Source organism: Luteibacter sp. RCC_6_2 (genome assembly GCF_041360655.1).
GTDB lineage: Bacteria > Pseudomonadota > Gammaproteobacteria > Xanthomonadales > Rhodanobacteraceae > Luteibacter.
The window spans coordinates 1-57,671 of record NZ_JBFUPQ010000015.1; the positions used below are offsets into that span (position 1 = coordinate 1).

Annotated in this window: 45 protein-coding genes and 1 pseudogene (1 of these 46 running past the window's edge); 24 read left to right on the top strand and 22 right to left on the bottom strand. The window is 61.1% G+C overall.

Going from position 1 to position 57,671, the window contains the following annotated elements:
* Positions 1-224 precede the first annotated feature (224 nt).
* Positions 225-1,178, bottom strand: a complete 954-nt coding sequence (locus tag AB6730_RS15630) for a hypothetical protein (RefSeq protein ID WP_371024537.1) — start codon at positions 1,176-1,178, stop codon at positions 225-227.
* Between the two features lie 260 nt (positions 1,179-1,438).
* Between AB6730_RS15630 and AB6730_RS15635 the strand changes: the two genes are divergently transcribed.
* Positions 1,439-4,333 (top strand): EAL domain-containing protein, encoded by a 2,895-nt coding sequence (locus tag AB6730_RS15635; RefSeq protein WP_371024538.1) that lies wholly within the window; start codon positions 1,439-1,441, stop codon positions 4,331-4,333.
* 5 nt (positions 4,334-4,338) lie between these two features.
* Here the strand turns inward: AB6730_RS15635 and AB6730_RS15640 are convergent, their stop codons facing one another.
* Positions 4,339-5,259, bottom strand: a complete 921-nt coding sequence (locus tag AB6730_RS15640; protein ID WP_371024539.1) for an Hsp33 family molecular chaperone HslO — start codon at positions 5,257-5,259, stop codon at positions 4,339-4,341.
* Positions 5,260-5,365: 106 nt separating this feature from the next.
* Between AB6730_RS15640 and mtgA the strand changes: the two genes are divergently transcribed.
* From mtgA to AB6730_RS15655, 3 genes are all read left to right on the top strand, one after another.
* Positions 5,366-6,106 (top strand): monofunctional biosynthetic peptidoglycan transglycosylase, encoded by a 741-nt coding sequence (gene mtgA / locus AB6730_RS15645; RefSeq protein ID WP_371024540.1) that lies wholly within the window; start codon positions 5,366-5,368, stop codon positions 6,104-6,106.
* Positions 6,107-6,114: 8 nt separating this feature from the next.
* Positions 6,115-7,059 (top strand): glycosyltransferase family 2 protein, encoded by a 945-nt coding sequence (locus AB6730_RS15650; RefSeq protein WP_371024541.1) that lies wholly within the window; start codon positions 6,115-6,117, stop codon positions 7,057-7,059.
* 78 nt (positions 7,060-7,137) lie between these two features.
* Positions 7,138-7,566, top strand: a complete 429-nt coding sequence (locus tag AB6730_RS15655) for a CBS domain-containing protein (RefSeq protein WP_371024542.1) — start codon at positions 7,138-7,140, stop codon at positions 7,564-7,566.
* On the opposite strand, the gene AB6730_RS15660 is transcribed toward AB6730_RS15655, so the two are convergent.
* Positions 7,563-8,843, bottom strand: a complete 1,281-nt coding sequence (locus AB6730_RS15660; protein ID WP_371024543.1) for an NTP/NDP exchange transporter — start codon at positions 8,841-8,843, stop codon at positions 7,563-7,565. The two genes, AB6730_RS15655 and AB6730_RS15660, sit on opposite strands and share 4 nt — an antisense overlap.
* Before the next feature lie 186 nt (positions 8,844-9,029).
* Between AB6730_RS15660 and AB6730_RS15665 the strand changes: the two genes are divergently transcribed.
* A complete protein-coding gene (locus tag AB6730_RS15665) occupies positions 9,030-10,376 on the top strand; it encodes a serine hydrolase domain-containing protein (RefSeq protein ID WP_371024544.1) in 1,347 nt (448 codons plus the stop codon).
* A gap of 35 nt (positions 10,377-10,411) precedes the next feature.
* Here AB6730_RS15665 and AB6730_RS15670 read toward each other — a convergent pair whose 3' ends face one another.
* The 3 genes from AB6730_RS15670 to gcvH all read right to left on the bottom strand — a co-directional run bounded on the left by AB6730_RS15670 (position 10,412) and on the right by gcvH (position 13,133).
* Positions 10,412-11,443: an energy transducer TonB gene (locus AB6730_RS15670; protein WP_371024545.1), complete on the bottom strand. Its 1,032-nt coding sequence runs from the start codon at positions 11,441-11,443 to the stop codon at positions 10,412-10,414.
* Between the two features lie 274 nt (positions 11,444-11,717).
* Complete coding sequence (gene metJ, locus AB6730_RS15675) at positions 11,718-12,305, bottom strand: met regulon transcriptional regulator MetJ (RefSeq protein ID WP_306852137.1); 588 nt, start codon at positions 12,303-12,305, stop codon at positions 11,718-11,720.
* Between the two features lie 432 nt (positions 12,306-12,737).
* Positions 12,738-13,133, bottom strand: a complete 396-nt coding sequence (gene gcvH / locus AB6730_RS15680; protein WP_371024546.1) for a glycine cleavage system protein GcvH — start codon at positions 13,131-13,133, stop codon at positions 12,738-12,740.
* Positions 13,134-13,383: 250 nt separating this feature from the next.
* On the opposite strand from gcvH, the gene AB6730_RS15685 reads away from it, so the two are divergent.
* Positions 13,384-14,538, top strand: coding sequence for a DUF3103 family protein (locus tag AB6730_RS15685; RefSeq protein ID WP_371024547.1), 1,155 nt, complete (start codon positions 13,384-13,386; stop codon positions 14,536-14,538).
* 62 nt (positions 14,539-14,600) lie between these two features.
* Here the strand turns inward: AB6730_RS15685 and gcvT are convergent, their stop codons facing one another.
* Positions 14,601-15,707 (bottom strand): glycine cleavage system aminomethyltransferase GcvT, encoded by a 1,107-nt coding sequence (gene gcvT, locus AB6730_RS15690; protein ID WP_371024548.1) that lies wholly within the window; start codon positions 15,705-15,707, stop codon positions 14,601-14,603.
* A gap of 124 nt (positions 15,708-15,831) precedes the next feature.
* On the opposite strand from gcvT, the gene AB6730_RS15695 reads away from it, so the two are divergent.
* Genes AB6730_RS15695 through AB6730_RS15710 form a run of 4 tightly spaced genes read left to right on the top strand, consistent with a single transcriptional unit; the run spans position 15,832 to position 19,302 of the window.
* Positions 15,832-16,977, top strand: a complete 1,146-nt coding sequence (locus AB6730_RS15695; RefSeq protein ID WP_371024549.1) for an MlaE family ABC transporter permease — start codon at positions 15,832-15,834, stop codon at positions 16,975-16,977.
* A complete protein-coding gene (locus AB6730_RS15700; RefSeq protein WP_371024550.1) occupies positions 16,974-17,756 on the top strand; it encodes an ABC transporter ATP-binding protein in 783 nt (260 codons plus the stop codon). The genes AB6730_RS15695 and AB6730_RS15700 overlap by 4 nt, the downstream gene beginning before the upstream one ends.
* A 5-nt stretch (positions 17,757-17,761) precedes the next feature.
* Entirely contained in the window at positions 17,762-18,700 is a 939-nt protein-coding gene (locus tag AB6730_RS15705) for an MlaD family protein (protein ID WP_371024551.1), read from the top strand.
* On the top strand, positions 18,697-19,302 hold the full coding sequence (locus AB6730_RS15710) for an ABC-type transport auxiliary lipoprotein family protein (protein WP_371024552.1): 606 nt from the start codon (positions 18,697-18,699) through the stop codon (positions 19,300-19,302). Before AB6730_RS15705 ends, AB6730_RS15710 begins: the two co-directional genes overlap by 4 nt.
* 91 nt (positions 19,303-19,393) lie before the next feature.
* On the opposite strand, the gene AB6730_RS15715 is transcribed toward AB6730_RS15710, so the two are convergent.
* Both AB6730_RS15715 and AB6730_RS15720 read right to left on the bottom strand, forming a co-directional pair.
* Entirely contained in the window at positions 19,394-20,041 is a 648-nt protein-coding gene (locus AB6730_RS15715; protein WP_371024553.1) for an alpha-ketoglutarate-dependent dioxygenase AlkB, read from the bottom strand.
* Positions 19,990-21,390, bottom strand: a complete 1,401-nt coding sequence (locus AB6730_RS15720) for an amidase (protein ID WP_371024554.1) — start codon at positions 21,388-21,390, stop codon at positions 19,990-19,992. Before AB6730_RS15720 ends, AB6730_RS15715 begins: the two co-directional genes overlap by 52 nt.
* Before the next feature lie 144 nt (positions 21,391-21,534).
* Here AB6730_RS15720 and AB6730_RS15725 point away from each other — a divergent pair, with 144 nt between their 5' ends.
* The 9 genes from AB6730_RS15725 to AB6730_RS15765 all read left to right on the top strand — a co-directional run bounded on the left by AB6730_RS15725 (position 21,535) and on the right by AB6730_RS15765 (position 33,134).
* Positions 21,535-23,142 carry an electron transfer flavoprotein-ubiquinone oxidoreductase gene (locus AB6730_RS15725; RefSeq protein WP_371024555.1) on the top strand — a complete coding sequence of 536 codons (1,608 nt, stop codon included), beginning with the start codon at positions 21,535-21,537 and terminating at the stop codon, positions 23,140-23,142.
* A gap of 217 nt (positions 23,143-23,359) precedes the next feature.
* Positions 23,360-25,231, top strand: coding sequence for a glycosyltransferase (locus AB6730_RS15730; RefSeq protein WP_371024556.1), 1,872 nt, complete (start codon positions 23,360-23,362; stop codon positions 25,229-25,231).
* 249 nt (positions 25,232-25,480) lie between these two features.
* The gene (locus tag AB6730_RS15735; protein WP_371024557.1) at positions 25,481-27,262 is read left to right on the top strand and encodes a glycoside hydrolase family 99-like domain-containing protein; all 1,782 of its coding nucleotides are present in this window, start codon (positions 25,481-25,483) and stop codon (positions 27,260-27,262) included.
* 139 nt (positions 27,263-27,401) lie between these two features.
* Entirely contained in the window at positions 27,402-28,148 is a 747-nt protein-coding gene (locus AB6730_RS15740; protein ID WP_371024558.1) for an EtfB protein, read from the top strand.
* 22 nt (positions 28,149-28,170) lie between these two features.
* The gene (locus AB6730_RS15745) at positions 28,171-29,112 is read left to right on the top strand and encodes an electron transfer flavoprotein subunit alpha/FixB family protein (RefSeq protein WP_371024559.1); all 942 of its coding nucleotides are present in this window, start codon (positions 28,171-28,173) and stop codon (positions 29,110-29,112) included.
* Between the two features lie 110 nt (positions 29,113-29,222).
* Entirely contained in the window at positions 29,223-30,674 is a 1,452-nt protein-coding gene (locus tag AB6730_RS15750; protein WP_371024619.1) for a UbiA family prenyltransferase, read from the top strand.
* Positions 30,674-31,978 (top strand): FAD-dependent oxidoreductase, encoded by a 1,305-nt coding sequence (locus AB6730_RS15755; RefSeq protein ID WP_371024560.1) that lies wholly within the window; start codon positions 30,674-30,676, stop codon positions 31,976-31,978. Before AB6730_RS15750 ends, AB6730_RS15755 begins: the two co-directional genes overlap by 1 nt.
* A 2-nt stretch (positions 31,979-31,980) precedes the next feature.
* A complete protein-coding gene (locus tag AB6730_RS15760; protein WP_371024561.1) occupies positions 31,981-32,718 on the top strand; it encodes an SDR family oxidoreductase in 738 nt (245 codons plus the stop codon).
* A complete protein-coding gene (locus tag AB6730_RS15765; protein ID WP_371024562.1) occupies positions 32,715-33,134 on the top strand; it encodes a GtrA family protein in 420 nt (139 codons plus the stop codon). Before AB6730_RS15760 ends, AB6730_RS15765 begins: the two co-directional genes overlap by 4 nt.
* A gap of 594 nt (positions 33,135-33,728) precedes the next feature.
* Here the strand turns inward: AB6730_RS15765 and AB6730_RS15770 are convergent.
* From AB6730_RS15770 to AB6730_RS15820, 11 genes and pseudogenes are all read right to left on the bottom strand, one after another.
* The gene (locus AB6730_RS15770) at positions 33,729-33,926 is read right to left on the bottom strand and encodes a hypothetical protein (RefSeq protein WP_371024563.1); all 198 of its coding nucleotides are present in this window, start codon (positions 33,924-33,926) and stop codon (positions 33,729-33,731) included.
* A 248-nt stretch (positions 33,927-34,174) separates the two neighbouring features.
* Positions 34,175-35,191 (bottom strand): hypothetical protein, encoded by a 1,017-nt coding sequence (locus AB6730_RS15775; RefSeq protein ID WP_371024564.1) that lies wholly within the window; start codon positions 35,189-35,191, stop codon positions 34,175-34,177.
* Positions 35,192-35,449: 258 nt separating this feature from the next.
* Positions 35,450-35,977 (bottom strand): annotated as a pseudogene (locus tag AB6730_RS15780) (integrase core domain-containing protein); the annotation flags it as partial.
* Positions 35,978-36,587: 610 nt separating this feature from the next.
* Positions 36,588-38,648, bottom strand: a complete 2,061-nt coding sequence (locus tag AB6730_RS15785) for a hypothetical protein (RefSeq protein WP_371024565.1) — start codon at positions 38,646-38,648, stop codon at positions 36,588-36,590.
* 70 nt (positions 38,649-38,718) lie between these two features.
* Entirely contained in the window at positions 38,719-39,561 is an 843-nt protein-coding gene (locus AB6730_RS15790; protein ID WP_371024566.1) for a methyltransferase domain-containing protein, read from the bottom strand.
* Positions 39,562-39,642: 81 nt separating this feature from the next.
* On the bottom strand, positions 39,643-40,839 hold the full coding sequence (locus AB6730_RS15795) for an acyltransferase family protein (RefSeq protein WP_371024567.1): 1,197 nt from the start codon (positions 40,837-40,839) through the stop codon (positions 39,643-39,645).
* Between the two features lie 38 nt (positions 40,840-40,877).
* A complete protein-coding gene (locus AB6730_RS15800; RefSeq protein ID WP_371024568.1) occupies positions 40,878-41,819 on the bottom strand; it encodes an NAD-dependent epimerase/dehydratase family protein in 942 nt (313 codons plus the stop codon).
* 103 nt (positions 41,820-41,922) lie between these two features.
* On the bottom strand, positions 41,923-47,337 hold the full coding sequence (locus AB6730_RS15805) for a glycoside hydrolase family 99-like domain-containing protein (protein WP_371024569.1): 5,415 nt from the start codon (positions 47,335-47,337) through the stop codon (positions 41,923-41,925).
* Positions 47,338-47,348: 11 nt separating this feature from the next.
* Positions 47,349-48,671 (bottom strand): ABC transporter ATP-binding protein, encoded by a 1,323-nt coding sequence (locus tag AB6730_RS15810; protein ID WP_371024570.1) that lies wholly within the window; start codon positions 48,669-48,671, stop codon positions 47,349-47,351.
* A complete protein-coding gene (locus tag AB6730_RS15815; RefSeq protein ID WP_371024620.1) occupies positions 48,661-49,482 on the bottom strand; it encodes an ABC transporter permease in 822 nt (273 codons plus the stop codon). Before AB6730_RS15815 ends, AB6730_RS15810 begins: the two co-directional genes overlap by 11 nt.
* Positions 49,483-49,546: 64 nt before the next feature.
* Complete coding sequence (locus AB6730_RS15820; RefSeq protein WP_371024571.1) at positions 49,547-50,710, bottom strand: PLP-dependent aspartate aminotransferase family protein; 1,164 nt, start codon at positions 50,708-50,710, stop codon at positions 49,547-49,549.
* 192 nt (positions 50,711-50,902) lie between these two features.
* Between AB6730_RS15820 and rfbB the strand changes: the two genes are divergently transcribed.
* From rfbB to AB6730_RS15845, 5 genes are read left to right on the top strand one after another with little or no spacing between them, the layout of a single operon-like run.
* Entirely contained in the window at positions 50,903-51,952 is a 1,050-nt protein-coding gene (gene rfbB / locus AB6730_RS15825; RefSeq protein WP_371024572.1) for a dTDP-glucose 4,6-dehydratase, read from the top strand.
* Entirely contained in the window at positions 51,949-52,833 is an 885-nt protein-coding gene (gene rfbA, locus AB6730_RS15830) for a glucose-1-phosphate thymidylyltransferase RfbA (RefSeq protein WP_371024573.1), read from the top strand. Before rfbB ends, rfbA begins: the two co-directional genes overlap by 4 nt.
* Positions 52,830-53,387: a dTDP-4-dehydrorhamnose 3,5-epimerase gene (gene rfbC, locus AB6730_RS15835; protein WP_371024574.1), complete on the top strand. Its 558-nt coding sequence runs from the start codon at positions 52,830-52,832 to the stop codon at positions 53,385-53,387. The genes rfbA and rfbC overlap by 4 nt, the downstream gene beginning before the upstream one ends.
* Entirely contained in the window at positions 53,384-54,346 is a 963-nt protein-coding gene (gene rfbD / locus AB6730_RS15840) for a dTDP-4-dehydrorhamnose reductase (RefSeq protein ID WP_371024575.1), read from the top strand. The genes rfbC and rfbD overlap by 4 nt, the downstream gene beginning before the upstream one ends.
* On the top strand, positions 54,324-55,736 hold the full coding sequence (locus AB6730_RS15845) for a mannose-1-phosphate guanylyltransferase/mannose-6-phosphate isomerase (RefSeq protein ID WP_371024576.1): 1,413 nt from the start codon (positions 54,324-54,326) through the stop codon (positions 55,734-55,736). The genes rfbD and AB6730_RS15845 overlap by 23 nt, the downstream gene beginning before the upstream one ends.
* Positions 55,737-55,768: 32 nt before the next feature.
* Here AB6730_RS15845 and AB6730_RS15850 read toward each other — a convergent pair whose 3' ends face one another.
* Together AB6730_RS15850 and AB6730_RS15855 are read right to left on the bottom strand one after the other, a co-directional pair.
* Positions 55,769-57,124 (bottom strand): phosphomannomutase, encoded by a 1,356-nt coding sequence (locus AB6730_RS15850; RefSeq protein WP_371024577.1) that lies wholly within the window; start codon positions 57,122-57,124, stop codon positions 55,769-55,771.
* Between the two features lie 53 nt (positions 57,125-57,177).
* On the bottom strand, positions 57,178-57,671 hold the 3' end of the coding sequence (locus tag AB6730_RS15855; RefSeq protein WP_371024578.1) for a glycosyltransferase family 39 protein. 1,084 nt of this gene lie beyond the right edge of the window; 494 of the gene's 1,578 nt are visible here — the last part of the coding sequence; its start codon lies beyond the right edge, outside the window; it ends in the stop codon at positions 57,178-57,180.

Below are 57,671 nucleotides of genomic sequence, written 5' to 3' on the forward strand. Positions count from 1 at the left end.
AGGAGCCGAATCGAAAACCCCGCCCGGCGCGACGGGCGCGACGGGGCGTCAGCCATCAGACATGGCCGCGCAGCGGCACCCCTTCCCGAGCGACGGTGGAACCGGAGCGACGAGGGTGGCGGCCGACGGCTCTGCCCCACCATCCCAATGCGAGGGCGAAGCCGAGCCGTGACAACGAACGAACCCGCCCAAAGAACCTACTTCAGGAGCCGGCGGTTCCGGCCTCAGAGATCCTGGTGGTACTGCACGTAGGGCGTACGCGACTGGTCCGGCTCCGGACCTGCGGGACTGCTCGGAGCGTTACCCGACGACCACACGTTCTGCGCGCCGACGGACAACTCACCGCGCCAGGGCAGACGCCATGTCACGCCGAGGTCGATCGCGCTCCAGCGACGGTCCGGGTTGATGCCGTTCACCGCGTTGGCTTCGGGCTGCATCGTGCGTCCGGTGATCGAACCCGACAAGGGACCGCGATCGACGCCGAAACTCAGCGCCTTCTGGTCGACCGTGCCGATACCGAGAAGATTGCCTGGCAGCAGGCGAATGCGGCCGATGCTCGCACCGAGGTCGATGCCACTGCGTGCGCCCAGGTCGACACGGCCATGGGCATTCAGTTCGGTGCTGGAAGAAAGCGCGCTGAGCGGCAAACCCGACGCGGTGGCGAGGCCAGGCACCACGCGAGGCAAGGCCGCGCCCGTGCCGGTCGGGCGGCTGGAACCGACGCCGACGCCCACGCTGTAACCCGTGCCGCGGAAGGTGGCGCCCACTTCGCTGCCAACGATACGCGGAGGCGCACCAGGGGTGCTGCAGCGGTCGCTATTGCCTGCCGAGGCACTGCAGGATTCCACCGAATTGATCCAACCCTGGCCACTGACGCTGGCATGGGCCTGGACGCGCGGTCCCAGGTCGTACTGGAGACCACTGGAAAGGAAGGGGCCAGAATCCACCGGCCGCAGGGCCAGTGGCTTGGCCGGATCGGCGCGATCGTCGGACTGGAGGGACAGCGTGCGGCCATCCGGGGCGCGCCACAACGACAGGCTGCCCTGGTCCGGACGGGCGGACGAGGCCGGTTGCTGGCCCAGCAGCTGGGACGCCGTGGCGTCCGAACCCACCGGCGCGACCTGTCCTGCCGCGGCGAGCGGCATGAACAGAAGCATGGTGAGTAAGGATCTGCGCATCGTGGTCTTTATCGGCAGCGGCTGAGGTTCCCCGAGGTCCCGCCTCAGCCTGACGGGAACGACCCGAGTCTAAACCATTTTACTTTTTACTAACACCCCGGGGAGGCCCTCTTCAGGATTCGGATTAGCTGCCGTTTACCACGACAAGGGGAGACTCGGGCGCCCAGGCGCAGGCTCTGTGAGATTGGCTTTCACGCCCATCGCATGGTCGCGTTAACACATATAGACTGACCCGACCACGACCGGAACCTCGTCAGGCGATGACTTTCGCTCCATCCCACAGCCCGACCCTGCAGGCGCCCGGTCACGGCGAGGTAGAGCCGTTGCAGGATGCCGTGGAGAGGTTGCTGCGCGCCGCGGACGCGGAGGGCGTGCGCACGGAGTGCGAGGCCTTCGTCCAGTGCCTGCTGCCGGATGCGAAGGTCGCGTGGCGGCCGGTGGCGAGCGGCGAGGCGGCCGCCACGGGAGTGCTCGAACTGGCCGTCGATCCACAGAGCGAGCGAATCCTCGAGGTCGTGACCAGTGACGCCGACCTGTCCGCCGGCGGCGACATGCTCGCCTGGCTGGGCAGGCTGGCCTCGGCGCGCCTGCGCCAACTCGCCGAAACAGCCAACCTCTACGAGGCGATCTCGCGCCTCGCCCTCGCCGAGCGGCTCCAGCGCGCGCTGTACGCGATCGCCGAGCAGGCCGGCGCCGAGCACAACATGAAGGACATGATGAGTGCGCTGCACGGCATCGTGGGCAGCCTCATGTATGCCGAGAACTTCTTCATCGTCCTTTACGACGCACAGAACCGCACGGTGCGTTTCCCGTATTTCGTCGATACGGAAGACCAGGACATTCCCGATCCCGAAGGCGTCCGCACCATCGAGGCCATCGAGAACACCCTCACCTGGAACGTGTTGCAGAGCGGCCGTTCGATGATGGGTGCCAGCAGCGAACTGGAGAAGACCCTGCCCGGTCCGCGCGTCCCCATCGGGCCGCCCAGCGACGACTGGCTGGGCGTGCCGATGAAACGCGGCGAAGACGTCGTCGGCGCGCTGGTCGTGCAGAGCTACCGCGACGACACGCACTACACGGAAAACGACCGCGAGCTGCTCACCTACGTGGCGCAGCATGTGCAGACGGCACTCGAACGCCGGCAGGCCCACGAAGAACTGGAGCGCCGCGTCACCACGCGGACGGCGGCCCTGCGCGAAGCCAACCGCGTGCTGCGCCAGCAGGTCCTGCAACGCCAGCGTGGCGAACGCCTGCAGGCGGCGTTGTTCCGCATCGCGGAACTGGCCAACACCTCCGACAGCATCGAGAACTTCTACGCCGCCGTGCACAGGGTCATCGGCGGGCTGCTGTATGCGCGCAACTTCTACATCGCCTTGCTCTCGGAAGACCAGAACAAGCTGACCTTCCCCTATTCGGTCGACGAACTGGATGGCGTGCGCGAACCGCGCGAACTGGGTCGAGGGCTGACCGAGTTCGTGCTGCGCAACGGCAAGGCCTTGCTCGCCGACCGGGAGGAGATCGACCGGCTCAACCGCGATCATGTGCTATCCCCCAGCGGCGCGCGTTCGCTGCACTGGCTGGGCGTGCCCCTGATCTGGAACGAGAAGTCGATGGGCGTGCTGGCCGTGCAGAGCTACACGCCCGAACACACCTATAGTGCGCGCGACCAGGAACTGCTGACCTTCGTCAGCTACCACATCGCCAACGCCTTGCAGCGCAAGTACACCACCGAATCGCTCAAGCAGGCCTACGCCAGCCTGGAGCGGAGGGTGACCGAGCGCACGCGCGCGCTGGCCCTGGCCAACCGCGACCTGCGCGAGCAGATCGCCGAGCGCGAGCGCGTCGAACGCCGGCTCAAGTACGAGACCCTGCACGATTCGCTCACCGGCCTGCCCAACCGCACCTTGTTGCTGCAACGGCTCGAGCAGGCGCTGAACCATTACCGCGAGAATCCCGCCGACCTGTTCGCGGTGCTCTTCATCGACCTCGACCGCTTCAAGGTCATCAACGATTCGGTCGGTCACCTTGTCGGCGACGATCTCCTCTTCCAGGTGGGCGGCCGTATCCGCGCCTGCCTGAAGACTCGCGACGTCGTGGCCCGCCTCGGTGGCGACGAATTCGCCGTGCTGGTCGAGGGCATCGTCGACCCGCAGTCCGCGACACATATCGCCGAACGCATCATCGCCCAGTTGCAGACCCCGTTCCGGCTCGGCGCGAAAGAGATCTTCACGTCGGCATCGATCGGCATCGCCCTGCCCACGCCCGAATACACGCGACCGGAGGAATTGCTCCGCGACGCCGATTCAGCCATGTACAGGGCGAAGGACGAAGGCCGCCACCGCGCAGCCGTGTTCGACGACCGCCTGCGCCGCGAAGCGCTTTCGTTGCTGGAACTGGAGGGCGACCTGCGCCGCGCGCTGACGCGCAACGAGTTCGTGCCCTTCTACCAGCCGATCGTCGACCTGGAAGACCACCGCGTGGTCGGCTACGAAGCGCTGCTGCGCTGGCGCCACCCCGAGCGCGGCTTGCTGTCGCCGGGCGAATTCCTTTCCGTGGCCGAGGACACCGGCTGCTCCGAGGCGATCGACTGGCAGATCTTCGAGCAGGTGGCGCGCCAGGCCCGGGCGCTGGTGGGCGACGAGGGCTTCATCAGCATCAATGTGTCGGGTAGCCATTTCCGTTCGCCCGACCTGGACCAGCGCCTGCTCGACTTGCTCATCGAGCACAAGGTGCCGGCTCGCTCCATCCGCGTGGAAGTGACCGAGCGCGCGCTGCTGGAGAACCCGGCCCAGGTGAAGCGCATCCTCGAGAACCTGCGCGACCACGGCGTGGGCATCGCGCTGGACGACTTCGGTACCGGCTATTCGTCACTCAGCTACCTGCACCAGTATCCGATCGAGACGCTGAAGATCGATCGCTCGTTCGTCATCGAACTGCCCGCCGAAGACAGCGAGGCGCACAGCACCGCGGTGGTCCGGGCGATCCAGGCCCTGGCCAATTCGCTGCGCATGCAGGTGATCGCGGAAGGCATCGAGACGGAATCCCAGATGCGCGCCCTGCGCCGGATCGGCTGCCGATTCGGCCAGGGTTTCCTCTTCGCCCAGCCCGCCCCCGCCAGCAAGTGGCTGGGCTCGCCGCTGTCGCTGGACGCCTGACCCGCTTACTGCAAGGTCGAAGGCGAGGGCGGCGTTTCCACCTGGGTGAGCAGGCGCTCGGCGTCCACGCGGTCGAAGATGTAGCGCGTGGCGCAGAACTCGCAGATCACTTCGATCTCGCCGTCGCGATCGTCCAGCGTGGCTTCGACCTCCTCGCGGCCGAGCGCGCGCAGCATGCCTTCCACGCGCTCTTGCGAGCAGGTGCAGCCGAAGGCCAGCGGCTTCGGTTCGTAGAGGCGCACCGACTCCTCGTGGTAGAGGCGATACAGCAATTCCTCCGGCCGCGTGGCGAGCATTTCGCTGGCACTGAGGGTGGCCGTGAGATGGCCCACGCGCGACCAGGCCTCGTCGTCGTCCTCGGCGGCGCTGTGACCGCCCTCTCCCGGCACGGGCTGCAGCATCAGGCCGACCGCATGCTCACCGTTCGCGGCGAGCAGGATACGTGCGGGAAGCTGCTCCGAACGTTCGAAGTAGTTTTCCAGCGCCTCGCCGATCGACTCCGTATCGTCCAGTTCCACGACGCCCTGGTAACGGCCCCGCTCGGCATGGCCGATGGTGATCGCCAGCATCGCCTCGGGCAGCCCACCCAGCGCGAGTCGCGCGGGCAAGGCCTTGGTGTCGTACCGTGCGAGGCCGCGCAGGCGGCCCTTGTCGCTGCATTCGGCGAAGAGCAGGTGCAGCGGCCCCTGGCTCTTGAATTCCAGGGAGAGGGAGCCCTCGAACTTGATGTTGCCCGTGAGCAGGGCGCTGGCGGCGACGGCCTGGCCCAGCGTGTCACGCAAGGCGGCCGGGTAGTCGGCACGCGAGGCGATCTCGTGCCAGCTGGCGCCGAGGCGCACCAGCACGCCACGCACGCCCGCCTTCTCGAGCATGAAGCGGTGCAACACGTCTTCGGACGCAAGGGTTTCGACGATCGAATCGGTCACGGCGGTCTCCTGGTGATCCGACGGAAGATGGGGACTCGCCGGAGCGCTGGCAAGCCCGCGAAGGTCCAGGCCCTTATACTGCGCCATCCTTCGTCACCGCGCCGCCATGAGTCCGACGCCCCGTTCACCGTTCCGCCGGATCGCCCGCCTCGTGGGCCTGCTGCTCGTCTCGTGGCTGGCGTTGTCGTGCCTGGTGGTGCTGGCCCTGCGTTTCGTGCCGCCATGGACCAGCGCGATGATCATGGAGCGCCGCGTGGAGGCATTGGTCAGCGGAGAGAAAGATTTCGTCTACCGTCATCGTTGGGTCCCCTGGGATCGTATTTCGGCGCAGGTGGGCATCGCGATGGTCGCGGGCGAGGACCAGAAGTTCCCTTTCCACCACGGATTCGACGTGGACGCGATCCAGGATGCGATCGATGCCGCCGATGAAGGCAAGCGCCTGCGCGGCGCCAGCACCATCAGCCAGCAAGTAGCCAAGAACCTGTTCCTCTGGAATGGGCGCAGCTTCGTGCGCAAGGGCATGGAGGCCTATTTCACCGTGCTGATCGAAGCGTTGTGGCCGAAGCGGCGCATCCTCGAGGTCTACATGAACATCGTCGAGCTCGGTAACGGCGTCTACGGCGTCGGCGCGGCAAGCGACACGTTCTTCCACACCGCGCCCGATCGCCTTGGCGTCGTCCAGGCCGCGCGACTCGCCGCCGTCTTGCCGAATCCGCGCCGCTTCCGCGTCGACGCACCCAGTGCGTACGTGCAACGGCGCACAGCCTGGATCGCCCAGCAAATGGGCCAGCTCGGCGGCCCCGCCTACCTCACTCGCCCGGCCCCCGTCGCCGGCCGTGTCCGCTGAGACCGCCCATGTCCTTTTCCCTCGCCATCGTCGTTCCCGCCTATAACGAAGCACAGGTGATCGACAGCTTCCATAGCCGCCTGGGCGCGGTCCTGGACACCATCGACGCGAGCGCGCACATCGTCTACGTCGACGACGGCAGCCAGGACGAGACATGGGCATGCCTGTGTGCGCTGGCCGACCGGGACCCGCGCGTGGAAGCCATGCGGCTGTCGCGCAACTTCGGCAAGGAAGCCGCCTTGACGGCAGGGCTCGACCAGGTGGACGCCGACGCCGTGGTCGTCATCGACGCGGACCTGCAAGACCCGCCCGAGGTCATCCCCGCGCTCATCGCGCGTTGGCGCGAAGGCAACGACGTCGTCTATGCGACCCGCGGCGAACGCGATGGCGAAACGCGCACGAAGAAATTCACCTCGGCCGCGTTCTACCGGGTGATGGAACGTGTCTCCGACACACCCCTGCCAAGGGACACCGGCGATTTCCGCCTGTTGTCACGGCGCGCCGTGGAGGCCTTGCGCGGACTCCGTGAGCGCCAGCGTTTCATGAAGGGCCTGTTCGCCTGGATCGGCTATCGGCAGGCGGCCGTCACCTACCACCGCGACGCGCGCTATGCCGGCAGCACGAAGTGGAACTACTGGCGACTGACCAACCTCGCGGTCGAAGGCATCACGTCGTTCTCGACCGCGCCCTTGCGCATCGCCACGTGGCTCGGCGTCTCCGCCGCCACGCTCGCCTTCCTCTACGGCCTCTGGGTGTTGCTGAAGGTCCTGATCTGGGGCGACCCCGTCCGCGGTTATCCCACGCTGATGGTGGTGATCCTGTTCCTCGGCGGCGCGCAGCTGCTCGCGCTGGGCGTCATCGGCGAATACGTCGGCCGCACCTACTCCGAGTCCAAGCGCCGCCCGCTCTACTACGTGGAATCGCGCCGGGGCGGCCGTCCGCCCTTCACCTGATCGTTACCCTGGCCGGCCCGCGGCGGCGGTAGACTGGTGCCCAGGCGGCAACCGCCGCGTCCATCCGGGGAGTCGAGCATGCAGCAGGTCAAGCATCTCCTGGCAGCGAAGGGCACGGCGGTATTCGCCGTCGCACCCGAGGCGCCCGTCTATGAAGCGATCAAGCAGATGGCCGAGAAGAACGTCGGCGCGCTGGCGGTCATCCGGGGCAGCGAACTGGTCGGCATCGTTTCCGAGCGCGACTACGCGCGCAAGGTGATCCTCAAGGATCGTTCCTCGCGCGACACGCCGGTGGCCGACATCATGACGGCCAGCGTGGTGACGGTCGCGCCGGACGCTTCCGTCGACGAGTGCATGCGCCTGTGCACCGACGGCCGCCTGCGCCACCTGCCCGTCCTCGAAGGCGGTCGCGTGGTGGGCATGGTCTCCATCGGCGACCTGGTGAAAGCCACGATCTCCGAGCAGAAGGAAACGATCAACCAGCTCGAAAGCTACATCGTCGGTTAAGCGTCGTCCTGCGATTCCGGTTCGAGGTCCGGCGAGGTCGCGGCACGCCGCGCCACGTCCGTGGCGACGGCGGCCAGCCCCGCGCCGATCAGGCCGATGCCCGCGATGCCCACGCCCACGGCGTGAAGACCGGTGAGACCGCTCGTGACGACCAGGTCGCCGAAGCGCCAGACCGCCGTCTCGATGAAGTTCTTGCCCTTGTAGCGCGCCTCGCGCGGCATGCGCGTGTAGAGCGCATCCGAAGCGGGCTTGGTCATGCCATAGGTCATTCCTCGCGTGACCACCTGCACGACGACGATCAACGGCACGGCGAACCCGAACAGCGTGGCTTCCGAAGGACCATGCAAGGTCAGCAGCAGGAGCAGTCCCACGTTCACCACCGAGGGCAACACCAGTGCCCAGAGAGGGCCGAAGCCACGCAACAGCAGCGGCGTGAGCGTGAGTTGCAACAAGGCGCCGAACCCATTGATCCACAGGTCGAGGTCGGCGTAGAACGCCGTCCGCGCCGCGTTGTCCGCGAAGTGGGCTTTCGTGTAGTCGGCCATCAACGCGTAGGCCACGGTGGCGATGCCGTCGCTCAGCAACATCAGCAGGGTCATGTAGCGCAGGAAAGGCTGTGAGAACGCCGCCTTGGCACCCTGCAGGATCGAGCCGCCCACGGGTGCGCCTCCACTGCGGTCGTTACCTTCCCTGTCCGTGGGCAGCGCCAGGAGCGCTCCCAGGGCCAACAGCAAGATCACCGCGGACACCACGAGCATCGACGGTACGCCCAGGCGAACCACCAGCAATCGCGTGAGCAACGGTCCCACCAGCGCACCGGCCATCCCGCCGAACGCGATGAAGGGGAAGACCAGGCGCGCCTCCACGCTCCGGTACACGTCCGCCATCACGCTCCAGAAGAGCGAGACCACGAACAGGTTGAAGACGCTCACCCAGACGAAGAACACCCGGCCGAGCACCACCGCGCCGATCCGGTCCTGGGCGGCGAAGGCCGGGACGAAGGCGACCAGGCAGACGACAAAGGAAAGGTAGCTGCCCAGCAGCACCTGCCTCCGGGGAAACCGGGCGACGAGCCAGCCGAACACGGGAGTCAGGGCCAGCATGACCACGAACACGATGGCGTAGAACATCGGCAGCGACGACGAACCGGCGGCGCCGACGAGCTGGTCGCGCACGGGGCGCAGTACGTAATAGGAAGTCAGCACCAGGAAGAAGGCGATGACCGAGAGCGCCAGGGTGGGCCCCTTGCTCCGGGCGGCATGCGGTGCTGCGTTCACGATGGCCGGCGTGTCCGGTGGAGTCGATGAAGCCTAGCATGGCGAGACGTTCCGTTCAGCGTCGTCAAGGCACCATCCGTTGTCGCGGACGAGGAAGTAAAAGACAATGCCGGGAACGACGTCCGGACCCCTCCCGGCGTCCCCACTCCGCGGCGTGCCCCCACGCCTCGACCCCGCGAGAAAAGCATGTCGTTCCGTTCCGCTTCCCTGCTCGCCTGCGCTTTCGCCTGCGCCGTTGCCGCTCCCTTCGCGCTCGCCGCGCCGCCGCCGAAGCCGCCCGTCGTCCATGTCGACCCCGAAGCCTCCCGGCTGCCAGCGGAACGGGTCAAGGCAACCGTCGAAAGCTACAAGCAGTGGCTGGATGCCGCCGAGGCACGCGATGCCGCCCCGGCCATCGTCACCGCCGTGATCGTCGACGACAAGGTCGTGTACGAACGCGCCATCGGCTATGCGAACGCGAAGACCAAGGAACCCGCCACGCCGGAAACGGTGTTCCGCCTGGCTTCCCTGTCGAAGGCCTTCGCCACCGGCGTCACCGCCGTGCTGGTCCGTGCGGGGTTCCTGAGCTGGGACACCAAGCTCATCGACACCATCCCCTACTTCAAGCTCAAGGACATGCAGGCGGCCCAGCAGGCCACCGTGAGGGACATCCTCGGCCAGCGGCTGGGCCTGCCACGCAACACCTACGACGCCATGCTCGAATCCGACGCGCCTTACGAGGAACTCGTGCGCAAGCTCGACGAGGTCGACCTCTCCTGCAAGGTCGGCGAATGCTACGGGTACCAGAACGTGGCCTTCAGCATGATCGGCGACGTGGTCTACGCGGTCACGGGTGACTATTTCTTCCGCCAGGTGGAGCGCCGCATCTTCGCGCCGTTGGGCATGACCACCGCCAGCTATGGCCGCGATGCGCTAGAGGCGAGCAAGAGCTGGGCGCGCCCCCATCGCGGCGGACCGCACAACTGGATTCCCTACGAGCCGAACGACAGCTACTACCGCGTCGCCCCGGCGGCAGGCGTGAATGCGAGCCTTCGCGACATGGAGCAATGGCTGATGGCACAGATGGGCGGACGTCCCGACGTGCTGCCCACGCCCCTGCTCGACGTGCTGCACGCACCGGAAGTGGCGACGCCTTCCGAGGAACGCTCGCTGCCCTGGCGCCGGGCACGCGTGACCGACGCGCACTACGCGCTCGGCTGGCGCGTGTTCAAGTACGCCAACGAAGACCTCATCTACCACGCGGGTGCCGTGTCGGGTTATCGCACCATGATCGGCTTCTTCCCCAAGTACCACGCGGGCGTGGTGACGATGTGGAACGCCGCGGGGCCGATCCCCGCCGGCCTCATGCCGATGGTGTTCGACAGCCTGCTCGGCCTGCCGCATGTGGACTGGGCGGGCGTGGAGGGTTCCGCGCGTACCGCACCGGTGGCGAAAGCCGCGAAGGCGCCGGCGAAATCGCGTGCGAAGGCGGCGGCCAAGACGCCTGCGAAGAAGAGCACGGCGAAGCCGGCCAGGAAGAAGAAACCCGATTGATCCAGCCACGGCATCGGCCGGGGCTGGACCTGTCGTTACCTGCCGAGATTGAACTGCAACCGCCGCCGTAGCGTGACGGTCATCGGTTCGCCGTTGCGCGTGGCCGGCTTGTACTCCCAGCGGCTGACGGCATCGATCGCCGAGCGGTCGAAGACGTGTTTGGGTTGCGCGTCGACCACGGCCACGTTGGTCACCGTGCCATCGGTGCCCACCGTCAGTTCGACGTCCACCCAACCTTCCTGGTTCGCGCGCATGGCGGCGGTGGGATAACGCGGGCTGACCTGGCGGATGAGCACGGCATCGCTGATGGCATCGGCGTCCGCGGCGGGTGCATGTGGCGCCGCGGCGGCCGGACGCGCGGCAGCCGTGGGGCTCGCCGCCTGCGGTTGCTGGGCCACGCGTGCCGCCTGCTCGCGAGCCGCCTGCTGGCGCAGCGCTTCCGCAGCCGCCGCCTGCTCCGCCTGGGCCTTCGCGGCCGCGGCGGCATTCTGCTGGGCAAGCTGGGCTTTCTGCGCATCCACCGCCTGCTGCTGTTCGCGGTCCAGCGTCTTGCGCTGGGCGTCGAGCTTGGAGCGAAGGATCGTCAGCGTGTAGTTCTCGGGGTCGGCCTTGGCCAGGAGATCGATTTCCCGTTGTGCTTCGTTGAAGTCACGCTGGTTGATCGTCTGCTCCGTGGCGGCGGCACCGTAAGAGAAGGTTTCCCGCAGCGCATCCGCGGCCACCGGATTCCCCGGCTGCTTCTGCAGCACCTTCATATAGAACTCGAAGGCGTTGTTGCCCGCAGGGGCGACGAGCCGCTGCTCGTTCATCGCGGTGCGCGCCTCGGCCAGCAGCTGGTCGACGCTGAGCGCGTCCACGTTCGCGGGAGGCGTCTCGCGGGTGCCCGCTGCCTTTTGCGCGGCGGTGGCGACCGGCGTTACGCCCGCGGCCGCATCGCGGTAGGGCTTGATGATAAGGAACCAGGCCGCGACCGCGAGCGCCAGCACGATGGCGATGACGGCGAGGGTGACGGGATTGACGGCGCCGCGGGCTCGCGAGCGCGCGGAAAAGCGATGACGGTTATCCATGGCGTTACAGAACGGACTCCGCAAGGCGCGCGCCCCCTGATGGCTTGACGCGAAGAACCCCCCGTCCTCCGCAGCGCGATGTGGCGACAAGGTAACCGTAATGGGCGCGTGAATCCAGTTGGGCGGCCTAGGAGCTTTTCCCGGGCCGGCAAAACCGTGCCCCGGAAACGAACGACCCCGGCCAGGCCGGGGTCAAGTTTTCGAAGTGACTCCCCGCGCTGGGCACCGCGGGGAGCTAATTCGCAAAACGTACTTTCTTATTGGAAGGTGACGCTTACTTGGCCTTGGCGGCCTTGGTCGCGCGGACCACCTTGGCGGCGGCAACCTTCTTCGAAGCAGCCTTGCGCGGTGCAGCCTTGCGCGCGGTCTTCTTGGCGGGGGCCTTGCGAACGGCCTTCTTCACCGCCTTCTTGGCGGCGACCTTCCTGGCGGGCGCCTTGCGGGCGACCTTCTTAGCAGCAGCCTTCTTCGCCGGCGACTTGCGGGTCGCGGCCTTCTTGGTCGCGACCTTACGGGTCGAGGCCTTCTTTGCCGGCGACTTGCGCGCGGCGGTCTTCTTCACGGTGGACTTCTTCGACGCCTTCTTGGCGGCGGACTTCTTGGCAGTGGCTTTCTTGGCAGTGGCCATAGTTCTTCTCAGCTCCTCATCAGTTGGCAGTGGTTGCCCAGTAAAAGCGTGGAGGAACGCTTCGACCAGCAGGTCGCTGTTCGTAGCGTGCCTCAAATTGTTCACCTGGCGGCGAGTACGTTCATCGGAAAGCAGGCGGAGGATGTGCAGCGGAATCGATACTGTGATCTTTCTTACCGAGCCCGCTTTCGAACCATGCTCCACGTACGGCCTGATGAATTTTCCTGTTTCCATTTCCGGTTCCCCGTCAATTGACGCAAAAGCTATTCCTGAACATTTCCGCTGTCAATAAATTTTGGCTCTAAATTGAAGACCTTGCGGACGCATAGGCTGCCCTTCCCCGTCGTCGCCGAGCTGCGTTCGCACCCGTCGCGACGACCACCGCGGATAATTGGACATCCAAAACAAAACATACCGCGCGAACATATCGGTTCAGCAAACGCCTTAAATAAAGGCATTTTACGTTCGCCACGAGAAACGACGACGACAAGCGGCGACACGAGATGGCGTTCGTGAGAGATCGCCCGAATGGTGTCGTCGGACCCCTTCCCGGGGGATGAACGGAGTTCAACTGGGGGCAAAAATAATTTTTGCCGGACCCTCCCAAACGGACAAAAAAATGCCGGTCGAGGTCGACCGGCACCATGTTCGGGGTTCGAAGAGGGATCAGTGATCGTCGTTCGCGGCGAGTTCGGCGTACTCGTCCGGACTGAGCAAGCCGTCGAGTTCGGCCTTGTCGGAGATCTCCAACTTGAAGATCCAACCCTCGCCGAATGCGTCCTCGTTGATCGTCTCCGGCTTGTCGCCGAGCGCGTCGTTCACGGCGATCACCTTGCCTGAAACGGGAGCGTAGATATCGGACGCGGCCTTCACCGATTCGACGACGGCGACGCCGGCGCCAGCGGTGACTTCACTGCCCACTTCCGGCAGCTCGACGTAGACCAGGTCGCCCAGCGCGGCTTGCGCGTGGTCGGAGATGCCGACGGTGACGCTGCCGTCCTGCTCGACGCGGACCCACTCGTGGGACTTCTGGAATTTCAGATCGCCGGGGATTTCGCTCATGGGTTATGCCTCATTGTCTCGGGACGGTCGCTGATGTGACGGCCGATTGTACCGTTCTATGCGTTTCAGGAAAGCGTTTCGCCGACACGAACCCCTCGCTTCCCCCGACAGAAGACCCTCGGCACGGGCGACTACCTTGTCCGTGCGGCTCGACTTCGACGACGCCGCATCGGCCTAACCCTCCCCCGTTATGAGGTGATGGCCCACATCCCCCGCGGTTCAAGCCGCGAACCCACATCAAGGACTACCCATGAAACGGATCCTCAAGTTCACCCTCATCGGCACCGCCCTCGCCTTCGCCCTTTCGTCACCGCTCATGGCCGCGGAGGTCACCTCGGTCAACCAGGCACGGGAAGAAACGGCGAAGGCCATCGCTGTGCTGGTCAACGATCCCACCTTCGACGCCACGCTTCGGGAACAGCTGAGCAAGGGCAAGGCGCCACTGGCCGACGTGCTGCGCAACTACGCCGGGCAGGGAACGCAGGCCAGGGAAAACGTGACGACCGGGTTGCGTGACCTGGAGCGGCAGGCCATTCGCCTGCGCGGCCTCGATGGCACGCTGGATGCCCTCTTCGATATTCGCGTGCACGGCGTGGACAAGGACCAGCCGATCACGAGCATCCGCGGCTTCTGGACCGCGACCGTCAGCAAGGACCAGGCCACCGGCCAGAAGCAGGTCGTGGCTTATGACCCTTCCGGGCGCGAGCAGCGGTTCTCGCTCGATGCGGCGCCGGACGTGCCGATGTTGATCGTCGAGTCCGACAGCTCGGCGGCGATCCAGGCCGGCATGACGGTCATGAACGAAATCCTCCGCAACGGAGGCATGCAAGCCCCGATGGCCAGCGGCAACTTGCGCGCGGCCAACTCGGTGGAGGAACTGACGATCCTGCAGGAAGTCCGGTTGGAACGCGACCACGAACCCAATATCCAGGGCGACGCGGAGATCTTCGCCATCGTCTCCGGCGTGGCCCCGGACGGGACGCCGCGACTCATCACCAAGGACATGCCGTGGCTGGACCATGACAAGCGTTGGTACAAGCCCGGCATGGACCTCATCAACTGGACGGACTACGGCACCAACTACGTCAACGTGCAGTTCTTCGAAGAAGACGGGAACACGAACTTCAAGGCGCTCGCCGTGGCCGTTACCAAGGCGGTCGGGAACCTGGCGCTCGTCGTGTCCCCCGGTGCACCGCCTGCATTGATCGTCGCCGGCGTGTCGAAGGTTGGTGCCGAGATCCTCGGCGCCATGGATGAAAAGTGGTTCCAGAACGACGCCGACTACGTGGATTCCTTCTACGTGGTCGAACGCGGTGGCAAGTATGGCAGCGACGTGGCGCCGCTGGTCGGCGCGCGAGGTGAAGCGAAGATGGTGCTCGCACCGTATGTCGTGAAGTCCCGGTGAGGTCGGTGGAGGGGTGGCCCAAGGGCCACTCCTCCACTCCTGTGTCTATATAGGTAGTGGAATCAGTCGGCGACGCCCGGCATCGGCTGGCCGTCGCGGACGAACGGGAACTTCACCACGCGTACCGGCACTTCACGGCCACGGATGTCCACGCGCACCTGCCCCAGTTCGCCGGCGGGCACACGGGCGAAGGCCACGGACTTGCCCAGGGTGGGCGCGAAGCCGCCTGAGAGGATTTCTCCCTCGCCGGCGGAGGTCAGTACCTTCTGGCCGTGGCGCAGCACTCCTTTGTCGTCCATCACCAGCCCGACCATGACCCGCGGCACGCCCGCCGTCTTTTGTTTCTCGAGCGCGGCGCGGCCGATGAAGTCGCGGCCTTCGTCCAGCGAGATGGTCCAGGCCAGCGAAGCCTCCCAGGGCGTCACCGTCTCGTCCATGTCCTGGCCGTAGAGGTTCATGCCGGCCTCCAGGCGCAGCGTATCGCGCGCACCCAACCCGGCCGGGGCGACGCCCGCCTCGCGCAAAAGATTCCACAACTCCACGACGCGCGTGTTGGGCACCACCACCTCGAACCCGTCTTCGCCGGTGTAGCCGGTGCGGGCGAGGAACAAGGGCATGCCGTTCGGGCCTTCGATCTCGATGGCCGCGAACTTGCCGAGCTTGGTGGCTTTCTCGCGAACTTCCTCGGGAAGCAGGCCGATCATCTTCGCGCGGGCATTGGGGCCCTGCACGGCGATCATGCCGAACTCGGGACGCTCGCGGACGGTGACGCCGAAGGCGGCCGCCTGCTTCTCGATCCAGGCCAGATCCTTGGCGCGCGTCGCGGCGTTCACGACCAGGCGGAAGAAATCCTCACGCAGGAAATAGACGATGAGGTCGTCGATGACGCCGCCGTTCTCGTCGAGCATGCAGGTGTAGAGCGCCTTGCCGGACTTGGCCAGCTTGTCGACGTTGTTGGCCACGAGCCGGCGAAGGAAGTCGCGGGTGCGATCGCCGGTGAGGTCGACCACCGTCATGTGCGATACGTCGAACATGCCGGCGTCCTTGCGGACCGCGTGGTGCTCCTCGATCTGCGAGCCGTAGGCGATGGGCATGTCCCAGCCGCCGAAGTCGACCATGCGGGCGCCCAGCTCGCGGTGGGTGGCGTTGAGTGCGGTCTTGTCGGTCATCGTCGTACCTTGCAGGGGAATGGCGGCGGGTGCAGCCTGGCATTATCAGGCCCCGGGCGGTTCCAGTCCAAGCGCGGTCGCAACATCGACGATTTCGTGCGGTAGTCCTGCTAGCCTTTGACGCATGGCGACAGCACCACCCCTCCCCGGCTCGGCCACGCTCACCCGCGACACGGGCGGAGCGCGGCTGACCATCGCCGGCGACTGGACGCTGGCCCACTATTCCAACCTCCAGCACCGTGCGAACGAACTGGCCGGGTCGATCGACAGCGGCATCGCCATCGACATCCACCAGCTCGGCGCCATGGACACCTCGGGCGCCTTCGTCATCGCCGAGTTGCTGGGCAGCTCGCGCACCCAGACCCTGGCCCAGGACGAAGCCCTTCCGCCAGCGCGCCGCGCGCTGCTGAAGACCGTGGGCGACGCCATCGATACCTATTGCACGGGCGTGAAACGGCCTCGCGACGCCGGCTTCGTCGCCGCGCTGGAGCGCATCGGCAAGGCCATGCAAGGGTTCTGGAAGCAGACCACCAAGCTGCTGGCCTTCATAGGCATCACCTTGCAGGGCTTCCTCGCCACCGCATGGCGACCGCGCCGCTGGCGGGTCACCTCGCTGGTGTCGCACATCGAGCAGACGGGGCTCGACGCGGTGCCGATCCTCGCCCTGCTCTCCTTCATGGTCGGCTGCGTGGTCGCCTTCCTCGGCTCGACCGCGCTGGCGAGTTATGGCGCCAGCCTGTTCACGGTGGACCTGATCGGCTTCGCCTTCCTGCGCGAGTTCGGCGTACTGCTGACCGCCATCCTGCTGGCGGGCCGGACGGCCAGTGCGTTCACGGCGCAGATCGGCTCGATGAAGGCGCGCGAGGAAATCGACGCCATCCGCACCCTTGGTCTCGACCCGGTGGAGTTGTTGGTGCTGCCCCGCGTACTCGCCCTGCTCGTGGCGCTGCCGCTGCTGACCTTCCTGGCGATGATCGCGGGCATCGTCGGCGGCGGCGTGGTCTGCATGGCCGTACTGAAAATGTCACCCTCGATGTTCCTGTCGATGTTCCAGGCGGACATCTCGCTCACCCAGTTCCTCGTCGGCATCGCCAAGGCCCCCGTCTTCGCCTTCATGATCGCCGTGATCGGTTGCATGGAGGGCTTCAAGGTCTCCGGCAGCGCGCAATCCGTCGGCGAACACACCACCTCGGCCGTGGTGCAATCGATCTTCGTGGTGATCCTGCTCGATGCGCTCGCCGCCCTCTTCTATATGGAGATGGGCTGGTGACGCGCGAGACCGTCATCGAGGTGCGCGGGCTGGTCAACCGCTTCGGGTCCCAGACCGTGCACGAGAACCTCGACCTCGATGTCTATCGAGGCGAGATCATCGGCATCGTCGGGGGCTCGGGCACCGGCAAGTCCGTGCTGCTGCGCACGATCGTCGGGCTGGTAAGGCCGGTGGCCGGCGAGGTGCGCGTGTTCGGCGAGAACCTGCTCGCCCTGTCCGACGAACGGCGATCCCGGGTGGAGCGACGCTTCGGCGTGCTGTTCCAGAGTGGCGCGCTGTTCTCCTCACTTACCGTGGCGGAGAACGTGGCCTTGCCCCTGGTCGAGCATGCTGGCCTGCCCCGCGTGGATGCGCAACGGCTGGCCGGGGTGAAACTCGCCCTCGCCGGGTTGCCCGTGGACGCGGGGAGGAAATATCCCTCGCAGCTTTCCGGCGGCATGATCAAGCGGGCGGCACTGGCGCGCGCACTGGCCCTCGATCCGGAGATCCTGTTCCTCGACGAACCCACCGCCGGGCTCGACCCGATCAGCGCCGCCGCGTTCGACAGCCTCATCGTGACCCTGCGCAACGCGCTGGGCCTCACCGTGTTCCTGGTGACGCACGACCTCGATACCTTGTATTCCACCTGTGACCGCGTCGCCGTACTTTCGCAGCGGCGCGTGCTGGCCGCCGCGCCGATCGACGAAGTGGCCCGCACCGACGATGCCTGGGTCCAGGCTTATTTCAATGGACCGCGCGGCCGCGCGGCCACCCGCGCCGCTCACCCCGGCAAGGACTGAAGACCATGGAAACCCGCGCCCATCATGTCTTGATAGGACTGTTCACCGTCCTCGTCGTCTTTCTCGGCCTCGGTTTCGGCGTGTGGCTGGCGAAGGCGCATTCGGACCAGGAATGGAATTACTACGACATCGTCTTCAACGAGGCGGTGACCGGCCTCTCCAAGGGAGGCGCGGTGCAATACAACGGCATCCGCCTCGGCGACGTCATGCAATTGCGCCTCGATCCGGAAGATCCACGCCGCGTGCTGGCGCGTGTCCGCGTCGAAGGCGATACGCCGTTGCGCAAGGACACCCACGCCAAGCTCGCCCTGACCGGAGTGACCGGCGTCGCGATCATCCAGCTTTCCGGCGGATCGCCAGGCAGCCCGCTGCTGGTGGGCCACGATGGGGAGGTGCCGGTGATCATCGCCGATCCCTCGCCCTTCGCGCGCCTGCTGGCCAACGGCGAGGACCTCATCACCAATATCAACCAGGCCGCCGCGCGGGCCAGCGAATTGTTGTCCAAGGAAAACGTGCACCGGATCGAGAACACCCTCGATCACCTGGACAAGACCACGGGCGTGATCGCGGACGAGCGCGAGGATATCCGCTCCCTCATCAAGCAACTGGCCCTGGCGACCCAGCAGGCCAACGACACGCTGGCCGAGAGCCGTACCCTGGTGCACAACGCGAACGGCCTCATCGACGGCCAGGGCAAGGCGACGCTGGAAAGCGCACAGCGCGCGATGGCCTCGCTGGAACATTCCATGGCGTCGGTCGACCGCCTGCTCAACGACAACAGCGATGCGATCAACGGCGGCGCCGCCAGCCTGGGCGAACTCGCGCCCGCGTTGCGCGAACTGCGCGACACACTGGGCTCGCTGCGTTCCATCACGCGCCGCCTCGACGAGAATCCCAGCGGCTATCTGTTCGGCCGCGAAAAGACCAAGGAGTTCACCCCATGAGCCGTGCCCGCCTCGCCGCTCCGCTGGTTCTCGCGCTACTGACGGCGTGCTCGATCCTGCCCAAGGCGGAGACGCCGCATATCTATACGCTGCCGGCCGCGCCCGGCGCTCGCCCCGCCTCGCCGGCACCGGTGGGCTGGGCGCTGCGCATCGCGGCGCCGAACGCGCCGCGCGCACTGGACAACTCGCGCATCGCGGTGGTGCCGGAGTCGAACACGATCACCGTGTACGGCGGCGCCCGCTGGGCGGATACCTCGCCGCACCTCGTCCGCGAACGCCTGGCCGACGCCTTCCGCGATACCGGACGCGTCGCCGCGATCAGCACGGACGACAGCAACCTCGCGGCCGACTACGAGCTGGGCGGCGGACTGGCGGCCTTCCAGACCGAGTACGTCGGTGGCAAACCGGAAGTGGTGATCCGCTACGACGCGGTGCTCGCGAGCACGCGCAAGCATCAGATCGTGGGCAGCCGTCGCTTCGAGGTGCACGAGCCGGTCGATGGGAAGGAGGTGCCGCGGGTGGTCGAGGCGTTCGGACGGGCGATGGATAAGGTATCGGCGGATGTGGTGGGGTGGACGTTGCAGGCGGTGCCGGGGAAGTAGGTTGTCGCATAAGAGCATCGCCGACAGGGTCGGCTCCCACCGAGGCAAAGAGCATCGCCGGCTAGCCGGCGATGCTCTTGTGGGAGCCGCTTCAGCGGCGAAGCTCTCCAATACACCGAAACGTAAGGTTGACCCGCGGCCCCGCGACACGCCTCCGCACCGGCAACTCATGCTTGTACAAACGCTGCGTGCCCCCTCCCATCCGCAGCAGGCTGCCATGCGGCAGACCGATCGCCACCGGCTCGCCGCCCGCCTTCGCCCGGAAGCGGAACGTCCTCTCGGCACCCAGACTCAACGAAGCGATCAACGGCTCCGGGCCCAACTCCGGCTCATCGTCGCTGTGCCAGCCCATGCGATCACCGCCATCGCGATACAGGTTCGCGAGGACGCTGTTGAAGCGGCCGCCGCAGGCCTCGGCGACGCGCTCGCGCAGCCTCGCCAACACTGGCGTCCAAGGGTGCGGTACGAAACGCGTGCCCGAATAGCGGTACGTGGCGTCCTCGTCGCCGATCCAGGCGCTCAGCCGAGGCGAATCGACCACCCGGCCAAACATGCGGATGCGATGCACTTCCCAGGGCAAGTCGTCGAGCAGCCGCGCGAGCAAGGCATCGGCCTCTTCGCGGCCCAGCCATGCCGGCGCGAACGTGACGTCCGCGCCGGGTAGCTCGATGCGATGCCAGCCGGAGTTCAGGCCGGCTCGACCGGATAGGCCGGCTCGGCGTCCAGCGAGGACGCACATACGCCGGCCAGTTCGAGCAGGCGGAGATCCGAGCCGCGCGCGCCGACCAACTGGAGGCCGATCGGCATGCCGTTGGCCAACGTGCCCATGGGAATGCTCACCGCCGGGCAACCAGCGAGGCTGGCGAAGCTGCACAGGTCGGCCTGCGAGGACGGCACTGGCCCATCGAGCGGGAACGCGCCCTGTGGCGTCGTGGGCAGCACCAATACGTCGACCTGGGCGAACAGGCGGCGCATCTTCAGCGTGGCCGCGTCGAGCACGAGGTCGGCCGCCACGTAGTCGGCCGCGGACTTCCTCGCGGCGAAACCGACCATGTCGCGGAAGCCATTCGATACCGGATAGGCCTCGTCGGCCAGTTCGGTCGCAAAGGTATTGAGCATTTCCGCCTCCATCAGCAGGAGACCGGCGCGGCGGGTCCGGGCGAAGTCCCAGTCGGAGAAATCGACCGTCCGGCGTTCGCCCAGCTCGCCCTTCAGCTTCGACAGGGCGTCGTTGAACACGTCGATGACGTCCTGTTCCACGCCGACCGCCGCCAGATCCGGCAAGAAACCCGCGCGGAGATTGCCCGGCTCCCAATCCGGCGGTGAAAAGGCGACGCGTCGCCGGCGGGAGCGCGCGTCATCGGCGTCGTACCCGGCCAGCGTCTGCAAGAGCACCGTGAGGTCGTCCACGCCGCGCGCCAGCAGGCCCACCGCGTCGAGGCGGCGGGCCGCCGGTACCAGGCCGCGGGTGGAGATTTCGCCATGCGTGGGCTTCAGCGCATAGACACCGCAGTAGCTCGCGGGCACGCGGATCGAACCGAGTGTGTCCGAGCCGATCGCCGCCACGGCGAGTCCTGCGGCAACGGCCGCCGCGGCACCGCCCGACGATCCACCCGCGGTGTAGCCATGGCGATGCGGATTGTGCGTCGCGCCATGGAAGGGGTTGTTCGTGGTCAGGCCCAGGGCGCCTTCGTCCATGTTGGTCTTGCCCACCAGCACGGCCCCCGATGCGCGCAGCCGCGCCACGATGTGGGCGTCTTCCTCGGGAACGACGGTGCGCCGCCGCATGCCTGCCCTTGTAGGCACGCCGGCGACGTCGAAATTGTCCTTGATGGCGATCGGCATCCCGTCGAGACGGCCGATGACACCGTCGCGACGCCGCCTGTCCGCCGCCAGGGCTTGTTCCTGGATCAGGGAGACGCTGTAGTCGGCGAAGGCGTTGAGCCGGGGGTTCAGGCGCTCGATGGCGTCCTGGTAAACGTCGGAAAGGGCCTGTGGCTGGACCCGTCCAATGGCCAGCCAATGCAGGATCTGCAGCAGTGTGGCGCGTCGCATGTCGACATCGGCGACCGGCGGCATCGTATTCATGAAATCTCCTTGCGCGTGGGACGATTATGAACGTGCCATGTGAAGATCGTGCAACCCTATGTTTGAAACGCCGATTTGCCCCGCTCCCGGCGAAACCGGACAATGCCGGGTTGATCCCGCAGCCAGCCGTTGAGTGAGCCAGCCATGAGCGAACGCGAAACCATGGAATACGACCTCGTCGTCGTCGGGGCCGGCCCGGCGGGCCTGGCGTTCGCCATTCGTACGAAACAACTCAATCCCGAGGTGTCGGTCTGCGTGATCGAGAAGGCCTCGACGATCGGCGCCCAGATCCTCTCCGGCGCCGTCATCGAACCGGCCCCGCTCGACCGCCTCCTGCCCGACTGGCGCAAGAACCCGCCGCCGGTCTGCGTGCCGGTGGCCAAGGACGAGTTCTGGTTCCTGCGCGACCACGCCTCCGGCATCAAGGCGCCGATGACGCCGCCGCAGATGAACAACCACGGCAACTTCATCGTGAGTCTTGGCGCGCTGTGCGCCTGGCTGGCGCCACAGGCCGAGGCCCTGGGCGTGGATGTATTTCCCGGCTACGCCGCGGCCGAGGCCCTGTTCGACGAAAGCGGCGCGGTGAACGGCGTGCGTATCGGCGACATGGGCGTCGCGCGCGACGGCAGCCACAAGCCCGGCTACACGGAGGGCATCGACATCCGGGCCAAGGTGACCGTCCTGGCCGAAGGCTGCCGAGGCCATATCAGCAAGACGCTGATCAAGAAATTCGACCTCGATGCCAACAGCGATCCGCAGACCTACGGCATCGGCATCAAGGAACTCTGGCAGCTGCCACCCGGCCGCGGCGAGCCGGGCAAGGTGGTGCATACCGTCGGTTGGCCGCTGGCCAGCGACACCTATGGCGGCAGCTTCCTGTACCACATGGACAACGACCGGGTGGCGGTCGGCTTTGTGGTCGGCCTGGACTACCCCGATCCGAACTTCTCGCCCTTCGAGGCGTTCCAGCAGTTCAAGCACCACCCCAACGTGAAGGGCCTGCTCGAGGGCGGCAGCATCGTCTCGGCGGGCGCGCGCGCCATCATCGAAGGTGGCGCGCAATCGCTGCCGAAGGTCGAGATGCCTGGCGCGATCCTGATCGGCGACTCCGCCGGCCTGGTCAACGTGCCGAAGATCAAGGGCACCCACCAGGCCATCGCCTCGGGCATGCTCGCCGCCGAACATCTCGTCGCGTCGCAGCTGTCGCCGGTTGGTTGGGATGCGAAGCTGCGCGGCTCCGCCGTCCTCGATGAACTGAAGAAGGTGCGCAACATCCGGCCTGGCTTCAACAAGGGGTTGTGGTGGGGGTTGATCAATGCGGCATGGGAGACGGTGACCGGCGGGCGTTCGCCCTGGACGCTGAAGAACCATGCGGACTGGTCGGCCCTGGGCAAGCTCGGCAAGTACGAAGCGCCGAAGACGGATTATGTCGACCGGACGCTGGCCCCGCGCGACCGGCTCGCGAGCGTGTATTTCGCCGCGACGGAGCATGACGAGGACCAGCCGGTGCACCTGAAGGTGGCCGATACCTCGATCTGTATCGAGCGGTGTACCACCGAGTATGGGAATCCTTGCCAGCGGTTCTGCCCGGCGGGGGTGTACGAGATCGTGCAGGATGAGGCGGGGCGGCGTTTGCAGATCAACGCGGCCAATTGCGTGCATTGCAAGACGTGCGATATCAAGGACCCTTATCAGATCATCACCTGGGTGACGCCTGAGGGCGGGTCTGGGCCTAATTATCAGAATCTTTGAGCGAGACGTGTCGACTTCTCTTTCTTGGCGGTACAGACGTCTTCTGACGATCGCCAGGCGTGTACGGGCCAGCATCGCACTGCGTGGCTGGCGCGGGACGCTTGGGCGAATAGTGCAGGATCTGGCCCGCCGGCCGGATGTGGACGACTCCCTGAGCATGCTGCCGTTAGAAACGGCGTTCGCGCAGTTCACGCTACCCACGTCGAGGACGCCTCGCGTGACCGTCGTCATTCCCGTCTACGGTAAGATCGAGTACACCCTGGCTTGTCTGCGTTCCATCGCGGCTTACCCGCCGACAGATCCTTTCGAGGTCATCGTAGTCGACGATGCATCCCGCGATAACACTGCGCCCACCCTCGCCGAGGTGCCCGGACTGCGACTGATCGTCAATGAACGGAACGTCGGCTTTGTCGGGAGTTGTAATGAAGGAGCCGCGGCGGCTCAAGGGCAATACCTGATCTTCCTCAACAACGATACGCAGGTGACCCCCGGCTGGACGGAGGGACTGCTGCGTTGCTTCGAGCGTCATTCGGACGCGGGAATAGCCGGTAGTCAACTCGTCTATCCGGATGGCCGTCTGCAAGAAGCGGGCGCCTGGATATTTGCGGATGCTTCCGCCTGGAACATCGGCAGGTTCGCATCGCGCAAAAATCCCACACTGCGGTACGCACGCAAGGTGGATTACGTCTCTGGCGCTTCGCTGGCGATACCGCGAGACTTGTTCGTCGCTCTCGGTGGCTTCGATACTCGATTCGCGCCCGGATACTACGAAGATGCAGACTTGGCATTTGCCGTCCGTGCTGCCGGCCGTTCGGTCTGGTATGTGCCAGACAGCATGGTGATTCATGCCGAAGGTATCAGTTCCGCCGGTGATGCAGACAGCGGCATGAAGCGGTTCCAAGCGATCAACCAGGCGAAGTTCGCGGAGAAGTGGAAGGATGCGCTCCGCAAGCAGCCTGCGCCGGACACCGCCCTTGCCGTCGTGGATTGTGCACGTCACCGCGGAAAGATACTCGTAGTTGATACAGTCACCCCGGATGCGTCACGCGACTCCGGCTCGCTTCGCCTGACTGCCATGATGCGGCTGCTCGCGGACGACGGGTGGCATGTCCTGTTTGCGCCGGACGACGGCCATGCGGAGGACGACGCCATTCGTTGCCTGGGTGCGCTGGGTGTGGAGGTGCTGGCGAAACCGTGGGTAGGCCGCCTGCCTACTTGGCTGATTGCACAGGGTGGCGACCTGCACGCAGTGATCCTCTGCCGGCATACCGTGGCGGACCAGTACGAACGTCTCGTTCGCCGTCACGCGCCTTCGGCTCGGCTGATCTTCGACACCGTAGACCTGCACTTCCTACGCGAAGAGCGCGCGGCGGAACGCAGCGGCAACGGCGCACTGGCACGGCAGGCCGAAACTACGCGACGCCAGGAGCTCGGCCTCATCATGCGTGCGGATACCACCTTCGTCGTGAGCGAATTCGAACGCGGCATGCTGGGCCGCCTGCTACCGAACGCGCGTGTCGATCTCCTCTCGAATATCCACGAGGTCTACGGACGCAAGGCCGGATTCACGGATCGACGCGACCTGCTCTTCATCGGAGGCCATGGCCATCCGCCCAACGCCGACGCCATGCGTTGGATGGCCTCAGACATCTTGCCAGCACTGCGTCGCTCGCACCCGGAGGCCAGGATCTTCGTGGCCGGCGATGTGCCGGACAACGAGCGAAGGGCTTTGATCGAGGCTGGCCTGGACGTGCTTGGCCGGGTATCCGATCTAACCCCGCTCATGAACTCGACGCTGGCGTCCATAGCACCCTTGCGTTTCGGTGCTGGCGTAAAAGGTAAGGTCAATATGGCCATGAGCCACGGACTGCCAGTGATCGGAACCAAGGTCGCCGTCGAAGGAATGCGCCTGATCGATGGAGTGGACGTGCTCGTGGCCGATGATGCCAATGCGTTCGCGGCCGCCTATTCACGTCTCGTGGCCGACGAACGCCTGTGGACGAGCCTCTCCGATCACGCTCTTGAGAATGTCCGGACACATTTTTCTGCGGACGCCGCCCTCGCGGCGCTGCGCCGGGCGATACTGTAAACCATGCATTTGAACAGATCGCTCCGCTCACTGATGTTCCGCAGTCTTCGATTCGGTTTCCGCATGACACCGATGCCGGCGGCGCTGCGCGACCGGCTTCGCCAGCGTTTCCTCGACCGACATGGCGACCTCGTTCCCCGAGGGCCTGCGGGAAAGCGGGCCACTTCCGCTGTCATCCGTGCGCATGACCACTCGAGCCATCGCAGCATAGGCTTCGTTCCTCGATACGAAGGCACGCTTCCATCGCCTATGCCAGCGACCATCATCGCCTTCTACCTCCCGCAATTTCACCCGATTCCCGAGAACGACGCGTGGTGGGGACCGGGCTTTACCGAGTGGCGAAACGTGGGGCGCGCCCTTCCGCAGTTCGAAGGTCATATGCAGCCGCGACTTCCCGGCGACCTCGGCTATTACGATCTCCGCTTGCCGGAAGTAATGCGCGAACAGATGAAGATCGCCCGCGAGTACGGCATCGGTGCCTTCTGCACATATTTCTACTGGTTCGCAGGCCGGACCCTACTCGAAAGCCCCCTGCGGCAATGGTTGAACGATCCCACGCTAGGTCTACCGATCTGCCTTTGTTGGGCGAACGAAAACTGGTCTCGGCGCTGGGACGGGCGAGCGGATGATGTGCTCATCAGGCAGGCACACAGTGCCGACGACGATCTTGCCTTCATCGAGTACGTTGCGGCCTATCTGCGGGATCCGCGTTACCTTCGCGTCAACGGCAAGCCGATGCTGCTCGTCTATCGTCCAGGCTTGCTACCGGACCCTCGTTCCACCGCAGAGCGTTGGCGTCGGTGGTGCCAGATGAATGGACTCGGCGACATCCATCTTGCCTATGTACAGAGTTTCGACAATGTAGATCCCTCCAGCATCGGCTTCGACTCGGCCGTGGCTTTTCCGCCCAATAATGTCAATCTGGAGCCTGTCACGGCGGAATACCGGCTCATTAATCCGGATTTCTCCGGACATATCTACGATTGGCGGGAGCTGGCGGCTGCAGCCGTGGCTGCGGGCGACCCGCCCTATCGGCTTTACCCAGGCGTCAATCCCGGTTGGGATAACGAAGCCCGGCGCAGTGGTCGCGGTAGGAGTTTCGTTCGCGCCACGCCGCGCGCGCTCGAGGAATGGACACGATCGGCGATCGCCACGGCGCGACGACGCGCCCCCGAAGCGCCGCTGGTTTTCGTCAATGCCTGGAACGAGTGGGCCGAAGGTGCCATTCTCGAACCAGACACGCGTCATGGTTACGCATGGCTGGGTGCCATCAGGAAGGCCCTGCACCCTCCAATGTCTACGCAGACACGCCCGTGTGCCGTGATCCATGTCTGCCATCCTCATGTGCTGAAAGAAATAGTCTCTGCGTTACGTGCGACGGGGCTTTCCTTCCGAACCATCCTCACCGTGCCGTCCGGACATGGGGAGGCCGTCGAGAAAGAAGTGACTCGTCTAGGTTTGGATGCCGAGTTGGTCGTATCGACTGACCGCGGAAGGGACGTTCTTCCTTTCCTACGTATTGCGGGAAGGCTGCTCGATGAAGGCGAAAACATCGTCCTGAAGCTCCATACAAAGCGGCCAACACAGCGCCAGGATGGGACGGAACGGTATTCAGGTTTGCTGGATCGATTGTTGACGCCGGAGCGGGCGATAACCATCGTCAGAGCATTTACCGCGGACCCGTCGCTCGGCGTGGTGGCTCCCGAAGGGCATGTGCAGCCTTTAAGCTTCTGTTCGGCTGCCAACGCGAGAAATGTCGAGTATCTTTGCGCCTTGGCAGGCATCGCCCAACCAAGGACAGAGACGGATGCGTTCGTGTCGGGAGGTATGTTCTGGTGCCGCCTGACGGCGCTGGCGCCCCTAATCGATGCACCATTGACTGAAGCAGAATTCACGAAGGAGGCTGGCCAGGTGGACGGCACCATGGCCCATGCCGTGGAACGAGTGGTTGCTCTAGCGGCGTCACATGGCCGTTTCCGCCTCGTCTCGGCCGCCCAGCTTGTAACTAGGCCGGAGTTCGGACGGCGGTAGGTCTGCGTGCCGATGGGCCCTCGCAATCTGCGGCTCTCGCACCGCATCAAACGCCAGTTTGAAGATTCGTTAGAATATGAGGTCAACTCAAGAGTCTGCGGTGTCGCCGCCGGCTTTTTCCAACGAACGGGAACCGCGAATGAAGATTCTGGTCGGCTATAAGCGCGTCGTGGACTACAACGTCCGCATTCAGGTCAAGCCGGACGGCACCGGCGTTGTCACGGACGGCGTGAAGCTATCCGCGAATCCCTTTGATGACATCGCCCTTGAGGAGGCTCTGCGCCTTCGCGAGAAGGGCGTGGCCCAGGAAGTAGTAGTCGTGGGCATCGGCCCGGCAGACCTCACCGCTCACCTGCGCAACGGCCTAGCCATGGGAGCCAACCGAGCCATTCACGTGCAGACCGCGGATGCCATCTCACCCCTGACAGCTGCCAGGACCTTTCTGAAACTGATCGAAAAGGAACAGTCGGACCTGGTCATCCTAGGCAAGCAGGCCATAGACGACGATGCCAACCAAACCGGCCAAATGTTGGCCGCCCTATGGAATCGCCCGCAAGCCACGTTTGCCAGCAAAGTCGAGGTCGCCGACGGAAAGGTCACGGTCACACGCGAGGTGGATGCGGGCTTGGAAACTATCGAGGTCGACCTCCCCGCGGTCATCACAACGGACCTCCGCCTTAACGAGCCGCGCTTCATCAAGCTGCCGGACATCATGAAAGCAAAGTCCAAGCCGATCGACGTAATCGATCTGGGCTCGCTGGGCGTAGAAGCTGCCGAACACATCAAGACCATCCACTATGCCGCCCCGCCGAAGCGGACCAAGGGCGTGATGGTGAAGGATGCCGCCGAGCTCGTCGCGGTCCTCAAGCAGAAGGGCCTGCTGTAAGGCAGCCGACCGGAGAATCGATATGTCCAAGATCCTCGTTATCGCAGAACACCTCGATGGCAAGCTTAATGGCGCTACCGCTCGCGCGGTGAGTGCCGCTGTCGCCGTCAAGCCGGAAACCATCGACATCATAGTGTTGTCCGACTCCCCTGGAGCCGTGGCTGCGGAAGCCGCCAGTATCGATGGCGTTAGCAAGGTTCTGACCGTGGCCCGTGCCGAGAATGCCCATGCGCTCGCCGCCGTGCTCGCGCCGCAGATCGCCAAGGCCGCCGCCAGCTATACCCATGTATTCGTTCCCTCGACCACGTTTGGCAAAGACCTCGCACCACGAGTGGCCGCCTTGCTCGGTGTCTCACAGGTCAGCGACGTAATGACCGTGGAAGGTCCGCACAGCTTCAAACGACCGATTTATGCGGGCAATGCCATCGTCACCGTGGAAGTGGACGCGATTTCGACGGTCGTAGCCACTATTCGCACGGCCTCGTGGCCAGCCGCCGCATCCAACGGCTCCGCGCCCGTCGAAGCACTTAGTATCGACGTTGCCCTGCCCTCACATACCCGCTTTATGAACCTGCAACAGGGCAAGAGCGACCGTCCAGATCTGCAAGGTGCCCCTAAGGTCGTCTCAGGTGGTCGTGGGGTGGGGTCGAAAGAGAATTTTGAGGTTATATACAAATTCGCCGACAAGATCGGCGCGGCCGTAGGTGCTTCGCGCGCCGCGGTGGACGCCGGCTATGTGCCGAACGAAATGCAAGTCGGGCAGACCGGCAAGATCATTGCGCCCGAGTTGTATATCGCCGTCGGTATTTCGGGTGCCATCCAGCATCTGACCGGTATCAAAGATGCCGGCACGATTGTGGCCATCAACAAAGACGGTGAAGCGCCGATTTTCGAGATTGCGGACATCGGATTGGTGGGAGATTTGTTCAAGATCCTGCCCGAATTAGAGAACGCCATTGGATAACAGCGGTCGTGAGATGGTTGTTGCAAAAGATCGTCCCGCTGCTCGAGCGACGTGCCATATATAGCGCGTGTGCCGACAACGCTCCGCCGAGCAACTACGTGGATAAAGAGATGGGAACACTCAATCACTCAGGTGGTATGGAGAGCCAAAATACAGTCCCGCTCTGCGTGGATCTTGATGGCACTCTCATTCGATCAGATCTACTGATCGAATCTGCTCTTACGCTTCTTGCCCGGCGTCCTTTGACGATCTTCCTCATGCTGGCATGGCTGCTGCGGGGTAAGGCACACCTGAAGCGTCAGATCGCGCGTCGTGTAGAACTCGACGCATCCGCTCTTCCGTACAATGCGCTCCTCGTCGACTGGCTGCGTGAAATTTACGGCAGTCGGCACATCGTCCTGTGCACAGCTTCGGATCGTACGCTAGCACTGAAGGTCAGCGAGCATGTTGGCCTTTTTAATGAAGTCATCGCCAGCGAGGGGGAACGGAACTTAGCCGGCTCAAATAAGGCAGATGTACTTATCGCCCGTTTCGGCGAACGAGGATTCGATTACGTGGGAAACGCCGCCATCGACCTCCACGTCTGGAAACATGCAAGGGGAGCTATCGTTGTCGAGGTGGGCACATTACTCTCCTCTCTTGTCGTGAAGATCACACCAGTCCTGAAGCGCTTCGAGCTTCGAGGCGTTAGCATCCTCACTTGGGCAAAGGCGTTACGCATCCATCAATGGGTGAAGAACATCCTGATCTTCCTACCCTTGCTTGCAGCACATCGCATTCTTGAACCGCAAGCTGTCATGCAAACTACCCTCGCTTTCGTCTGCTTCGGACTTTGCGCGTCGAGCGTCTATTTAACTAACGACCTACTGGACCTTCCTTCAGATCGCAAGCACCATCGGAAGCGACACCGCCCGTTTGCAGCAGGAACACTTCCACTGATCGCCGGGCCGATCGCCGCTGTCGTTCTCCTGATCGCAAGTTTCGCGCTCGCGATTCTCGTATCCACAGGGTTCCTCATCGTCCTGCTTGGCTATTATCTGCTCACCAGCGCGTACTCTATCCACCTGAAGCGGATCATGATGCTCGACGTCATTGTTCTGGCCACGCTCTACACTACGCGCATCCTTGCGGGCGCCGCCGCCATCCAAAGCCAAGCATCGTTCTGGCTGCTCGCATTCTCGATGTTCATCTTCCTCAGCCTAGCCATGATCAAGCGCTACACCGAGTTGCTTGCGCTTCAAAAGGCAGGAAAGGTCAAGGCCAGTGGAAGGGAATACGATGTCGATGACATTCCCCTCATCCAGTCAATGGGCAGCTCGAGCGGATATCTCGCCGTCTTGGTCCTGGCCCTGTACATCGACAGCACCGCCAGCAGTTCGTTGTACGGTCACCCACACTATCTCTGGCTGCTCTGCCCCCTGCTTTTGTACTGGATTAGCCGAAGCTGGGCTGTTGCGCATCGTGGTGTCATGCACGACGATCCGGTGGTCTTCGCGGTTATGGATAACACCAGCAGGATCATTGCCGCTCTTGCTGCCATAGTTGTTGTGTTCGCAATCTAATGGCCGGCCGCGGACAATCTTGGGGCCGGTATCCCAGAGCCACCCAGCGCATCGTCTCGTTTTCCGACCGCCATTCACCATTACCTTCGGCGGATCTGAGCATGCTCCCGCGCGGTAATGGCAGAAGCTATGGAGATAGCTGCTTAAATAGCGGTGGTATTCTCCTGCACACCCGATCCATGGATCGGTTCATCGCGTTCGACCCCGCGACCGGAGTGCTCGAATGCGAGGCAGGGGTCCTTTTCGCCGATGTGCTCGACCTAGTCGTGCCGCAAGGATGGTTCCTCCCGGTAACTCCCGGCACGCGCTATGTAACCGTCGGCGGCGCGATCGCAAACGATGTCCACGGCAAGAACCATCATCGTGCCGGCACGATGGGGCACCATGTTCGCGGGTTCGAATTGCTTCGCAGTGACGGGCAACGAATGCAGTGTTCTCCGACCAATAATGCCGACTGGTTCGCCGCCACGGTTGGCGGCCTTGGGCTCACCGGAATGATCACGCGCGCCACGATCCAGTTGCGGCGGATCGCGAGCCCTTGGATGATCACAGAAAGCCATCGTTTCGGGGACCTGCGCAGCTTCTTTGACCTGTCAGCGCGGTCGGAAAGCGATTACGAATACACAGTCGCCTGGATCGATTGCGTCGCGCGCGGCAGATCACTGGGACGAGGCGTATTCAGTCGGAGCAATCATGCGCCGGCCCACCCGGACCAACGGCCTAATCCCCCCAAAGATCGTCCCGGCATACCGTTCACCCCTCCGGTTTCGCTGGTCAATCGGCTCAGTCTACGCGCGTTCAATCAGCTCTACTATCACTGGCAGCGCAGGAAGGTGGCATACGCGACGACACACTACCTCCCATTTTTTTACCCGCTCGATGGCATTTCAGACTGGAACCGTATGTACGGGCCGAGAGGCTTTCTCCAGTATCAATGCGTGGTTCCTCCCACCGACGCCGAAGCCGTCGTCTTGGATCTATTGCAGCTGATATCGCAGTCAGGCCAAGGATCGTTCCTGGCGGTGCTCAAGCAGTTTGGCTCGGTTCCGTCGCCAGGCATGCTGTCCTTTGTGCGCCCCGGTACGACACTGGCACTCGATTTTGCGAATGGAGGACCGAAGACGTTCTCGCTCCTCGACAAGCTCGACGCACTCGTATCCGCAGCGGGCGGAGCCGTCTATCCAGCGAAGGACGCCAGGATGTCGAGTGCAAACTTTCGCACATATTTCCCATACTGGAAGGATTTCATGCCATTCATCGATCCTTCTTTTTCGTCCAGCTTCTGGCGGCGAGTCATGGAGTAATCATGCAAAAAATCTTAATTATCGGCGCGACATCCGCCATCGCCGAAGCGACTGCTCGTCTCTATGCGGCGCGAGGTGCTCATATGCACCTCGTGGCACGCAACGAAGTGCGTCTAAAGGACATCGCCGAGGATCTACTTGTCCGTGGTGCAGGCTACGTGGGCCATACTCCGCTCGACATCAACGATCTTGCAGCCCATGAGAATGTCATCGAACAGTCCTGCTCTGGACTGGGTGGCTTGGATGTTGTAATTGTCGCGCATGGAACCCTTCCCGATCAGCAAGCCTGCGAGGCCTCCGTCGAGCGAACGCTTACCGAGTTCGCGACTAATGCTTCGTCGACGCTCGCCCTGCTTACGATTCTGGCAAACCTAATGGACGCCACCGGCCACGGAACCTTGGCCGTCATTTCCTCCGTAGCCGGTGATCGTGGCCGGGCAAGTAACTACGTCTATGGGGCCGCGAAGGCAGCCGTCTCGACCTTTCTGAGTGGCATGCGCCAGCGCTTCAGCCGGACCGGGGTATCCGTCGTCACCATTAAACCCGGATTCGTCGACACGCCTATGACCGCACAATTTCGAAAGGGTCGTCTGTGGGCCAAGCCGGAAGACATCGCCCGGGGAATTCTCTGGGCTATCGACAGACGCAGGAGCGTCGTCTATCTTCCTGGATTCTGGTGGTGGATTATGGTGGTGATTAAAGCGGTTCCGGAGTTCATCTTCGCGCGCGTGAAGTTATGAAGCATGCCCGGCTTATCGCCACTTATACGCTATTCTGCCTGATCTCGATGGGTGTCAATATCGCCGCACAGATGGCGAGTGTAGCCATTTATGCCGGACCAATGTCATTGGCCGCGGCCATGGTCATGGGGACAGGTGCGGGATTGTGTACGAAATATCTATTGGACCGCACCTGGGTTTTCGCTTATTCGAACAAAGATGCTGCGCACGAAGTACGGACGATTGCCCTCTACACCGCTATGGGGATTGTTACCACGGTCGTCTTCTGGCTTACCGAATGGCTGTTCGATCATTATCTTGGCGAAGCGTACCGTTACGTGGGCGCCATTCTAGGCCTTACGATTGGCTACTCGACCAAGTATTTCCTTGACAAGCATTTCGTGTTTACACAGAAAAAAGCAGCCTCCCTGCATTAGAACCTGCCGCACACTCATGCTCTGTTCGATACGATGTGAATATACGCACGTCGCCCCCTGGGCCATCTCAAGCTCCACATGCAACACCCTTTCCGCAGGAGCGGGGAGCCTGATCGCTACCTGATGTAGAAACCTTCCACCGATATATTCGCGAAATATATCCGTCTGATAACGACCACCTCGTTTGCTGGGCCAAGTTATGAGGAAAATCCTGTCAGTGTAGATACTCTTCTGCTGACCGAACTATACGATGCCCTTTTGCCCCCCGCATCAATCAGCATCCGCCTCATCCCGTAACTTGAGTACCACCCTTGCCGAAACCCTAGGCACGTCACCCTATATTGTCCGGCGCACACTTTTTTAAATAGCTCGCGGCCGTATGCGGCGGCCATGGTGCGTTGCAGGCCTTAGAGAATCATCGCCAGTGGCGAACCGTCCTTGTCGAATAGTTCGGCGATGTGACAGGCCTTAATACCAGCCTAGACACAGAGGAATTCCAAGTAGGCGGCGTCCAAATTCTGGAGTCGCCCCACCGACTGACGTCGTACACAGGGGCAACTTTGAAGTCTGCATAGCCTGACTGCACGCCTGTGATCAATCGTTGTAGCGCATCCTCCGGCCAATATCCAGGCCGCCCCGCCCCCGGCCGAAATGCCTACGGACTGCGCGCATGCCGTGTTCTTGTGCATAGGCGGCTATGACGATGGATTGATTGACCGGGGAGGACATACGGATGTATTCCGCCGCTGGAACGACCAGGAAATCCCTGCCAAGAGCATTCCGATTGGACATGTTGCTTCCGGGATTCGCTAGCTGACTCTACGCCGTTAGATAGGCAACAATAAGTTGTAACGGCGACGTTACGGGCAAAACATCCCACGGCAATGCCTGAAAGACTCGGTCATCTAGGCGCCGAAGTGTCTTTTGGCTACGCCTTTGCGCAGTCCCGAACGGATACGTCGACTGCAATACGGCGCGCCATTGCTCATCCTTGAGCATCTGGTCCTACGTTGATAGTCGCATTAATTGGCAACTTGAACCTATTTCACATACTGGCACCGCACTTCCACGTTGGCGGTGTACTGCGAGAAGTGGGTGTCGAACGTCACCTGGCTAATTGGCAGGCCAACAGGTGCGCCTTTCTTATAGTAGGTCTGGCATTCGAGATTGGCCGACGCTACTGCATTGTTGATCGCTTGCTCCGCCGTGGATGTTCCACCCCATGTTTTAAAGATGAGGATTGTGGCCGATGTGCCACTTGAGGTAGCTGGCGTGCCCGGAGTCGATCCCCAAATACGGAAAGCACGATAGATCACAGCATTGCCGTCACTTTGAACGACGAAGTGGCTAGCGTCGGCGTTCAGGGTGAGACTTCCATTCTGGTAAACTAGGTTCGAAGGGATTTGCGTCATCGGGCTTACGTAAGAGTATGTACCGTTTTTCCACGTGACCAGGTTCCCGTCGAACCTTGCGTACTGTGCCGCCCCAGAATTGGATGCCCAGGTCACCACGCCGTTGTGGTACAGGACGAGGTTTCCATCGGTCTGAAAAATCCACTGATAACCATTGCCAGCGTTGTAAGCCTGCCCCTGCGTAAAGCTGTCCCCGTACTTGAATTCAACCTGCAATCCGGGAGCGCTACCAGGTGTGGCGGTGCTGGTTGACCAAACAGGGGCGTAGGCGACGACCACCGCAGTCCCATCGTCGTCGACCGTGAACTGGTTCGCCTGCGAGCCGCTTTGCCAAGTGCCGGTGTTCCAGACAGCGCGGCCATCTGGCGTGTAGATTACTAGGTTGCCATCGGTCTGCATGACAATGCGGTTTGCACCCGAGCCGCTTGTGCCGGTATTCCAGATGGCAACCCCATCTGAGTTTCGGTACACAACGAAGTTGCCGTCCCCCTGCATGATGGCGGTGTACCGACCGTCGTGGCTGGTCAAGCTTTGGTCAGCATTAAGAGTTTGACCAGCCGTCAGCCATTCCGCTGAGGCTGACATCGAGGCGAGGCCGCACAGCACGGCTGCGGCTAGAGCCAGCGCTTTCATCTTTCCGATCATTGGTGGTCCCTGTTTTGAGTGCCCCTTGCTGGGCTCGCGGAGTTTCGCAAGCCCTCCGGTTGCAAGTCTGTAGGGCTTGTCCTGCGGCCATGTAGGAAAAACCTTACACGTTAGGTTTGTAGGTTTGGCCAACGTTCTTCGTGAATGGTCTTCGCGTCTTTAGGCACGCTTAGCCGAGCCGACGTCCCCCGCCTGCAGTAGAGGTTTGATCTGGCGTTCGGGATTGCTGTAGCTGTTTCGCATAGGCGGGCGTCAGTCACCCAGCACTTTCTTCGTTCGCTTCTCGTTGTGTTCGCGATGCCAGCTTTCGATCTCCATGTGGGCATGCAGAAGACTGAGAAACCAGCGTTCATTGAAGCATTTGTCCTCGCAGGCGTCCGCCGACGGATTCGACGTAAGCGTTCTTGGTCCGGCTACCGAGCTCGATCAGGCATAGTTGCACGCCGAGTGTGTGTCCGCCCACGTGACCATGACTTTGCCGCAGAACTCTTTCCCGTTGTCGCTACGGATAATCGGCGCGTAACTGCCATGCGGCCCATGACGCGTGCTACACCAACCCGAGATGGCGCGCTCCACTTCAACGGCCACAGCCTTGTGACTTGCGTGGTCGACGATGGTCAAGGATTTGATGACGCATCCTTCGACGGTCCGATCAAAGACGAAGTCGATGGACCACACTTCGTTTGCCGTTGCAGGCCTGACCAGTGGATGCCAGTCGGCCAGGGGCAATTTCTTTCGCTTGTGTCGACGCACCTGCAATTTCACTTTCCGATACAAGCGCTCGACCGTAATGCCCCGCTGGAATCCTGCTCAGGTGTTACTTTTCCAACGGAGCATTCACGTGCGCACCGCCGAAGGTCGAAGACCGGCTGATCCTAGGTGCTGTTGGAAAGGCGACTTTATCAAGGTGCCAGTAATTGGCTCTCGGTGGGTACGCTGATGGGGCACCCCAGCGGATTCGCGGTGCTGACCAAGATGAACAGTGCAAGCGCGGCTGATGCGCTGGTGAACTCCGGCTACGCGTCGGAGCGCATCCCTGAAGCACTGCGCAAGCCTAGACCTACGACCAAGGCAAAGAAATGAGTTACCACATTGCGACGACCCTACGCGCCGCCGCGCAGGTCCACTTCGCCGATCCCCACAGCCCATGGCAGCGCAGTAGCAACGAAAACACCAATGGTCTCTCTTGCGCCAGTAATGTCCAAGGGCTCCAGCCTGTCAGGCTATAGCCAGAGTCAACTCGACGAAGTCGCGGCGAGCCTCAATACAGGGCCACCACAACGACATGCCTTTCACCCGTCATTATAGGTCTATAGTCAGCTATTAGACTTGGCCCAAGCAAATTCGGGCATCGTGCAGTGACATCGTTGCGCGAGAATCTCGATACCCGCTTGGCTTATAGTGCGCGAAGCCGGAAATTGGCTTCGCACGCCGATGCCTGCCCTATCGTCCGACCCTCGAGCCCTACCTTATAGGATCCCGCGGGAAGAACCCCCGGCACGAGATTCAGTACAAATCCCGCCGAGAAGCGCGTATCCCGCTGCGATAGAGCCACACCAAGGTCAGCGCGGTCGCGCCTGAGCATCGCACGTGCATACCTAGCAGACGATCCGTCGTCGCCCGTGAACACAACGAAAATATCACCCAGTGGACGCCTGTCAGGTCCAACAGCCCACCCTGAAATCGTCAACGGCTCTCCGATGGTCGAGTCCCATGTTGCTTCCCGCATGATTGGTTTGTCGTTGACAGCCTCGAATTTACATTCGATCGATCGATCGGCAATCGCGTTCCAAGGTTTCGTTGTCTCAAATCCGTAAGTCAACGCCTTTGGGAATTCGGGCCGACGGGCACCGGTGGCATCAGCCGATACCTGCGAATCGTCAAGGCGACGGAACAGATAGGCGCCCCGCTTAATCGTCGCCGTCCAATAGGGATCCTCAAATACTCCGATCAACTCGTACTGTTCGAAAAATCGAGGACGGTCAGGAGGATTAAATCGTCCCTCCCAAGTCAGAACCACGTATTTCGGATGCCAGCGATTCATCGGGTAATCGAGATTGCCAACACGCAGCGCCTTCGCGACGCCAGGACTAGCTAGTCCTAGAACGTCATAGACTTTAAATTTCTCACCAAGCTTGTAGGCAAAGGTACCTGGTTCCGCTATCGCAATGGACGTTCCACCGGGATTCTCGGCCTCCAGGTACTGCGCGATCGCGTCATAGCTAGTTAGGTGGGCATTCACGTGGTGCGACGTAATAAACGTGGCCGCCGTCGACCTGACCTTCGTCCATCCACCCACTACCACGACGACTATCACCGCCATGAGGACGACGGCTGCGACACTGGCGCGGCTGGGCCGATAGGCGAAATCGCGCCAGCGCGATTCGACTAATATCGAGTGCGTCGACGTGGCGAAAGCGATAACGAAAGCCAAGCCAATGGGCACGACATACCAGTCCCAGAGGGTGACAGTAAAAACAGAATACGCGGAAAAAAGGCCGATGCCGAACACAGTCCACACGAGACCGTAACGATACGATGGTGATATCGGCAGGACGATGTAGGGGAACGCACGTGAGAAACGGATGCGGACAAGGTGTAAAAGTACCGCAGCATATACGATCGCGCGCCAATAACCGCCGTGGAAGAGGCCGGTCATTGTCTTGGCGAAATTATGGAAGTTGAAGAGGGGCCAGTACCCTAACTGTACTTGGGCTTTTTTGGCATCCATCGTGCCTGGAAAGAAGGTGCCATAGTAATACCTTGTCCAGCCGATCCAGAGCATGAAACCAATGAGGTATACCACCAAAGCAATACCCAAGGTTCGATAATCCTGCCATCGAGGACGCCCAAGCCTTCCGGCATAAAGAAGCTGCGAAAAAAACAGGATCAGCGCAAAAAGCATTGAATCAGGACGAACCGTCGTTGCTACAACGAGGACGCAAGCCGCCAGAACGAGCGAATCGCAGGCAAATGCTAGACATGCAGCCACCGCAAGAAGGCCCACATAAAAGTAGGTCTCGTGTGCAGATACTGAGCTAGCCAGTGGCGAAATAAAGACGAGCGCACTGAAAGCAATCCATGCCACGCACTGCGCGACACGGCCACGGCTCCCCCCGCACGTAGAGGCATAGAACGTCGAAAAGCAGATCATACCTACCGCGATTGCCGAGAGAGCGGTCGATATCACGGGAATTGTCGCCGCGGACCAGGAAAAAAGTTGTGCGGTCCAAGCAAGCAGTGCAAGGATCACTGCGTAACCGGTCGCTGTCGATCCGTAATATCGCTCGCCCACGTTGAACGACACACCATCACCATGCAGCACATTCAGCGCATAGCGAAAGGTAATGTAGGAATCATCGACTGCATAACCGCCGTTGAAGCGAAAATACCCCCACGCAAGAATAACGATCGCCAGAAGCGTGAGAAACGATGCTATCGATCTGTTCTGAAACATGTCTTATATTCGAATCCGCAGAAGGGAGGAATTATTCACCCGACAATGTAAGAGGGTCTTATCCACAGCATCACTTCTTTCGTAGAAGGAAAAAGCGTTGATCGTATCGCTGGCCATCGAATTTCCCGGCGACAACCTCAAAATCGTCGCCAAATTGACGCTCTACATAAGCTGCCGGAATGAAACTTTCGCCATAGAAGGTTTCGTTGCGTACGCCGCCGCCACTGACCCCCTGTGAGGTGGCGTGAACAAATTCGCCCCGGTCATAACGGGCTCTTGCATCGCCAAGATCGGCAAATAGTTCGCCCAGTGCCTTAGTATAGCCGGAGATGTTATCTCCCTGATTGCGTGCCCATTCCAGATAGGCAAAGAAGCTAGGATCCCGCGTTGTAAAGGCGACGTACCCACCAGGCTTCAGGATGCGACTGAACTCACCAATCCAAGCGACACACGACGCCTCGGACAAGTGCGAGAATACCGAATAGGCAGTAACGAGATCGAGCGAGTTCTCATCGAAGTGAGTCTGAGGAAACGGCTCGCATACCCTGAAATTGCCGCCAGGAAAGAGGGATCGCGTCAATTCGATGAACTCAGGGTCGACATCGATACCATGAATGTTACGCGCAGGGACAACTCCGAGGAAAAGACGTGCCACTCTTGCCCAACCAATGCCGAAGTCCATGACCTGCCATTCAGAAGTAACGGCGTTCTGGGTGCTACGAATGCCTTCGATAATATCTTCGTAAAAGGCGAATGCCTGCCGCAGGGCATCATCCCCGGCGAGCCCGGTTGTATTACGCTGCATCGACTCCGACGGGAAGCGAGGAAGCGGATCGCCCAAAGGCGATGTAAGGCCATCTTGATGCTGGCTTGCCAAAACTACATTAAACCACTTCGCATTGTCACGGTTCATGCCATCTCCATTGCGTCAGGTGGACCTATTAACCAGAAAACTCGAATGTAACCACCACATGGTAAAAATGCTTGGCTGATGTCACATGACGCCACGATTATCAAGTGCGGGATCGGCTGCGGCGCGTTTTTCTTTAATCCGAGCATACAGTCGGCGACCGAAACTGATAAAGGGCTCCTCAATCAGACGGTATGTCACAGTGGATGCCATGGCGACGAGGAACAGCGTCAAAGAAAAGCACACCAGGAGAGCAAGGCTCGCAGTGGGCACAACCTCATAGATCCGCCGATACAAGGGACTCATGACATATACGATTGTCGGGTGAAGCAGGTAAACCGAATAGCTGATCTTCCCGAGATACCTGGTCGCTCGGTTTACCAGTACGCGCCAAGGCCATAGACATAGCCCACACACCGCGAATGCATAGACAATACCTTGCCAGTAGTAGCCCGCGCCAAAAATGTTCGGCAGCCAACCGCTCAGCAATGCGTAATATAGGAAAATGGCTATGACGACCAACATCACTCCGACGTGCTTGTGGGCGGCCGCCGGCGAATCGTTGCGCAGATGGCCGCGCAACGCGAAGAAGCATATGCCACCAACAGCGAATATCGGAAGATGACGCAGAACGAACCACTGTGTTATCGATGCCTTCTCCGGTTCATCGAGCGGCATATAGGAAAGAAACATACTGAAGATGTACCAGGCAAGGAGCGAAACAAGGAAAAATACAACGGCATCGTAAATATTCCTGACTCGCGCATAGATAAACGGAAAGGCTGCATAGAAGAGCATTTCCACGCCAATTGTCCAACCAGCCCAGACAAAGCTTTCCTGACGACCGGGGATTAGGTTGTACACAAACGTGACCATTCCCGCGATCTCAGGAAGCGAATGCGTCACCCCGAAAAGAATTCGGTCACGCAGCATGGTCAGTAGGATCAGCGCGTAGAACAATGGAGCAATACGGAAGAGGCGGTGCAGATAGAAGCTGAATCGCGGTGTTGGCTCGCGCAGGCGCGCTGGCATTGTGTAAAACAATGAAAACGTACTAACGACGAAGAAAAGGGTGACACCAGATCCGCCATTCCCGGCGAAGACGGCGAACCATCGCGGCGCAACGAGATTTGGCGAAGGCAAGAGGATCATGTGGTAAAGCAGCACGTATGCCGCTGCGATCCCCCGGAGAGCGTCCAGGAAGTCGAGGCGCGCACTTGTCCTAGTCTCTGATCGGGCGACGTTGGTCTCTAACAGCGATACCGGGAGGACCGCGCTCATACATTTCCCCTTATTGACGTTCAGGCGTCCCAATACCACTAAGTGTGAGGATTGGCAGACAGCCCTAACGAATGCTCGTTTATCCACGCCCAGGCACGTGCCACGCCTTCAGGCAGTTCTGTCCGCGGGCGCCACCCAAAGACCTCATTGGCTCGTGAAATGTCAAGGACGACGCGGCGTACGTCGAAGCTTCGCGACTCCATCCGCACCACATCAAATTGGCGTTCGGTCACCGCGGCAATCACGTCGACGATATCATTGACCGAATGGCCTTGCCCGCTGCCTACATTGAATATGCCTGTCGATGTGTGGCGTGCCGCGACTACGAGCATATCGATGAGGTCATCGATGTAGAGATAGTCACGAACGACCTCTCCGTCACCCCATATGGGCAACACGTTGCCTGCCGCGACTCTGCCCAGGAACGACGCGATAAGCCCCTGCAGTCCCGTCGGCAACTGTCCAGGGCCATATGGATTGGAGGGACGAAGGATCACAGGCTCGATCCCGTGGAGAGCCTGGTACATAAGGAGGTACTTTTCGATGGCTACCTTGATCACTCCGTAGGACGAGATGGGCCGGAGGTCGTGACCTTCTGGTACGGGAACGACTGTCGGATGCCCATAGACCGTTCCACCAGACGATAGATATACGATCCGGCGGACGTCGGACTCGCGCATGGCCTCGAGGAGGTGCACAGCGCCCACGAGGTTCTGCTCGATATCTCGAATTGGGTCGAGATTAGAGGTACTCGGGACCGTGCTGCTGGCGCAATGGAAAACCGCGTCAACACCAACCAGTGCCTGGGCGACCCCCTTCCTATCCGCCAACGAGACCTGCTGATAGTTGACTCCGCGCCAATCGATGTCGGCACGGGGAAGGCCAACATCGACAACACGGACGGCATCACCCTCGGCCCGGAGCCTCATAGCGAGCCGAGATCCTATAAATCCGTTGCCACCAATCACCAATACCTTCACGCCCGTCCCTCTTAGTAACAACTTCTTACGGAGTATAGCGACCCTGCGCTCCGTCGACCTCTGCTGCTACGAGCGAGGGGATAAAGTGTCACCTTTCGGCTACTCAGAACCGAAAAGGCGCGGCGTCAGGCAAGCTGTCCAAGGTGGGCATTGTTGGCGAACGAAAGCCGAAGCTCACGAAAAGCCGCTCCGAATACTCCCACGCGCGCCGGGCCTGCTCATCTGGCACCTGATAACGCTCTCTGGCAATCTGCTGGGCCCTGAGAACCTCAATGAGATGCGGCAGATGGCTTGACCCGAGCGTCACGCTCGACGCATGACGCCGGTGCCTGTTGAGTGCGTCTGCGGTATAGGCCACCTTACCTTGCGCCGCCACAGCCATATACGCGACCCAATCGCCTGCGATCCGAAAGGTACCGATCTCGTCAATGCTGTCGCGCAACACCTTCCGAATCACGTCCGTCCTGAAGACCACCGCACTCACGTTTGGAATAGTGTTCTTTATCGCGAGCGCGTTTCGGATTTCCTCATCTCCGGCCCTGACATAATCCGCCTTCCATAAGACAGAGTCGACGTCGGACGTATAGTCCAGGTAGTCCGCCGCCATCACATCTCCTCGATCGTCGACCTGCTTGGACTGCGAGTACGACATGACGATTGAGGAATCGGCTGACATTGGGGCGACGACACGAGCTAGGAAAGTCGGATCGCATGCATCGTCAGCCTCCGCGATCCATACGAAATCGCAGTTTGCGAGCTCGACGCCGTGCTGCCATTGCCGAAAAACCGAACCGCTATTAACAGCATTCACGACAACGGTGAAATCTGCACGTAGCTCACTACGTATTTTTGCGAGCACATTGAGGCTGTCGTCGGTAGAACGATCGTCGAGAACGATGAGTTCATAGACGGGCTGCACCTGATCATCGATAGAACGTAAACGCTCACTGAGCAATGGCGCGTAATTATAGTTTGGAACGATAGCCGTCACTTTTGGCTGTGGCAAACCGACCGCGTCGAGGAGGTCGAAAATATACCTACGGAAGGAAAATTCACTGGCGACCAAGTCCATACCGGCCTCACCAAGACGGCGCCGGAGATCCGGATCGTCGAGCATGCCACCGAGCGTAATCGCTAGGTCGCTTGCGCTGATATTCTCAATAAGAATGCCGCAGCCGCGGTCGAGCACATCAGCCGAGCCACCCGAGCCGGCAAATGCGACCACTGGCAATCCGACGGATAGTGCCTCTAGTACTACTGATGGAAACGGATCCTCCCGCGACGTCAACGCATAGATATCAGCACCCGCGTAGTATTCGTCGGTATCGAAATCCAGACCGACGAAATGGAACTGCGACGTGAATCCGCTAGCCTCGATCGAAGCACGCAAACCTGCTACCAGCGATTCATCGGTATGCCCAACCCAGACGAAATGGGTTCTGCGTCCAGCACGAAGCATCGCCAATCCAGCATCGACGAACAGGTCAACACCCTTACGATGATCTGCGTACCCCACGGCTAGGACAATTTCAGCCTCAGGCGAGATACCTAACTTCAATCGCAGTGCATTCCTCGGAACGACGCGATCTCGCATCCCCCGGAATCGACTCCGACTGAATAAGCCTTGCGGTCGTATCAAGGTTTTCCCTGCATCCACAGACGCGATGGTGGCGAAACCGTCGCGAACTACCGCAGCGGGAAACAATATACGACGTGACGCCGCTGCCAACGCCATCGCATGTGCCTCCACGCCGTACTGTCGGATGACACCAGGTAATTCATGCACTAACGAAACGACGCTGAAACCCGCATGGTCAAGTAGTTCTCCGAACAGTCCGGAAACTGTCGAATTCACGATAGCGTGCCGGGCGTCCTTCGCCAGTACGGTCGCCAGATGCTGGGCTTCGGGGCCATTTTGCGCAAGACCGGCCAACGAATAGACGTTCCCAATCTCGCGGAAATTTTCGATGAGCGGACCATCGCCGAGGACGACGACATCGACTTCGAAAGCAAATACATCGCGCAGTTCCCGCCCGATGTGCAGGGCGAGGTACTGCGCACCATGTGCGAACGCATCATGGGTTACGAGAACAATACGCCGGCTTGGCACCGATTCCGTCTGGAGGTTAAGCAGCGCGTCCCGCGTAGCTTGCAGGTAAGCATAACCGTAGCGGCGATCTGGCTCGAGATGGGCGCCTTCCGCCCATTCGTTCCAAGCATTAACAAAAACAATCCTCTCGCCATCTACCGGGTGGCTTCGCGCAAACTCCATGCTGCTTCGCAGCCAGCGACCGTACCTCTCTGGCGTCGCACCATAGAACATGTAGCCACGCCCAGGCTTCCTCGCCTCATTATCCCACGAAGGAAAGACTCCGCGAATGAGGTTAAAGTCCTCAAACTCAACGTGACGTGCTCGGTTAACAACATCCTGAAAGTCGATGATGGTGCCCCGAAAATCGGGGTTCAGACCCTCGATTTGCGCATTGATTGGCTCAAGGTTGCGAGCGAGCTTGTGCGGCGGGAATTCGATGGCGACGTCGAATCCAAAAATACGCGGGTCGTCGACGTCAAACTGGACCATACCCATAAATATCTCACCAATGCCTTCCCGACGACAATAATCGCGCCAGCGTCCCAGTGTGGCTGCGGCATCGGGAAGGATTGACGGGCGGTACACGATAACCAACGGCTTCCCATTGATGCGGATGTATCTCTTGTCTTTCAGAAGGGGCGCGAGCGTCTCAATGAACGCTAAGTCATCATCAGCTGAATGACTCTGCCCGATGAGAACTTCCCCATCCATGCCGTCCCATCGACGCGTCCAATTTTCGTTGGCCCAACAGATGCAGAAAGGGAAATCTATGCTGCTCGCGACGAACTGGTCCAGTGGCCGCTCTAGAAGGCGCTTCCCGCCAAACCAGTAATAGTGAAAGCAAAAGCCAGCCACACCGTACAGACGCGCCAGCTCAACCTGCCGCACCATGACATCGAGCACCCTCAAATCATAGAAACCCAGCTCACCAGGCAGCTGGGGCTGGTGGTGGCCCGGGAACTGCGGCCGAGCCTTCGAGACATTCGTCCACTCGGTGAAACCCCTCCCCCACCACATGTCATTTTCTGCGATAGGGTGAAACTGGGGGAGATAGAACGCGATCAGGCGGACATCAATGTCATCTGAATTAACGGGAACCTCCGCAATATTGACGAATTCGTCCCTCGTCACGGCAGACACGTGCGCAGAAAGCATCACTGCGCCACCAACCCGGGCACCTGTCCGCCTTAACTCCTCGCGTCCCTTCAGGACGGTCTGTTCGTCAGCCCACGCCCGATAAGCTCCAGTCGACTTCAATACAGGAGCAAACGAGCGAAAGACAAAACTCTTTAGCTGCTGCTTTGATTTCAACGAAATGGGTAGATTCAGATACGCCCTGCGGAGGATCTTGCCGACATCACGTTTGATCGATCGTGGATTCAGCCGTCGGCGCGCGATTCGAAATGGAGCCATCAGGCGCCAGCTTTTGGAGGCTAGGATCGAGTCGAGTTGCTCGCGCAACGCCAATTGCGCCGCGACGTGGTTCTCGATTTCACGGGAGCGAACTTCAAGAGTGCCGAGTAGCTCACCCTCGCGATGCTGCCACCGCGTCCGCTCATCGGCAGCGTCAGACAACTGGCGCTGGAGAGCAGCGAGTTCGACTTTAATCTGCGCATGTTCCTGCGCCCGCTGAGCGAATTCCATCTCAAACGAGGCTCGATCGTCAGTCATATGCTGAAGCCGGGCAGCCATTTCGCGCGCTTCCCGGCTAGAATCGATCACGAGTGAGGTGACATCGGGCATAACTCGCAGCTGAAAGGTTGCGAAGTCGCGTACGCTGAAATCGTCGCTCCTGCCAAACACTAACTTCCGCAGAATGCCGTCCAGCTCCACGTAACGCTCGAGATCTCCAGCGGAGACCTGCAGACCGTTATCACGAAGCACGTCCTCCATTACGTAGCGGATAAACATATGGCGCTCATCCGCCGGTTTGGCTATGGCGGCCAGGGATGTCATGGTGACGGTCACTGCCCGGTAAGCCAGATAACCGTATTCGACACCGGCATGCCAGCCCCACTCAAGATCGATGAACCGGGGTTCGCCCAACTCCGTCAGCATTAGATTACGCGGCAGCGCGTCAATGCACCAAGCAGGAAGGACCGTGCGTATGCCAGTCACACGAGGCGCGCCGCGATTGATGAGCAACTCATCGAGTGCTACCCGCCACTGGCCGAACCATTCCGCGACTTCAGAAATCTGCCACCCAGGCGCGGAAACGATACGCTCGAAGAGGTCGCCGTGGTTAACACCGGGGACATAAGCCTCATCGCTCAATTCAAGCGATATGGGTCGTGAGGCCTGAGCATACGCGTCCGGTGCAAGAAGCGTTTTCTGCACCGTCATCCCTTCGCTTTCGGGGACGAAAGCTACCTGTTTGCAGTATACGGGCAGTCTTTCGGTGGCGAAATGATATGCAATCGCTCCATGAGTGGCCCATCCTTCGGGCGATGAACCCTTTCGCGCGACGATCAGAAACGAATTAGCGAGGTCGCCGAGCAAGTCGTTCCTGCCCACGACGCCCCAGGCCTGCCCAAGCGAAAACAAGGGAGCATGGATCAGCTGGGCATCCGCATTGACACTCTGGCGAGCAAACGCGGAAGGATTAAAATCCGGGAAACTGCCGTCGTATCCACGAGGAAGAACAACAGATGTCGGAAGCTTGTAATCTGGAAATGGCAGCGCGACCTCCACCGAACCGAAGCCAACTTGCCGCAGCATGCGATCCAGCTCTACGCGGCCGTACGTGGTGGCAGTACCTTTTCCGTAGAGGTCATTCAGACCGAACATCGCCTTGGCTAAATGATCCTCTGGCATCCCCGCGAAATATTTCAGCCCGAGCTGGTTCTCGATCGCGATAATGAGATGGCCGCCATCGTTGAGGCTCTGGTATGCCTTCCTCAGCCATGTCATGGCCGCATCCGCCGTTTTCCCGAAGATCGACGCATACTCCAGTACACCGATCAGAGTCACTGCATCGAAGCGGACATCACCAGGGAAATCGTCGAACACCTCGTTAACGATGTTAACGTTCGGTAAGTCGATGCACCGGGCCGCAGCTATCGCCGCTCGACGGGGGCTGCCTTCAACACCTAGGACGTCCCCACCAAGCTCGCCCAGAAAACGTGAAATCGCGCCGCAGCCAGCGCCGATCTCCAAGACGCTGCCCGATAGGATTTTTGCAAGTGGCCGAAGCAGATTGGCGCGCGTCGCGCTCAAATGGTAGCGGGATGCCCAATCCGTCTGCGCGTGCTTCAGTTCCATAGAGAAGAGCGATCGATCCGAGGCACTCGAGACAATCGCATGGATACGATTCTCGATATCGTCGCCATCCGAATATGTGAATGTCTGTGCTTCCCCTTTCTGCGTCCAGAGGTTCTCGTGATTTTCGTAGCGCGCTTCCAGCAATGTCTTGATCTGTTCTTTCATCGTTCACTTCTTCAGTTTGCTGACGAGCGCATCTGGAGTTCCAGATTGCTGAATCCGACAAACGACGATCCAAGCACATGCAGATGGATTGCGTCGTAGCGGCGATCATGCGGAATTACTTCAGCTCCGTCACGACTGGCCACGCCAAGGGAAATAAAATAATCACCAGCGCCCATCGAGCAAGTAAAATTCAGGTCGATCCGAGCTGTCGAACCTGCCTTCCCGAGCAATGGGATATCGCTGGAGTCAAGCATTTCGGAGTTTGTGGCATAAACCGTCACTCCCTCCTTGTTCTTGATCGCCACGCCGAGAATAGGTCGATGCACGTCCTGCACAAACTCGACGGCGATCGCGAGGCTCGCCGCGTCGCCAGTTGAAACGGACGAGGGATTCTGCACACCACCGACATTAAGCGAAAAGTCACGAATAATCGCGCGACGATCCCCCCATCGATATTCGTGAGTGTTGTAGTTGGCGCGCATGGAAAAAGGATCATCATGAGTCGCGCCGACATTCTCCAGCAGATCTTCGTGCGTCCGCTGACCTTGTTCGTTCATGGATAAGGCATCGCCTTCGACAGCTGGCTTGTCGACACCGAACAAGAGATCGAGGTACTGATTCACCACCACCTTGGGCGCGCCATCGGCCAGCACAACACCACCATCAAGCAGCACCGCACGATCGCAATGCGTCACGATCTGTTCGGTGGAATGTGAGACAAACAGAATTGTAGTTCCTGCATCGCGTAGGTTCTTCAGACGGGCGAAGCACTTCGCCTGAAACTTGGCGTCGCCCACGGCTAGGGCTTCGTCCACGATTAAGATATCCGGCGTTACATTGCTGGCCACCGCGAAAGCGAGGCGGACGTACATGCCGCTCGAATAGGTCTTGACGGGCTGATCGATAAAATCGCCAATACCCGCGAAGGCAAGAATGTGATCGTATCGCTCGTCGATCTCCGCTTTCGATAGTCCAAGCAGGCTACCGTTAAGATAAACGTTTTCGCGCCCGGTGAAGTCTGGATTGAAGCCCGCGCCCAGTTCGAGGAGTGCGGCAACACGTCCATGGACGTCGACAATGCCCGACGATGGCGACAGAGTTCCGCAGATAATTTGCAGTAACGTCGACTTACCTGAGCCGTTCCGGCCGATAATGCCCACCGTCTCGCCACGCCCTACTTCAAAGCTAATGCCGCGCAAGGCGTGGAACTGTTTGAACCATCGATGTTTCCTAGACGCCGGACTGAGCATTTGCATCAGTCGATGGTGAGGTTTTTCGTAGATCGGAAACACCTTTGTCACTTGCCCGATGCAGATCGCCTTGTCAGAGGACATCGGCAAATCCTCGCTGCGTTGAAGCGAACCATGCGTACCCCGCGTACATGACGCCAAGGCCGATGACCGCATAGATTCCGAGCCCCTGCCAATCGGGCATGTGCTGCCAAAGGCACACTTCACGGGCCTGGTCAATGATAAAGGTGAGTGGATTCAGCCTGAACCAGATCCGATAAGCCTCGGGCACCGATGTCAGTGGAATCATTGCTGATGACATAAAAAGCAGCGCCGTGGAGAGTACGCCCGTTATCTGCCCGATATCACGCAGATAGACGCCCAGCGCGGCGAGTCCCCATGCAATCCCAAGAGAAAGCATAGCTAGGGGCAGGATCACCAATGGAAAGAGGATGATAGTCCAGGCGATCGTGCCTTCCATGCACAGTCGCAACAGCATGAATACCAAGAGATTCATGAACGCGTGAAACAACGCCGAAAGCAACATCGGCCAAGGAAGAATCTGCAGGGGGAAGATCACTTTCTTCACGAAATTCGGCTGCGAAACTACTAGGCCCGGCGCCCGTGTAAGGCATTCCGCAAATAGGCCATGGACAATTAGCGCGACGAACAGAATGATCGAAAAATGCGTCTCGCCGCCCTCCACTTGAGGCCACTTGTTCTTCATCACGAATCCGAACGCAAACGTATAGACGGCAAGGACGAGAAACGGGCTGATCAACGCCCAGAGCAGGCCAAAGCTCGCACCGCGGTATCTTCCGAGAACGTCGCGCTTACTAAGCTCCCACACGAGCGTGCGGTGCCATAATAGGGCGGAAAACGGCCCTAACAGTCGTCTATACCTAGACGAAGTCACCGATTTTGTTTGCATAGATTGTGCAGTCATGGTTACCGAAGGTCGATCGAAGGAAGAGTACCGATCAACGCAGTGCCAGGTTCAGTTCGTTACGCAGGTCTTCGATATCTTCCACGCCGACGGAAAGACGGATGAGGTTGTCGGTAATCCCTAGGCGCTTCCTGTTCGCCGGCGGGATTGATGCATGAGTCATGATGGCCGGATGCTCGATTAGACTTTCCACGCCTCCAAGCGATTCGGCGAGGGCGAAGAGTTCGCAGCGTTCTAGTATCCTGCGGGCTCGCGTCTGCCCGCCTTTGATCTCGACTGTGACGATGCCGCCAAAGCCATCCATCTGGCGCCGCGCGAGGGTATGCTGCGGGTGGCTCTTGAGACCCGGATAGATCACCCGGGCGATCGCCGGATGCCTTTCTAGCCATTTCGCGAGGTCTAGCGCGCTCTCACAATGCTGACGCATACGCAAGTGAAGGGTTTTCAGACCACGCAGGGCTAGAAATGCATCAAACGGGCCTGCAATCGCTCCGATGGAGTTCTGCAAGAATGCCATCTGCTCTGCCATCCCTGCGTCGGATGCCACGACGATCCCGCCCACAATGTCTGAATGTCCGTTCAGGTATTTCGTAGCCGAATGCAGAACAAGGTCCGCGCCCCATTCAATCGGGCGCTGTAACATTGGAGAGCAGAAGGTGTTGTCGACGACGAGTATGAGGCCGTGCTTCTTGGCGAATGCGCCGATGGCCCGAAGGTCGACCAGTTTCAACATCGGATTGGTCGGAGTTTCTACCCAGATCATCCGTGTCTCTGGCCTCAGAGATGCATTCAGCGCAGCCGGAACATTCAAGTCGACAAAATCGAAGGCCAGCCCCGCGCTACGCTTCCTTACGCGTTCGAACAATCGATAGGTGCCGCCATAGAGATCATCCATGGCTATGATATGGCTGCCCGACTCGAGCAGATCGAGCACGGTTGCGGCGGCGGCAAGACCCGAGGCAAAGGCGAAGGCGGCCACGCCGCCCTCAAGGTCCGCAACACAGCGTTCATAAGCCATCCGAGTCGGATTTTGGGTCCGCGAATACTCAAAACCTTTGTGATTGCCTGGGCTGGACTGAACGTAGGTGGAGGTCGCGTAGATTGGCGTCATGATGGCGCCGGTGCTCGGGTCCGGAGTCTGGCCCGCATGAATCGCACGGGTGCCTAACCCGCGGACGACTGTTTTTTTGGAAGTCATTGATAATCCTGAATTTGTGACTCTACATTCAGCTCGAAGTTACATTCGATCTGGTCCAGCCGTCCGGACATATTACACTTGGCCACCCACCACGATGGTATCCAAGCCAGTCGGCCATCGCTGGCGGGACAGTCTTACGGGCGCGATGCTGAACCGGGCAGCCCATTGGGCACCCGATATGAAAAGGACGCTATGAAAACACTTCTTGTCACGGGCGGCGCCGGATTCATTGGCGCCAATTTCGTCCTCCAGGCCGTCGCCGCCGGAAACAGAGTCGTCAACCTGGACAAACTGACATACGCTGGCAATCTGCAAACGCTGGCGTCGCTTGAGGGCAACGAGCAGCACATCTTTGTCAGGGGTGATATCGGAGACCGCGAACTTATTGCGGCGCTTCTTGCACGTCACCGGCCGGACGCCGTAGTGAACTTCGCCGCCGAGAGTCATGTCGATCGCTCGATCGATGGCCCCTCCGCGTTCATCGAAACGAATGTCGTCGGTACGCTCAGCCTCCTCGAAGCTACGCGCGACCATTGGCGTACGCTCCAGGGTTGCCTCTCATCGGCCTTCCGCTTCCTGCACGTCTCCACCGACGAGGTCTACGGTTCTCTAGGCGACGAGGGCCTCTTCACTGAAACCACCCCCTACGCCCCCAACTCCCCGTATTCCGCCTCAAAGGCAGCGTCGGATCATCTGGTTCGTGCCTTTCACCACACCTACGGCCTACCGGTCCTCACGACCAATTGCTCAAACAACTACGGGCCGTACCAGTTCCCTGAGAAGCTGATCCCCTTGGTCATCCAGAAGGCGCTGGCGGGTGAAACGCTACCGGTCTACGGCGACGGCATGAACGTGCGCGACTGGCTTTACGTCGAGGACCATTGCAGTGCGATCCGCCGCGTATTGGACGCCGGGCGCGTGGGTGAAACTTACAATGTCGGTGGCAATTCCGAGCGTGCGAACCTAGTCGTCGTCAAGACTATCTGCTCAATACTAGACGAGGTTTCGCCGCTGCCTGACGGTAAGCTGCACGAAAGCCTGATCACTTTCGTACGCGACCGCCCCGGGCATGACCGTCGATACGCCATTGACGCGAGCAAGCTAAAGGATGAGCTCGGCTGGACCCCTACGCATACATTCGAGTCTGGCATCCGCGCAACGGTGCAGTGGTACTTGGACAACCGCTCCTGGGTTCAGGGCATCCTCGATGGCAGCTATCAGCTGGAGCGGCTCGGCGCATGACGACCAAAGGCATCATCCTCGCAGGCGGCTCAGGCACACGCCTTTATCCGATCACCAAAGCGGTAAGCAAGCAACTACTGCCTGTATACGACAAGCCAATGATCTATTATCCGCTGGCGACGCTGATGCTGGCGGGAATTCGTGATGTCCTGGTCATCAACACGCCGCACGAACAGGAGCTTTTCCAGCGTCTGCTCGGTGATGGTAGCCAGTGGGGCATCGATATCACCTATGCCGTCCAGCCCTCTCCAGATGGCTTAGCCCAAGCTTTCATTATCGGCAAGGACTTCATCGGAAATGACCCTAGTTGTCTGGTGCTCGGTGACAACATCTTTTACGGCGTCGGCCTGACTGAACGCATGAAGCGGGCTGCAGCCCGTCAAAATGGCGCAACGGTGTTCGGCTATTGGGTTAAGGACCCGGAACGCTACGGCGTAGCCGAGTTCGACGCCACCGGAAAAGTCGTGGGCCTGGATGAAAAGCCAATCAAGCCGAAGTCGAATTATGCGGTGACGGGCTTGTATTTCTACGACAATCGGGCCGTCCACTACGCCGCCGACCTCAAGCCCTCGCCACGTGGTGAACTTGAAATCACAGACCTCAACCGCTGCTATCTCGATGACCAGTCGCTTCATCTCGAGCAACTCGGTCGTGGCTATGCCTGGTTGGATACGGGAACGCACGAATCGCTCATGGAAGCTGGTGAATACATCCAGACGATCGAGAACCGCCAGGGCCTCAAGGTGTGCTGCCCGGAAGAGATCGCCTACGTGAACAAATGGATCGATGCCGAGCAGCTCCTGCGACTTGCCGAACCGCTAGCCAAAACTGGATACGGCCAATACCTGCAGAACCTGATCAAACAAGGCTATGTCGGATGAAGTTCATCGAAACATCCCTGCCCAGCTGCATCGTGATCGAACCTCAAGTGTTCGGGGATGCACGCGGCTTCTTCTACGAGAGCTACAACGAAGCGAAGTACCGCCAAGCGGGCATCGACCGACGATTCGTCCAATCTAATGTCTCCCGTTCGGCGAGAGGTGTCCTTCGTGGCCTCCACTACCAGTGGCCGCACCCCCAAGGCAAATTGGTCAGCGTGGTCGAGGGCGAAGTCTTCGATGTGGCTGTGGACATCCGTCGCGGCTCCCCCACGTTCGGCCAATGGACCGGCGTCATGCTGACCGCCGAGAATCACCGCCACTTTTGGATTCCAGAAGGTTTCGCCCATGGCTTCTGTGTAGTCTCCGAGCACGCTACGTTCTCCTACCAGTGCACAGACCTGTACAGTGCTCCGGCCGACGGTAGCGTCTACTGGAACGATCCTGCCATAGGGATCGATTGGCCGCTTGCCTCCCCCCTGCTGTCGGACAAGGATACGAGGGCGTTGTTGCTGGCGGACATCGCGCCGGAACGTCTGCCGGAATTCCAGAGTTGAAGATCCTGCTGCTTGGTGCCAACGGTCAGCTGGGGCAAACCTTCCTGTGCCAGGGCGGCCTGGCTCGGCGCGGGGAACTTGTTGCGGCATCGAGGGACGGCAGGTTGGCCGTGGGCGAAGCGCGCGCCGTCGTTGGCGACCTTTCCGACCTTACAGGTCTTCAAGCACTGCTCGGCGCGGAACAGCCGGACCTCGTAATCAATGCCGCGGCGTATACGTCGGTGGATAAAGCCGAGAGCGACGAAGACATGGCTACGCGGGTCAACGGCGAGGCCCCGGGCGTCATCGGACAATGGGCGGCGCAACAGGGCGCGCTGGTGATCCACTACTCGACTGACTATGTGTTCCCGGGTGACGCATCCGATCCGTATCCCACCGATGCGCCGACCGGGCCCCAAGGCGCTTACGGGCGCAGCAAGTTCGCAGGCGAAGAAGCCTTGCGCCACAGCGGTGCACCTCACCTGATCCTACGTACTGCCTGGGTCTATTCGGCGGTTGGTCACAACTTCCTGCGTACCATGCTCCGGCTCGGCGCAAACCGGGACGAACTGAGTGTCGTCGCCGATCAGCATGGCACTCCGACGACGACCACATTGATAGTGGAAGGCACCCTGGCCGCCATCGACCGTTACACGGCTACGGACGCTGACCCAACTGCCCTGACCGGCACGTTTCACCTTACCGCATCCGGCGAAACCACGTGGCACGGCTTCGCCGAGGCAATATTCGCTGGCGCTACCGCCGTAGGCCTGATGGAAAAGTCGCCGACTGTTCACCCTATCGCGAGCAGCGAGTTCCCGACGCCCGCAAGGCGTCCTGCATATTCCGTACTAGATAACCGCGAATTCACCACCACCTTCGGGTATCCACTGGCCGACTGGCGCGACGGACTCCACGCGACACTGAGCCAGCTCTCCACCAAGAAGCGAGGCTGTCATGTTGATTCCCCTCATCCTTAGCGGTGGCAGCGGCACACGCTTGTGGCCAATTTCGCGACGAAACCTGCCCAAGCAGTTCCTTTCCCTTGCGGGGAAGGAAACGCTGTTCCAGCAAACGGTCCAACGCTCCGTCGCGCTACCGGAAGCATCCGCGCCAATCGTGGTCGCAGCGGACGACCACCGTTTCCTCGCGGCGGAGCAGTTGCAGGAGTTGGGGGTAACCAACGCGAACATCCTGCTCGAACCCGTGGCCCGTAACACAGCACCGGCCATCGCTGTGGGCGCTTTGCAGGCGCTCGACCGTGATCTGGACGCGCTGATCCTGGTGCTGCCAGCCGATCACCTTATCGGCGATACCGAGGCTTTCACCAGCGCCGTGACCCGCGCCCGCTCGCTGGCCGAGCAAGGTTGGCTGGTAACGTTTGGCATTCGGCCGGACCGCGCAGAGACTGGCTTCGGCTATATTCGTCGCGGTGACGCTCTCGAGGGCGATACGTTCAAGGTCGAGCAGTTCGTTGAAAAGCCTAGGCTCGACGTGGCCAAGACTTACCTCGCAAGCGGCGAATACGACTGGAATTCGGGTATGTTTCTGTTCCGCGCATCGCGCTACCTCGATGAACTCCAGCATCACGCGCCCGCGATGCTCGAAGCGGCCAAGGCTGCCTTGAAAAAAGCCAATACGGACCTCGACTTCGTCCGACTGGATGCGGAGGCATTTGCAGCCGCACCGAATGACTCCATCGATTACGCCGTGATGGAAAAAACGTCGCACGCGGCAATCGTTCCCATCAGTTGCGGGTGGAGCGACATCGGCTCATGGGATGCGCTTTGGTTGGCCGCCGATAAGGACGCGAACGGCAATCACGTCGAGGGCGATGTGATTACCCTCGATACCGAGGGTTCTCTGATTCATTCGCACGATCGCCACTTGGTTGCGACGATTGGCCTCAAGGATGTCGTGGTGGTCACCACCCCCGATGCGACACTCGTGGCCCGTCGTGACGCCTCGCAAGAAGTGAAGAAGGTCGTGGATCAACTGAAAGCCTCCGGTCGAAGCGAGCATGATCTGCATCGCGTGGTTCGCCGTCCATGGGGAAGCTACGACTCGCTCGAATCTGGCGACCGATTTCAGGTAAAACGTATCGTGGTTAAGCCGGGCGCGGCATTGAGCTTGCAGATGCACCACCACCGTGCCGAGCACTGGATCGTCGTCAAGGGCGTCGCAGAGGTTACCTGTGACGAGAAAGTCTTCCTGCTGGCGGAGAATGAAAGTACCTACCTTCCGCTGGGAAGCCGGCACCGCCTACGCAACCCGGGCAAGGTTCCTGTGGAACTCATTGAAGTTCAGTCGGGGAGCTATCTTGGCGAGGACGACATCATCCGCTTCGACGATGTTTACGGACGCACCTGAAGGCTTCGTCCCGTTAACAAAGGAACGTTCACCTATCCTTTGCCGCATCCTTCGAGCATCATCGAAAGCTCGGTCGTCTTTGCCATCATCAAAGCGCGATCATTGCGAGCCTCTACATTCAGGCGGAGCAACGGCTCCGTGTTCGACGAGCGTAGATTGAAGCGCCACGATCCAAAATCGGCGCTGGTGCCGTCAATGTATTCCAGCGAAGGCGCATCTTTCTCGTAATACGCGAGGACGCGCGCGACTGCCGCCTTCGCATCGTCCACGACGAAATTGACTTCGCCGCTGCACGGATAGGCAGCCATGCGTTCAGCCAGCATGTCCGCAAGACTCGTACCCGTCCGTGACAATCGCTCTGCGACGAGCAGCCATGGAATCATGCCCGAATCGCAATATGCGAACTCGCGGAAATAATGGTGGGCACTCATCTCACCGCCGTAGATGGCGTCTTCGGCGCGCATCCGCTCCTTGATGAACGCGTGGCCCGTCTTGCTTTCGATGGCTACGCCACCTGCCCGCTCCACCATGTCGATCGTGTTCCACGTCAGCCGCGGATCATGGATGATCTTCGCACCCGGATGCTTCTCAAGGATCTGCGCCGCCAGCAAGCCGACGATGTAATAGCCCTCGATGAACTCACCGCGCGCGTCGAACAGGAAGCAGCGGTCGAAATCGCCGTCCCAGGCGATGCCAAAGTCCGCTCCATGTTCGCGTACGGCATCGGCCGTGGCCGAACGGTTCTCGGGCAGCAGTGGGTTGGGAATGCCATTGGGGAAGCTGCCGTCCGGTTCGTGATTGACGCGCACGAACTGCAATGGAAGATGCGCTTCGAGCAGGTCGACAATCCGTCCCGCACCACCGTTGCCGGCGTTCACCACCACCTTCAAGGGCTTGAACGCCGCAGGATCGATATAACCCAGCAAGTGCTGGATATAGGCACTCTTGTCGTGATCGTGGACTACGCAGCCGCGCGAGGCCGACGGCTCGCCAAATGCGTTTTCTTCCACCAAGCGCTCGATGTCCCGCAGCCCTGTGTCACCACTGATGGGCCGCGAGCCCTCGCGCACCAGCTTCATGCCGTTGTAGTCGATGGGATTATGGCTCGCGGTAACCATGATCCCGCCGGCGACCTGGCGATGGAAGGTCTGGAAGTACACCTCTTCCGTGCCGCACAGCCCGATGTCGACCACATCGCGACCTTCGTCGTTGAGACCCCGAACGATGGCCTCCGCCAGTCCGGGACTATCACGCCGGATGTCGAAGCCGACGACGACGGCGCCCTCGCCCACCGTACGCGCGAAAGCACGACCAAGGCGATATGCGGTGTCTTCGTTCAGTTCATCCGGCACACGGCCGCGGATGTCGTAGGCTTTGAAACACTTCATGAGCGTGGTTCCGGCAATTCAGCGCCCTATTGTCGCCGCACCGGCCCCGCCCCTCAAGGCCGAGGCGCATCGCCAAGGCTACCGCGCAGCCAGTGGAATACCGGCTCGCCCTCCCGGGAAAGGAACGTACGAGGTTCCGCGGAAGGCACGCCGCTGACCTGCAAGACCCGCCGATAACGATCCTCATCGCCGGCATTCCAGTAAACGAGGCGAAATTCGGTGATGCCGTCGCCCTTGAGCTGGTCGATCGTGCGGGGTTCGATATCCACCCTGTAGGGCACGCGATTCTCCGTGAGGAAGGCGAACGAGGTGAAGAATCCCCAATCGGGGAACAGGTAGGCAACGTTCTTCGGTACGCCGCGCGCCTCGACGGCCAGCGTCGTCAACGCGTCGCTGCTGTGCCCCCGGCCTCCCGTCTTGACCAGCCATTCGTGAAAGCGAACCTGCTGGAATAAGTTGCCGCCGACTGCCACGGTCGCCAGCACCACGAGAAGGGCGGTACGCATACGGGGGACCGGTTGGCGGACCATCGCAAGGATCTGGGTCA

Excerpts from the sequence above, each read along its gene's own strand:
- AB6730_RS15630 (WP_371024537.1), bottom strand. The coding sequence starts at position 1,178 with ATGCGCAGATCCTTACTCACCATGCTTCTGTTCATGCCGCTCGCCGCG.
- AB6730_RS15635 (WP_371024538.1), top strand. The coding sequence starts at position 1,439 with ATGACTTTCGCTCCATCCCACAGCCCGACCCTGCAGGCGCCCGGTCAC.
- mtgA (WP_371024540.1), top strand. The coding sequence starts at position 5,366 with ATGAGTCCGACGCCCCGTTCACCGTTCCGCCGGATCGCCCGCCTCGTG.
- AB6730_RS15650 (WP_371024541.1), top strand. The coding sequence starts at position 6,115 with ATGTCCTTTTCCCTCGCCATCGTCGTTCCCGCCTATAACGAAGCACAG.
- AB6730_RS15655 (WP_371024542.1), top strand. The coding sequence starts at position 7,138 with ATGCAGCAGGTCAAGCATCTCCTGGCAGCGAAGGGCACGGCGGTATTC.
- AB6730_RS15665 (WP_371024544.1), top strand. The coding sequence starts at position 9,030 with ATGTCGTTCCGTTCCGCTTCCCTGCTCGCCTGCGCTTTCGCCTGCGCC.
- AB6730_RS15670 (WP_371024545.1), bottom strand. The coding sequence starts at position 11,443 with ATGGATAACCGTCATCGCTTTTCCGCGCGCTCGCGAGCCCGCGGCGCC.
- metJ (WP_306852137.1), bottom strand. The coding sequence starts at position 12,305 with ATGGAAACAGGAAAATTCATCAGGCCGTACGTGGAGCATGGTTCGAAA.
- gcvH (WP_371024546.1), bottom strand. The coding sequence starts at position 13,133 with ATGAGCGAAATCCCCGGCGATCTGAAATTCCAGAAGTCCCACGAGTGG.
- AB6730_RS15685 (WP_371024547.1), top strand. The coding sequence starts at position 13,384 with ATGAAACGGATCCTCAAGTTCACCCTCATCGGCACCGCCCTCGCCTTC.
- gcvT (WP_371024548.1), bottom strand. The coding sequence starts at position 15,707 with ATGACCGACAAGACCGCACTCAACGCCACCCACCGCGAGCTGGGCGCC.
- AB6730_RS15695 (WP_371024549.1), top strand. The coding sequence starts at position 15,832 with ATGGCGACAGCACCACCCCTCCCCGGCTCGGCCACGCTCACCCGCGAC.
- AB6730_RS15705 (WP_371024551.1), top strand. The coding sequence starts at position 17,762 with ATGGAAACCCGCGCCCATCATGTCTTGATAGGACTGTTCACCGTCCTC.
- AB6730_RS15710 (WP_371024552.1), top strand. The coding sequence starts at position 18,697 with ATGAGCCGTGCCCGCCTCGCCGCTCCGCTGGTTCTCGCGCTACTGACG.
- AB6730_RS15715 (WP_371024553.1), bottom strand. The coding sequence starts at position 20,041 with ATGTGCGTCCTCGCTGGACGCCGAGCCGGCCTATCCGGTCGAGCCGGC.
- AB6730_RS15720 (WP_371024554.1), bottom strand. The coding sequence starts at position 21,390 with ATGAATACGATGCCGCCGGTCGCCGATGTCGACATGCGACGCGCCACA.
- AB6730_RS15725 (WP_371024555.1), top strand. The coding sequence starts at position 21,535 with ATGAGCGAACGCGAAACCATGGAATACGACCTCGTCGTCGTCGGGGCC.
- AB6730_RS15735 (WP_371024557.1), top strand. The coding sequence starts at position 25,481 with ATGCCAGCGACCATCATCGCCTTCTACCTCCCGCAATTTCACCCGATT.
- AB6730_RS15740 (WP_371024558.1), top strand. The coding sequence starts at position 27,402 with ATGAAGATTCTGGTCGGCTATAAGCGCGTCGTGGACTACAACGTCCGC.
- AB6730_RS15745 (WP_371024559.1), top strand. The coding sequence starts at position 28,171 with ATGTCCAAGATCCTCGTTATCGCAGAACACCTCGATGGCAAGCTTAAT.
- AB6730_RS15750 (WP_371024619.1), top strand. The coding sequence starts at position 29,223 with ATGGGAACACTCAATCACTCAGGTGGTATGGAGAGCCAAAATACAGTC.
- AB6730_RS15755 (WP_371024560.1), top strand. The coding sequence starts at position 30,674 with ATGGCCGGCCGCGGACAATCTTGGGGCCGGTATCCCAGAGCCACCCAG.
- AB6730_RS15760 (WP_371024561.1), top strand. The coding sequence starts at position 31,981 with ATGCAAAAAATCTTAATTATCGGCGCGACATCCGCCATCGCCGAAGCG.
- AB6730_RS15765 (WP_371024562.1), top strand. The coding sequence starts at position 32,715 with ATGAAGCATGCCCGGCTTATCGCCACTTATACGCTATTCTGCCTGATC.
- AB6730_RS15770 (WP_371024563.1), bottom strand. The coding sequence starts at position 33,926 with ATGTCCAATCGGAATGCTCTTGGCAGGGATTTCCTGGTCGTTCCAGCG.
- AB6730_RS15775 (WP_371024564.1), bottom strand. The coding sequence starts at position 35,191 with ATGATCGGAAAGATGAAAGCGCTGGCTCTAGCCGCAGCCGTGCTGTGC.
- AB6730_RS15785 (WP_371024565.1), bottom strand. The coding sequence starts at position 38,648 with ATGTTTCAGAACAGATCGATAGCATCGTTTCTCACGCTTCTGGCGATC.
- AB6730_RS15790 (WP_371024566.1), bottom strand. The coding sequence starts at position 39,561 with ATGAACCGTGACAATGCGAAGTGGTTTAATGTAGTTTTGGCAAGCCAG.
- AB6730_RS15795 (WP_371024567.1), bottom strand. The coding sequence starts at position 40,839 with ATGAGCGCGGTCCTCCCGGTATCGCTGTTAGAGACCAACGTCGCCCGA.
- AB6730_RS15805 (WP_371024569.1), bottom strand. The coding sequence starts at position 47,337 with ATGAAAGAACAGATCAAGACATTGCTGGAAGCGCGCTACGAAAATCAC.
- AB6730_RS15810 (WP_371024570.1), bottom strand. The coding sequence starts at position 48,671 with ATGTCCTCTGACAAGGCGATCTGCATCGGGCAAGTGACAAAGGTGTTT.
- AB6730_RS15820 (WP_371024571.1), bottom strand. The coding sequence starts at position 50,710 with ATGACTTCCAAAAAAACAGTCGTCCGCGGGTTAGGCACCCGTGCGATT.
- rfbB (WP_371024572.1), top strand. The coding sequence starts at position 50,903 with ATGAAAACACTTCTTGTCACGGGCGGCGCCGGATTCATTGGCGCCAAT.
- rfbA (WP_371024573.1), top strand. The coding sequence starts at position 51,949 with ATGACGACCAAAGGCATCATCCTCGCAGGCGGCTCAGGCACACGCCTT.
- rfbC (WP_371024574.1), top strand. The coding sequence starts at position 52,830 with ATGAAGTTCATCGAAACATCCCTGCCCAGCTGCATCGTGATCGAACCT.
- AB6730_RS15845 (WP_371024576.1), top strand. The coding sequence starts at position 54,324 with ATGTTGATTCCCCTCATCCTTAGCGGTGGCAGCGGCACACGCTTGTGG.
- AB6730_RS15850 (WP_371024577.1), bottom strand. The coding sequence starts at position 57,124 with ATGAAGTGTTTCAAAGCCTACGACATCCGCGGCCGTGTGCCGGATGAA.